This window comes from Microbacterium sp. Beta (genome assembly GCF_005502545.1).
In the GTDB taxonomy this organism is placed as follows: Bacteria; Actinomycetota; Actinomycetes; order Actinomycetales; family Microbacteriaceae; genus Microbacterium; species Microbacterium oxydans.
On sequence record NZ_SCOG01000004.1, the window covers coordinates 1 to 54414 of the forward strand.

Genomic DNA, 54414 nt, shown 5'->3' on the forward strand with positions numbered 1-54414 from the left:
AAGCATCTAAGCGGGAAGCCGGCCTCAAGATGAGATTTCCATACCTTCGGGTGAGAGGCTCCCAGCCAGACTACTGGGTTGATAGGCCAGATGTGGAAGTGCAGTAATGCATGCAGCTGACTGGTACTAATAAGCCGATGACTTGATAACACACCGTTTGTTGGTGCTACGCGTCCACTGAGTGGTTCTCGATGTACGGTCGAGAACCGCATAACAACAATGACTTTGTTATGTGTTTGATTGAAACATCAATAGTGTTTCGGCGGCCATAGCGTGAGGGAAACGCCCGGTTACATTCCGAACCCGGAAGCTAAGCCTCACAGCGCCGATGGTACTGCAGGGGGGACCCTGTGGGAGAGTAGGACACCGCCGGACTCCTTTTAAACAAGAAAGCCACCCAATGCTGGGTGGCTTTCTTGCGTTAACGGGGCATCCACGAAAGTACCCGCGTGGGTGCTTCGTCGAAGCCGCGTACTGCGCCTCAGGCGTGCGTCGGGAGGCGTAGCGTCACGACACTGCCCGCGCCCTCAACAGAACGCATCGACACATCTCCCCCGTGCCGGCGCATCACCGTTGCGACGAGGGTCAGACCGATCCCGGAGCCGCTCACATCCCGCGCGTTCTGCGCACGGGCGAGCTCGTCGAATACCGAAGGCAGCTCCGCCGCCGGCACTCCACGCCCCGCATCGGCGACCTCGAGCACAGCCCAGCCTTCGTCCTCACGCAGCCGCACCTCGATGGGTCCGTCCGTCGAGTACTTCACCGCGTTGCCGAGCACATTGTCGATCGCGAGTGACAACAGGTCGAGGTCGGCACGTAGGGGAGGCACCGGCCACGGCACCCGCGTCACGGCGAAGGAGATCCGCGCACGTGCAGCCGGGTGCTGTTGTCCGACCGCCTCGATGGCCTCAACGACCAGCGCCTCCACGTCGACGGTCTCGCTCTCCAAGGGGCGCGTCTCGAGCTCCGCGAGCTTGCGCAGATCCCGCACGAGTCCACTCAGCTTCTGCGCCTGCGCGTCGATCGTGCGCCACGCGCCGGCATCGTCCGAGCCCGCAGGCTGCCCTGCGCCGGTCGATTCGTGAGTGGCAGGGGCGACGCCGACCGTGACAGTCGACCCCTCTCCTGCACTCTGCGCGGCCACGGCGGTGGCGCGGATCGCGGTGAGGGGATTTTTCAGCTCGTGATCGAGCCGGGCGAGGAACCTCCGGTGGTTCGCCCGCTCGTGCTCAGCCGCGGCGGCGACTGCGGTCGCGATCTCTGCGGCATGCTGCTCCTGGGCCGCCGCGATCCGGCGGCGGCGCCGACCCCGCACGAGCAGGCCGATCGCGGGCCCCGCGGAGAGGACCAGTCCCGCAGCGAACACCGCGCCGGGCAACGTCGTCTCCAGCACCAGGGCCCGCTCATCGCCGGCAAGCAGCATCCCGCCCGCGGCCAGTGTGCACACGGCCACCGGTACAGCCGCGGTGACTCCGAGCGCGACCCCTGCGCGGTCGCTCATGTCGCGGTGACCTTCGGGGCGAACAGGTATCCCATGCCCTGCACCGTATCGATGAACGGCGCATCCGCGGAGCTGTCGTCCACGACGCGTCGGAGTTCCGCGATGCGGTGATCCACGGCCCGGCTCGATGAGGCGAAGTCGAAGCCCCACAGCGTGGCGAGCAATTGGTCGCGCGTGTGCACCTCCTGCGGATGCAGCATCAGGTACTCGAGCAGGGTGAACGCCTTGGGAGTCAGGGTGAGCTCGACGCCTTCGCGCCACACCCTCCGCGCCGTCCGATCCAGGGTGAGGTCGAGCGCGCGAAGACGCTGGGCCGACCGCAACGATCCCGCTCCCTGCGCGGTCCGACGCAGCACGGCCCTGATGCGCGAGATGAGCTCATGCGGATCGAAGGGCTTGTTGAGGTAGTCGTCGGCGCCCTCGTCGAGCGCGGCACTGCGCTCCCACGATTCCCCGACCTGGGTGAGCAGGATGATCGGCAGCCACAACTGGCGAGCCCGAACTCGCCGCACGAACTCGCGTCCATCGATATGCGGCATCAGCACATCGCACACGATCAGGTCGGGCACGTCGCGCTCCACCTCGATGAGCCCGGCCCGCCCGTCGCCCGCGACGCGCACCTCGAATCCGCTGCGCCCGAGGAACGCGGCCAGTGCCCCGGTGATCGCCTCGTCGTCGTCGACCAGCAGGATGCGGGGACGCTCAGATGTGCTCATGCGCGACCGCTCTCGCCCTCAGCCGTGCACCAGGGTGTTGGCGGTGCCGCGATCGTCGACCGCGGGCGTCTCACCTGTCCAATAGACGACACTCGCGCTCCCGGTGACCGTGAGCGAATCGATGGTCTCGGCGTAGATGACGGTGCCCGACCCCGAGAGCCTGAGGTTCGTCACGTCGTCGGCGATGACCACGCCCGCGTCGATGTCGATCACCAGGTCGGCACACGACCCTTCGACGCGGATCACGGCGCCGTCTTGATTCAAGGTGTCGGTCGGGCACGGCATCGTCGTCGTCGCCGCGGCGACAAGACGCTCGCGGTCGGCGGCATTCGCGGCGGAGAGCTCGCCCCCGGCTTTCGTGGAGTCGTCCGGCTCCGCCGTGTCCGGCTCGGTAGGCGGCGCCGGACTGGATGGCTCAGAGGCAGATGTCGACCCTGACGAGGCCGAATCGGTCCCGTCCTTCGCCCGGTCCACGATCGTGGCCGTGCACCCGGTCAGCGCTCCGACGAGCACCAGTGTGGCCAGAGTCGCCGGCGCGCCGATGCGCCGTGAAGAGCGAGGAATCGTTCGTCGCATGGTGTCCATCCTCTCGTACCGGGGAACTTCCGCGAATGCGCGGATCAGAGCGCCGCCGGGATGAAGATCTCGACGCGACGGTTCAGCTGTCGTCCCGCCGGATTGTCCGCGCCATCGATCTCGTTCGCGGCGACCGGCCGTCTCTCACCGAAGCCCTCGGCCGTGAAGCGGGTGCTCACGTCGCGACTCGTGAGTCCATCGACTACGGCGTCAGCCCGGTCCTCGGACAGGCGCTGGTTGTCGTCGTCATCGCCGATCGCGTCGGTGTGCCCGGAGACGACCGCCTCCCCGACCTTCAGGGTGCTGAGAACCTCGGCGACCGCGTCGAGGGTCGCGGCGGCATCGGGGCGGATGTCGCTGCGGTCGAAGTCGAAGAGCACTCCGTCTTCGAAGGTGAGCGTCGTGCCGCACGACTCGAGCGGAGCGAGAGCGCCCAGCGGCGGGAACACCCCCAGCCGTGGAACCTCGGGCAGCGGATCCGCCTCCACGTCCTCGCCGTTGACCCTCGCCGTGCCGTCGCCCCAGTTCTGGATGGTCAGGTCGCCGTCGGTGTAGTTGCCGGACCCGTCGCCGAAGTTCTGGATCGTCACACCGCGGCCCTCGTAGTTGCCGGAGCCGTCGCCGAAGTTCTGGATGGTCACGTCGCCGTCGGTGTAGTTGCCCGACCCGTCGCCGAAGATCTGCACCGTCTTGGTCGCGTCCGTGTAGTTGCCGGAGCCGTCGCCGAAGTTCTGGATCGTGACCACCCCGTCCGAGTAGTTGCCCGACCCGTCGCCGAAATTCTGGATCGTCACACCGTTGATCGTCGAGGTGCCGGACCCGTCGCCGAAGTTCTGCACCGTGCCGTCGGGTCCCGTGAACGCCCCGGACCCATCGCCGTAGAGGTAGGCGCTGCCGTTGCCGGAGGTGACCGCACCCGTCGCGTCGCAGTGCGCGGGCGTCGCGATGACCCCGGGGATGCCGGCGAGGGCGGCGTTCACCTCGATCGTGAACGCCGACGCCGAGGTGTCGAGCAGCGACAGATCCGGGAGCACGAACAGCGGCACGGGCGGGAACTGCCCCACGTCATACCCGGGCACGGTGTCGACCGTCGCGGCTGCGGCCGGAGGGGCCGACGTCGGGCGAGGCTTCGGAGCGGCGGACGTCTGCGGAGCGCAGCCGGCGAGGGCGCCGCCGGAAAGAGCGAGGGCGGTGACGAGGCCAGCGGTCATGACGGAGCGCCGGGCGGAGGTGCGTGCGGTGGTCATGGAACGAGCGTATCGACCGGGTGTGGCGAGGCTGTCGCGACGATGTCGCAGTCCTGCGACATGTCGACGACGTCAGCGGGTGAGGCGTGTCTGCAGGGTGTCGGCGGTGGATCGCACGGCATCCGCGAGCTCCGCTTCCGTCACCGCGTCGCCCGCCCACGTGACGGCGACGGCCGCCACGGGCCAGCCGGTGCGATCGCGGACGGCGGCCCCGACACTGCGCAACCCGTCGGCGACCTCGCTGTCCTCCGTCGCATACCCGCGAGCGCGCACTTCGCGCAGCACCTCGCGTAGAGCCGACGGGGTGCGCGGACCCACACCGGTGCGGTCAGGGAAGGCCGAGACATCGGGATAGAGGGCCCGCACCTGTTCGCGGGGGAGCGCCGCGAGCATGGCCCGCCCCGACGCGGTGAGGTGGGCCGGAAGCCGCACACCCACATCGGTGACCAGGGCCGGCCGCCGCGGTGCCCGCTCCTCGACGATGTACAGCACGTCCCCGCCGCTCATCACCGCGAGGTGCGCACTCTCACCGAGGCGGTCGGAGAGCGCGGCGACCAGTGGACGGCCGAGACGCGCGAGCGGCTGCTGCCTGGCGTACCCGCCGGCGAGCTCGAAGGCCGACGTCCCGAGTCCCCAGCGCCGGTCCTCCCGCAGATGCAGCACGAACCCGTGCGTCGCCAGGGCGGAGAGCAGGTGATAGACCGTCGACCGCGGCAGGTCGAGCTCGCGCGCGATGGCCGACGCCGCGACGGGGGCCGGCCGCCCAGCGAGATAGCTCAGGATGCGCAGAGTGTTCTCCGCGGCGGGTACCTGGGCCGCCGGAGCCGGAGAGCGCATGTCTGGGATCACAGACAAAGCATCGCACGAACGGGTGTCCCGCATGACCCGTCGGGTGTGGAATCGAACCATGACCGAACTCGCCCCCGTGCTGGTCGGAGCGGCCCCGCTGTCGCCCGCCGATGTCGTCGCCGTCGTCCGTGATGATGCCCCCGTGCAGCTCGACGCCGAAGCTCTCGCCCGCGTCGCCGACACCCGCCGGGTGATCGACGGCCTCGCCGCCGACCCGAACCCGCACTACGGTGTCTCCACCGGATTCGGCGCTCTGGCGACCACCTTCATCGCCCCCGACCGTCGCCTGCAGCTGCAGGCCAGCCTGATCCGCTCGCACGCCGCGGGCACCGGCGCCGAGGTCGAGCGCGAGGTCGTCCGCGGACTCCAGCTGCTGCGCCTGCAGACCCTCGCTTCCGGGCGAACCGGCGTGCGCCCGGTCGTGGTGCAGACCTACGCCGCCCTGCTCAACGAGGGCATCACCCCCGTGGTGCGCGAGTATGGCTCGCTCGGTTGCTCGGGCGACCTGGCCCCTCTCGCGCACATCGCCCTGGCCGCGATGGGCGAAGGCGACGTGCGTGACGCATCCGGCGCACTGGTCCCCGCAGCCGACGCCCTGGCTGCCGCGGGCATCGAGCCGCTCACTCTCGTCGAGAAGGAGGGGCTCGCGCTCATCAACGGCACCGACGGCATGCTGGGCATGCTGGTGCTCGCCCTGCACGACCTCGAGACGCTCCTGCTCACCGCCGACATCGCCGCGGCGATGTCGGTCGAATCGCAGCTCGGCACCGACGCCGTGTTCGCCGCTGACCTGATGGCCCTCCGCGCACAGACGGGCCAGGCCGAGTCCGCGGCCAATCTCCGCGCCTTCCTCGGCGACTCCCCCATGGTCGCGAGCCACAAGGGCCCGGACGATGGCCGCGTGCAGGACGCCTACTCGCTGCGCTGCTCGCCCCAGGTGCACGGCGCCGCCCGCGACACCCTCGCCCACGCGACGCTGATCGCCGGACGCGAGCTCGCCAGCGTGATCGACAACCCCGTCATCACCTTCGACGGGCGCATCGAGTCGAACGGCAACTTCCACGGGGCTCCGGTCGCCGCTGTGCTCGACTTCCTCGCCATCTCGGTCGCCGACGTCGCCTCGGTCTCCGAGCGTCGCACCGACCGCGCACTCGACCCGGCCCGCAGCCACGGACTCCCGCCGTTCCTCGCGGACGAGGTCGGCGTCGACTCCGGCCTCATGATCGCGCAGTACGCGGCAGCCGGCATCGTCTCCGAGCTCAAGCGCCTCGCCGTCCCCGCCTCGGTCGACTCGATCCCGTCGTCCGCCATGCAGGAGGACCACGTGTCGATGGGATGGGCCGCCGCCCGCAAGCTGCGCCGCGCGATCGACGGCCTCGGCCGCGTGCTCGCCATCGAGATCCTCACCGGCGCCCGCGCCCTCGATCTGCGCGCGCCGTTGCAGGCCGGACCCGCGACCGGAGCCGTTCGTGACCTGGTCCGCACTGTCGCCGCCGGTCCTGGACCCGACCGCTTCCTTTCCCCGGACATGGAAGCCGTCACCGCCCTCGTCCAGTCGGGCGACGTCGCCCGCATCGCAAAGGAGCACACTCATGGCTGAGAACGTCTCATCAGAAAGCACCGCTTCCGGATCGCGAGTCGTCCGCGCTGCCCGTGGCAACCAGCGCACCGCGAAGAGCTGGGGCGCCGAAGCCGCCAAGCGCATGCTCATGAACAACCTCGACCCCGAGGTCGCCGAGCATCCGGAAGACCTGGTCGTCTACGGCGGCACGGGCAAGGCCGCCCGCAGCTGGGAGGCCTACGACGCGATCGTGCGCACCCTCGACGAGCTCGAACCGGACGAGACCCTGCTCGTGCAGTCGGGCAAGCCGGTCGGCGTGTTCCGGACCCACGAGTGGGCCCCGCGCGTGCTCATCGCCAACTCGAACCTGGTCGGGGACTGGGCGACGTGGCCCGAGTTCCGCAAGCTCGAAGAGCTCGGACTCATCATGTACGGGCAGATGACCGCCGGATCGTGGATCTACATCGGCACCCAGGGCATCCTGCAGGGCACGTACGAGACCTTCGCCGCCGTGGCCCGCTCGCTCGGCCGCGACTCGCTGCGCGGCACCCTGACCCTCACCGGCGGCGCCGGGGGAATGGGCGGCGCTCAGCCGCTCGCGGTGACCCTGAACGACGGGGCGGTGCTGATCGTCGACGTCGACGAGTCGCGCCTCGCCCGCCGCGTGGAACACGGCTATCTTGACGAGTACACGACCGATCTCGACGCGGCCGTCGCCCGCGTGGTCGCCGCCAAGGACGCCGGAGAGGCCCTTTCGGTCGGTGTCGTCGGCAACGCGGCCGAGGTGTTCCCCGAGCTGCTGCGCCGCGGGGTGCCGATCGACATCGTGACCGACCAGACCAGCGCCCACGACCCGCTCGCCTACCTCCCGCTCGGCACCTCGGTGGCGGACTGGAAGGCCGAGGCCGAGCGCGACCCGGAGGACTTCACTCGCCGCTCGCGCGCATCGATGGCAGCGCACGTGGAGGCGATGGTCGCGTTCCAGGATGCGGGCGCCGCGGTGTTCGACTACGGCAACTCGATCCGCGCCGAAGCGCAGCTGGGCGGGTTCGACCGGGCATTCGAGTTCCCCGGATTCGTGCCGGCCTACATCCGCCCGCAGTTCGAGGAGGGACGAGGGCCGTTCCGCTGGGCTGCGCTCTCGGGAGACCCGGAAGACATCTACAAGACCGACCGGGCGATCGCCGACCTCTTCCCCGAAGACGCCGCCCTGCACCGCTGGCTCGAGAAGGCTGGGGAGAAGGTGCACTTCGAAGGGCTTCCCGCCCGCATCTGCTGGCTCGGCTACAAGGAGCGCCACCTCGCCGGACTCAAGTTCAACGAGATGGTCGCTTCGGGCGAGCTCTCGGCTCCTATCGTGATCGGTCGCGATCACCTCGACTCCGGCTCGGTCGCCTCGCCCTACCGCGAGACCGAGGCGATGAAGGACGGCTCCGACGCCATCGCCGACTGGCCCCTGCTGAACGCCCTGCTCAACACGGCGTCCGGTGCCTCCTGGGTGTCGCTGCACCACGGCGGCGGCGTCGGCATCGGCCGCTCGATCCACGCCGGTCAGGTGACGGTGGCCGACGGTTCTGACCTCGCCGCCCAGAAGCTGGAGCGCGTGCTGACGAACGACCCCGGCACCGGTGTGATGCGCCACGTCGACGCCGGCTACGAGCACGCGCGCGACGTCGCCCGCGAGCGCGGCCTGAACGTGCCGATGCTCTGAGAGGGTGAGGACATGTCGACGCTCATCACGAACATCGCGGAACTGACGACGAACGTCGCGACGGCTGACGACCGCACCGGGACGCTGGCCGACGCAGCGGTGCTGATCGAGGGCGAGCGGATCGCCTGGGTGGGTGCCGCGGCAGAGGCACCGGAAGCCGACGAGGTCGTGGACGCCGCCGGGCGCGCGATGATTCCCGGATTCGTCGACAGCCACAGCCACCTCGTCTTCGGGGGCGACCGCGCCGTCGAGTTCGAGGCGCGCATGGCGGGGCAGAAGTACGCGGCCGGCGGCATCCGCTCGACCGTCGCGGCCACCCGCGCCGCGAGCGACGACGAGCTGCGCGCCCGCCTGCGGGGCTTCCTCGACGAGATGCTCGCGCAGGGCACGACCACCGTCGAGATCAAGAGCGGCTACGGGCTGAGCGTCGCCGACGAGGAGCGCCTGGTGCGCCTGGCGGCAGAGGTGACGCCCGAGGTGACCTTCCTCGGCGCACACGTCGTACCCGCCGAGTTCGCCGACCGCTCGGACGAGTACGTCGAACTGGTCACCGGGCCCATGCTCGATGCGTGCGCCCCGCACTCGAAGTGGATCGACGTGTTCTGCGAGACGGGCGCCTTCACGGTCGCGCAGTCGCGGCGGGTGCTGGAAGCCGGCATCGCGCGCGGACTCGCCCCCCGCGTGCATGCGAGCCAGCTCGGTCCGGGAGAGGGCGTGCGTCTGGCCGTCGAGCTCGGTGCGGCCTCGATCGACCACGGCACCTATCTGACGGACGCCGACATCGACGCGCTCGTCGGCTCCGACACCGTGCTCACTCTGCTGCCGGGGGTGGAGTTCTCGACGCGGCAGCCGTATCCGAACGCCCGACGCCTGATCGACGCCGGAGTGACCGTGGCGCTGGCCTGCGACACGAACCCGGGGTCGAGCTTCACCTCGTCGATGCCGTTCTGCATCGCCGTGGCCGTGCGCGACATGGGGATGACCCCGGCCGAGGCCGTGTGGGCCGCGACGGCGGGCGGGGCGAAGGCACTGCGCCGCGACGACGTCGGCGTGATCGCGCCCGGCGCCAGAGCCGACCTCGTGCTGCTGAAGGCGCCGACCCGCATCCACCTCGCCTACCGGCCGGGCGTTCCCCTCGTCGACACCGTCTGGAAGGACGGACGAGCGATCGACTGAGGCCCGCGGGCGCTCAGCCGATCGCTCGTCCGATCCGTCCGGGTGTCAGCCCAGGGCTTGCGTCACGACGACGGCCGCGGCCGCCGACCACGCTTGCGGGCGGCACGCGGCGGGGTAGGGAAGGGGCGCGCCTCCGGGCACGCGCGCATCACCTGCGTGCAGCTCGGGCACGCGGTAGTCGAACCCCTCCGCCAGGTCGAGCAACTGCTCGGCGACCACGCGTGCTTCGGCATCGAGCCCGGCGCGGATCATGCCGTGCGCGGCGATCGCGGTGTCATGCGCCCACACGCTGCCACCGTGATAGCTGAGCGGCCAGTATCCGGCAGCGTCGGTCGACATGGTGCGGATGCCGTAGCCGCTCGACATGCTCGGAGCGGTCAGCAGTGCGGCGCAGGCCCGCTCTTCCTCGGGGTCGAGGATGCCGGTGCCGATCAGGTGTCCGATGTTGCTGGTGAGGGTGTCGACCGGGGCGCCGTGGGCGTCGAGGGCGATCGCGGGGTAGCGGCCCTCTGGCGTGGTGATCCAGTACGCAGCACGGAAACGTTCGCGCAGGTCGGCAGCCCACGCCCGCAGCTCAGCGCCGCCGGGTTCGCCGAACGTGTCGAGCAGATCCGCACCGCGCACAGCAGCCTCGTACGCATAGCCCTGCACCTCGCTCAGCGCGATGGGGCCCTCGGCCAGGCGTCCGTCTCGCCACTGGATCGAGTCGCCGGAGTCCTTCCAGCCCTGGTTTGCGAGTCCGTGGCCCGACTCGTCCGCGTAGTCGATGAAGCCACTGCCCGAGGCGTCGCCGTGCACCGTCATCCACGTCAACGCGGCGCGAAGTGCCGGGAGCAGTGCCCGCACCTCTCGCTCGGGCATGCCCTCGGCGTGGGCGTCGGCGAGCAGACAGATCCAGAGCGGGGTCGCATCCACCGTGCCGTAGTAGAGCGGCGGCAGGTGCACGCCCTCGTTCGGCAACGACAGGGCGCCGCTGCGCAGCTCATGCGCGATCTTGCCCGGAGCCTCGGCCGTCGAGGCGTCGTGCCCGGTGCCCTGGAGCCGGGCCAGCACCCGCAGCGTCGAGGCCGCCATGTCGGGGTCGACCGCGAGGGCGAGGCGGGCTGCCCACAGCGAGTCCCGACCGAAGAGAGTGAAGAACCAGGGGGCTCCTGCGGCGTAGAACGCGTCGTCCGGATGGTCGGGCAGCGCGAGGCGGAGCGCCGAGAGGTCGGCGGTCGCCTGCGCCATCCAGCGGGCAGCGCGCGAATCCGCGGGGACGGCGGGCTGCGGAGCCCGCGACGGACGGGCAGCGGTGACAACGAGCGTCGGGTCGTCGAGGTCGACCGCCCAGCCGAGGGCGACGGATCCGCGTGGCGGCACCACCGCATCCCACCGCAGCATCAGAGCCTCCCCGTCCTGCGTCACCGCGGCTTCGGGAGCGGTGAGCGTGAACGACGCCTCGCCTGCACGGCAGATGGATCCGTCCCAGCTCCACGTCGCCTCGGTACCCAGCCCCGCCTTGACCTCCTGCATCGGCGCGAAGTCCGGGAGCACCCGCACGGTCACCGCTGTGGCGACCGGTGCGTCGAGGTGGGAGGTGATCGTGATCCGCTCCGAGAACGCACCGGCGGCGACCCGGCGATCACGGTCCATCCGCACCTTCGGGTCGGCCGTTTCGTCGTCGAGCCCGCGCAGCAGGTCGGTCAGCACCGTCTGCTGCGGCACCGCCGACACGCACCCGATGGACTCGAGCGCGGTGCCGTCGACGGTGATCTCGATGCTCCGGATGTGCCGGACGTCGCCGTGGTAGATCCCGTGGATCGGTGCGGTACCCATGCGGCCGATGTCGTCGGACCAGGCCTGGGTCGGCGCCTCGAGCATGATCACGGCGTCGTCCAGCAACGGCTGGAGGGGCGGGGTGGGGGTCATTCCTTGACGGCTCCTTCTGTGGAGTTCATGATGCGGCGCTGGAAGACGAAGAACATCACGGCGACGGGGATCGTCATGATGAGCGCGGCCGCCAGCTTGAGCGGATACTGGGTGCCCTGGCTGAGTCCACCGCTGGCGAGGGACGCGACGCCCTTGGTCAGGGTGGTCAGGGCCGGGTCGTTGGTCGACACGATGAAGTGGCTGAGCTCGTTCCAGGAACCCTGGAACGACAGGATCACGATCGTCACGAGTGCGGGCGTCGCCATCGGCAGCACCACCGACCAGAACAGTCGGAACGTGCCGGCGCCGTCGATGCGCGCCTGCTCCTCGACCGACTCGGGGATGGACTCGAAGAAGTTCTTCATGATGAACACCCCTGCTGCATCGACGAGCAGCGGCAGGATCATCCCGGCATAGGAGTTGAAGATGCCGAGCTGGTTGATCACGAGGAACTTGGGGATGAGCAGCACCACGGTGGGAACCGACATCACCGCCACGAGTGCCGCGAACACGACACCGCGCCCGCGGAAGCGCAGTCGGGCGAGCGCGTACCCGGCGAGCGAGTTGAAGAACACCCGACCCGCGGTGACGAAGATCGTCACGATGGCGCTGTTCACGAACCACGACGGGAAGTCGGAGTTGCGGAACAGGCGCTCGTACGCCGCGAACGTCCAGACGTCGGGGATCAGCGTGATCCCGCTGGACGCGGCATCCTCATCGGTCTTGAAGCTCGTCGCGACCTGGATCAGGAACGGGTAGATGTAGATGATCGCGAGGATGATCAACAGCGCGTAGAGGGCGATCTGCCAGGTCAGCTGCTTCGACGAGAGCCGCCTCATGAGGATGCTCCCTTGGACGACTGGTACGCGCGGATGCGACGCTTCGACACAGGCCGGTCCCGCAGCACCCAGCGCTGCAGGAGCGTGAAGATCACGATGATGACGAACAGGATGAACGCGATCGCCGCACCCTGCCCCCACTCCTGGTTCTGGAACGCGGTCTGGTACGAGAGGTAGGCGGGGGTGAGCGTGGTCTTGCTCGGCGCACCCCGCGTGCCCGTGTAGATCTGGTCGAACACCTGCCAGCAGCCGATGAGGCCGAGGGTCAGCACGGTGAACAGGGTCGGGCGCAGCTGCGGGAGCGTGATGCGCCAGAAGCGCTGCCAGCCGTTCGCGCCGTCCATCATGGCCGCTTCATCGACGTCGGCGCCGAGGTTCTGCAGACCTGCGAGGAAGATGAGCATGAACGTGCCGGAGGTCGTGAAGATGGCCATCAGGATGTACGCGCTCATCGCGACGGACGGACCGGCGAGCCACTCCCACCACGACACTCCGAGTGTGCCGCCCTGGGTGAGCGCCGCGGGACCGGCATCGACGCCGACCGTGCCGAGTGCCAGATGCAGGATGCCGCGCGGATCGTTGAACCAGTTGGGCCCGTTGATGCCGAACCAGGAGAGCATGTCGTTGACGGCGCCGCTGGAGGTGAAGAGGAACATCCACAGCACCGTGATCGCGACGGTGCTGGTCACGGAGGGGAAGTAGTAGGCGGTGCGGAAGAAGCCGCGGCCGCGGAGCATGGCGCGGTTGACGAGGATCGCGAGGAACAGGGCGAGCGCGGTCTGCAGCGGGACCACGAGCAGCACGTACCAGGCGTTGTTGCGCAGTGCGGTGCCGAAGTCCTTGGTCGCGAGACCGCCGTCGGTGAGGATGGCCGAGAAGTTGTCGGCACCGACGAACGAGACCGATCCGGAGAGGGGGCTGCCGCGGCCGCCCCAGTCGGAGACGCTCACCCACAGCGCCATGAGCACCGGGATGAGGAGGAAGACACCGAGGATCACGATCACCGGCGCCGTGAACAGCCATCCGGCTGCCGCCTCGCCGCGGCGGAGCCCGGAGGCCCCACCGCGGCGAGACGCTGCCTTGACCGCCATGGTTACTCGACGACCGCTTCGAGGTTCGACTGCACGGAGTCGAGGATCGTCTTCGGGTCGGCTGTCTTCAGCGACTCGAGCTGCGAGTTGAAGTCGGCGATCACGTCGGCGGTGCCGGCCTGGTTCGGGGGGAACTGGGCATAATCCGCACCGGCGAGGAACGGGGCGAGCTCGGGGTTCGCGGCGGTCCACTCGTCGGCGGCCGACTTGATCGACGGCATCGGGCCGAACGCCTTCGAGAACGCCAGCTGGCTGTCGGCGCTCGTCAGGTACTCGACCAGTTCGAGGGCGGCCTGCTGGTTCGGGCTGTCGGCAGCCATGCCCCAGCAGTTCGTGAACTGCAGCGTGCCCTTGCCGCCCGCGCCCTCGGGGAGCTCGGCGACCGTGTACTCGAGGCTGCTGTAGTCGTTCGACAGCGCTCCGGTGATCCAGTTGCCCTCGATGACCATCGCGGCGGACTGCTTGCCCAGGGCCTCGCCGCCCCAGCCGGCCCCGACGTCCTTGGCGTAGGCGAAGGTGCCGTCGACCAGGTGCGACTTCACGTAGTCGAGGGCCTCGACGTTGGCGGCGTCGTCGGCGATGACCGTGCCGTCGTCGACGAGACCGCCACCGGCCTGGGCCATGAAGACGCCGACGCGCTGGTACTCGGCGCCGAAGGCCAGGCCCACGTGGTCGGCGGTGGTGAGCTTCTGTGCCACCGCGGAGAGGTCGTCCCAGGTCTTCGGGAGGTCGGCGTCGGTGAGGCCGGCATCGGTCCACATCTGCGTGTTGATGATGAGCGACAGCGTCGAGAAGTCCTTGGGCGCGCAGTAGAACGTGCCGTCGACCGTGAAGTTCTCGACGAGCGACGGGTAGAAGTCGTCCTTGTTGGAGAGCTGGTCGCCGTAGGCCTTGAGCGATCCGTTCGCGGCGTAGCCGGAGGCCTGGTCGGTGGAGAGGTAGAACAGGTCGGCGGGGTCGCCGGCGGCGAAGCCCTGCGACAGCTCCTGGTCGAGGTTGCTCGCGGTCTGCAGCTTCACCTTCGTGCCGGACTCGGCCGACCAGGCGTCGACAGCCGACTGCACGGCCGCGGTCTCGGCGTCGCCGGAGGAGCCGATCAGCACCGTGAGCGCGTCGTCGGAGGAGGTGAGCCCCTCGCCGTCGGCCTTGGTGTCGTCTCCGGCGAAACCGGAGCCGCAGCCGGTGAGCACGAGCGCGCTCGTGAGCAGCACCGCCCCGGTGCCGAGGACTGCGCGAGTGGTGTGCCGTGTCATGGTCTCTCTCCTTTGATGAGTCACTGCGGGTTCGATGAATCTCTGGCGACGGTCTCGGGAGGACCGTGCGGGATCGACGCAGAAATTTGAACGATCAAACTCTGCGTGGAATAGGCTAAGCGGGAGTCGCGGGAAGTGTCAACCCGGACACGGATGAGGAGGTGCGATGGCGAAGGCGCCGACCGTCGAAGACGTCGCCGAGCGCGCTGGCGTCTCGCGGCAGACCGTCTCGAACGTGCTCAACACCCCGGACATCGTCCGCCCGGCGACCAGGGAGCGCGTCCTCACGGCGATCCACGACCTCGGCTATCGCCGCCATGCGGCCGCCCGACGACTGCGGCTGCGACGCAGCTCGACCATCGGGATCCGTCTCGATCCGTATCTCGGTGGCATCTCGGGTGTCGTGCTCGACCGTTTCGTGCACGCCGTCACCGAGCGGGCGAGCGAGCGCGGCATGCGCATGCTCGTCTACGCCGCACGTACGCGGGAAGAGGAGATCCAGCGGCTGTCGGAGCTGTGGGAGGGGTCGGAGATCGACGCCGCGATCATCACCGGCACCTCGCGCGACGATCCGCGCGTGCGCAGCCTCGACCAGGATGGACTGCCCTTCATCTCGTTCGGACGACCGTGGGGTGAGGACGATATCGCCGATCCGCGCCACCTCTGGGTCGACGTCGACGGTGCCGCGGGAACACGGGCGGCGACCGAGCACGCACTGACTCACGGTCGACGGGTGGCGTTCCTCGGATGGCCGACGGGCTCGGGGACCGGCGACGACCGTGAGCGCGGCTGGCGCGAGGCCATGGCTGCGGCCGGAGCGCAGGGCGAACGGCTCACGGCGGAGGAGGGGGTTCCTCTCGGGCGTGCCTGTGTCGACGCGGCGCTCGCCGCGGGGCATGTGCCCGACGCTCTCGTCTGCGCCAGCGACTCACTCGCGGTCGGTGCGCTGCTGGCTGTCGCCGCTGCCGGACTCTCGCTTCCCGTGATCGGCTTCGACAACACGCCGACGGCCGAGGCTCTGGGCTTCTCGAGCGTCGAGCAACGGCCCGAGGATGTGGCGACGGCCGTCCTCGAACTCCTCATGGGCCCGACGGGGGAGATCGTCGCCCCGCGCACCCTTCAGGCCGGCTCTGCGCATGCGCTGATCACGCCCGAGCTCGTCGTGCGCTGACGCGCTCCTCCGCTTCTATGCCGCGCGGCGCATACGCAGCGTGAACGCGATGCCTGCCAGTGAGATGACGACGATCCCGTAGCCCACGCACACCGCCTCCAAGCCGACGACTCCGACCAGCGCACCCGCGATGACGGCCGGTACGCCGAAGGCCAGATACGCCAGCAGGTAGATCACGGCGAAGGTGTCGGCGCGCTGGGTCGCCGGGATCCGCGGGGCCAGGGATGCGACGACTCCCGAGAACGCGGTGCCGAACCCCATACCGGTCACGGCGGCCGTGACGAGGTAGAACGGCAGTGAGCCGATGCCGAGGGCTATGAGCGACAGCAGGGTTCCGGTCGCCAGGGCCGCCGTGCCGAACAGCACCATCGACCGTGCTGCGAGCTTCCGGAGAGTGAACGCGGTCAGGGCTCCGACGCCGGCGAGCAGCACCACGCCGAGCCCCTGCCAGACGTGCGCCTCGCCGCCGAGCTCGCCTCGGACGATGTTGGCTCCGAGCGACAGGAACAGTCCACCCGTGGCCCACCCCGCGATGACCGCCGGAGCGCCCCGCCAGAAGTCGGCCCTGATCGCGGTCGGGATCGACAACCGGAAGCTCAGTGACGCCCAGACGCCCGGCTTGCGCGGTGCGGTCTCCGGAACGAGGAAGAACAGTGCCGCGAGCACGATGTACGCCGTGCTCAGCGGCGCGAAGACATCGAGCAGGGCCTCACCGCTGACGTCGAGCATCACTCCGGAAGCGAGGGCCCCGAGCGCGAGACCGATCCCGGGGCTGAGTGCATTCCACAGCGCGGCGGTACCCGCGCGGCCGCCCGGCGCGAAGTCGAGCACCGTGGCCGAGAGGGCCGAGATGAGCAGCCCGCTCGCGATGCCCTGCAGGATGCGCGCGAGGAACAGCGTCGCCACGGCATCCGCATGCCAGAACAGGAACATGCTTCCGGCGAGCAGTAAGAACCCCGCGATCACGACGGGTCGGCGTCCGACATGGTCCGACAGAGAACCGGCGGTGAGGAGCGTGAGCAGCAGCGCCACCGCGTAGACCGCGAACACGGCACTGATCACGACGGGGGCGAAACCGATCTGCTGCGCCAGCACCGGATAGAACGGCGACGGCGCGCTCGCACCGACCATCATCAGGATCTGCGCGATGATCGCCAGCACGAACCCGAAGCGGGTGCGCGTCTGCGGGGTGGTCGTCGGCAGGGTGGTCGTCGATAGGGGGACGGTGACGATCGGCTCAGTGGTGGTCATGGCGTCTCCTCGTTTGGTTCGAGAATCATCGAACTATCGGAGCGTACGCGCGTTTCGCCAATTGTTCAACTATTATCGAACCATGCCTGGCGACCTTCCTCACCCGGAGCGCTCCGAGATCCAGCTCACCGACGTGCTCTTCGCGCTCAGCGACCCCGAGCGTCTCGCCATCACGCGACAGCTCGCGGACGGCCCTCTCGACATGGCCGCCTGTCATGCCACCGACCCCAACCTCCCGAAGTCGACCAAGTCGCACTTCATGAAGGTGCTGCGCGAAGCAGGTGTCATCCGCAACGAGCCGAACGGGCGCCGGCGGATGCTCACGCTGCGGCGTGACGACCTCGACGCCCTGTTCCCTGGGCTGCTGGACTCGGTGCTGCGCGACTGACTCCGCCTCGGGCCGGAACGTTCTTGCCGAGTCGAGAGAGTGAGTGTACAGTCACTCATATGTCCACGACCCGCAGTTCGATCCTCTCCACGGCAGACGCCCGCAAGCCCGTCGTCGCCGCGGCGGCACTGGCGGCCTTCGCTCGAGGCGGGTATCACGGCACGACCGTCGCCGACGTCGCACGCGAGGCCAAGATCTCGCCGGCCTACGTCTTCAAGCTCTACTCGGGTAAGGAGGCGCTGTTCGTCGTCGCCCTGGAAGCCTGCTTCGATGCGATCCTCGTCGCCCTCGAAGAAGGTGCGGATGCCGCGGACGACACCTCGCCCGAGGGTCTGCTCGACGCGATGGGGGATGCCTACGCGCGCCTGATCTCCGACCGGAAGCTGCTCATGCTGCAGGTGCATGCGCAGTCGGTGGCGGAGATCCCGGCCATCGGCGAGGCGCTTCGCGCAGGGCTGGAGCGCATCACCGTCTTCGCCCGACAGCGTTCTCGCGCCGAGGATGGCGCCGTGCAGCGGTTCATCGCCTACGGGCAGCTCTGCCACCTGATCGTCACCACGCAGCTCGACGGGCGCCCGGGGGATTGGGTCGCCCTGCTGACCAATCGGATCACCCACCCCGACTGACGTCGGTCCCTAGAGAGGGCGCTTTCGCTTGCCGTCAACAGTGAGTGAGTGGTCACTCATTCGCATCGCCGAACCGAACCAACCACCCACAAGAACAGGAGCATCCCATGACCTCTCCCACCGCCACCGCGACACGAGCCACCGCCGCGCCGCGCAGCTCCAGGCGTTGGCTCGCACTCAGCGTGCTCGCCCTCGCGCAGTTCCTCGTCGTGCTCGACGCCTCGATCGTGAACATCGCCCTCCCCGTGCTTGGTGCCCAGCTCAGCATGAGCACGGCCGCCCTCGCCTGGGTGATCACCGCCTATGTGCTGGCCTTCGGCGGACTCCTCCTCCTCGGCGGACGTCTCGCCGACCGTTACGGACACCGCCGCGTGTTCCTGATCGGCACGGGCGGCTTCGTCGCGGCCTCCGCGCTCGCCGGTCTCTCCATGTCGAGCGAGATGCTCCTCGGCGCGAGGGCTCTCCAGGGTGCTTCGGCCGCGCTCCTCGCCCCCGCGGCGCTCGCGCTGCTCACCCATCTCTTCCCTGACGACAATGAGCGCACGAAGGCCCTCGGCGTATGGGGAGCCGTCGCCGGGATCGGCTCGGCGGCCGGAGTCCTGCTCGGCGGTGTGCTCACGGCCACCCTCGGCTGGCAGTGGGTGTTCTTCGTCAACGTCCCTGTGGGCGCGCTCGTGCTGATCGCGATCCCGTTGCTCATCACCCGCGACGGCGCCCGCACCCCCGGGCGTCTGGATGCGGCCGGTGCCGTCACCGTCACGTCGGCTCTGGTGGCTCTGGTCGGCGCCCTCAGTGCTGTCGAACAGCTCGGATTCGTGCACCCGCTGCCGATGATCCTGTTCGCAGCGGCGCTCGCGCTGGGTGTCGCGTTCGTCCTGATCGAGCGGCGCGCTGCAGAGCCCCTGGTGCCGCTGGCGGTCTTCCGCAACCGCAACCTGGCGCTCGGGAACATCGTGATGCTGCTCGGCGGGGCGGCGATGGTGGCGCTCTTCTTCGCTCTCTCCGTCTACATGCAGGCCGTGCTCCACTACGACGCGCTCGCTGCCGGCCTGTCGCAGCTGCCGCTCGCGGGTGTGCTCGTGCTCGTCGCGGGAGGTGCACCCGCCCTCATCGCGCGCGTCGGCACCCGCCCGGTCCTGATCGGCTCTCTGCTCGTCCTGGCCGGAGGGCTCGCCTGGCTCGCAGCCGCGCCGTCCGATGCCACGTTCCTCGCGCAGCTGCTCGGGCCGACGATCCTGGTCGGAGTCGGTCTCGGCTGGGCTGTCGTGGCGACGACCCAGCTCGCGGTGGACGGCGTCGACGGCGGGGAATCGGGTCTCGCCGGGGGTCTGATCAACACGAGTCAGCAGATCGGTGGCGCGGTCGGACTCGCCGTTCTCGGGACCGTCGCCGGTCTGCGCACCGCGGCGCTGTCCGCGGAGGGAGCCTCCGAGGCGACTGCCCTCACCGGAGGATTCTCCTGGCTCTTCCTCGGCGCGGCGGCGCTCGCCGTCATCGGAGCGGGGATCGTCGTGGTCTGGCCGCGCGACTGAGCTCGGCGGGCGGGAGGCCCCTGGGGTGCGTCCTCGCACCTCAGGGTTTCGTCGATTCCGCCAGAGAGCGAATGGACGCGCAAAAGTTGACAAGAGTAACCAGAATGCCATATGTATGTGGTGCTCATGTACGCACTCTGCTCTCTGATTTGGATCGTATGCGGTGCCGGGCGGATACTTCTGGCACCCGCGCCGCGTGACCCGGCCCGGCAATCGACATGCACACATCCGCCTCTCTCCCACCAGGGACGACCATCGCCATCGTCGGCGCCGGCCGTCTCGGACGCGTACTCGCGCGGGCTCTGCGGGCAGCGGAGCTCGGCGTCGTCGGACCCCTCGGGCGGGACGAGCGGATTCCGGATGTGGATGTCGTCCTCCTCAGCGTTCCGGACGCGGCCATCGCCGATGCTGCGGCCATCGCCCGGCCCCATGCGCGCTTCCTCGGACATGTATCCGGTGCGACGGCGCTCACCGATGTGGATTTCAGCCTCCATCCGCTGCAGACCTTCACCGGCGACGAGCCCGCCGAGGTGTTCCGCGGCATCGGTGCCGCGATCGCCGGTCATACGCCCGCAGCTCGTGAGGTCGCGGAGCAGCTCGCCCTCGCTCTCGGTGCACGCCCGTTCGAGGTCGACGACGCACACCGTGCGAGCTATCACGCGGCCGCGTCGTCCGCCTCGAACTTCGTCCTCACCGTGCTCGACGCGGCGGAGGACCTGGCTTCGAATGCGGGGATTCCTCGCGACGTCGCCCGGTCGCTCCTGGCTCCGCTTGTACGTCAGACGGTCGAGAACTGGGCGAAGGACGGCGCTGCCGCTGTGCTGACCGGGCCCATCGCCCGCGGCGACGAGGAGACGGTCGCACGCCAGCGTGCTGTCGCCGAAGGGCTGGAGCTCGACGACCTGTTCGACGCGCTGGCCGCAGCCACGCGCGCGGTCGCTGCCCGACCCACCGCCACCGCATCCGCCATCGCACCCGCCACCGCACTCGAGGAGCCCCCGGCATGAGAATCCTCCGCACGATCCGCGAGGTCCGCGCCGCGATCCGAGAAGCCAGAGCCGCGGGTGGGACCATCGGCCTCGTGCCCACCATGGGTGCTTTCCACGATGGCCATCTCTCCCTCATGCGTGCCGCGCGCGAGGCGTCCGACCTCGTCGTCGTGTCGCTGTTCGTCAACCCGACCCAGTTCGGCGCCAACGAAGACCTCAGCGCGTATCCGCGCGACGAGGCCCGCGACGCCGGACTCGCGGAGGCCGCGGGCGTCGACATCCTCTTCGCTCCCACCGCGTCCGAGATCTACCCCGACGGGTTCGCGACGAACATCCACGTCGCCGGTCTCACCGACGTGCTCGATGGCGCGAGTCGTGGGGCGCACCACTTCGACGGCGTCGCCACGGTCGTCACCAAGCTGTTCGGGATCGTCCGACCGGACGCCGCGTACTTCGGGCAGAAGGACGCGCAGCAGGTGCTCGTCGTCCGCCGCATCGTGCGGGACCTCGACCTCGACGTGCGGATCGTCGCCTGTCCGATCGTGCGGGAAGCGGACGGCCTCGCCATGAGCTCCAGGAACGTCTACCTCGACGCGGAGGCCCGCGTGCAGGCCTCCGCTCTGAACCGGGCGCTCGATGCCGGGGCTGCGGTGTTCGAGGCGGGTGATCCGAACGCGGGGAGCATCCTCTCCACGGCGAGACGAGTGCTCGCCGATGCCGGAATCGACCCCGAGTACCTCGAGCTCCGAGATGCCGAGACGCTGCGCCCCCGCGCCCGCGTCGATCGTGACGCCCTGCTCGCGGTCGCCGCACACATCGGGGCGGCCCGCCTGATCGACAACCACGTCCTGCACGTCGCCGATGCCTCGGCGACAACCGATACGGAGGTCAGCGCATGAGCGCTCATGCCGCTCCCCGCACCCAGGTCACCCTCGCCGCCCTCGGGGCGAAGAAGGCGGCCGGTGAGCCCATCGTCATGGTCACCGCGTACGACCACCCTGGCGCACAGATCGTCGAGGCCGCCGGCGTCGACGTGGTGCTCGTCGGCGACTCGGCCGCGATGACCGTCCTCGGCTACGACAGCACGGTGCCGGTCACGCTCGACGAGATGCTGATGCTGACCAAGGCGGTGCGGCGGGGGCTCACAGTGCCTCTCCTCGTCGGCGACCTGCCCTTCGGCTCGTACGAGGCCTCCGACGAGCTCGCCATCGCGACCGCGCAGCGCTTCATCAAGGAAGCCGGCTGCGACCTCGTGAAGATCGAGCGCGGCGGGACGACGGTCCAGCGCGCCAGGGCGCTCGTGCAGGCGGGCATCCCGGTCGTCGGGCACGTCGGGCTCACGCCGCAGACCGCCACCGCGCTCGGGGGCTACCGTGCGCAGGGGCGCTCCGCCGAGGCCGCGCTGGCCGTGATCGAGGATGCGCTCGCGTTGCAGGATGCCGGGTGCTCGATGATCGTCGTCGAGGCGGTGCCGTCCGAGGTGACGGCTGCGCTCATGCCGCTGCTGGACGTCCCCGTGATCGGTATCGGAGCGGGTGGCGCGGCCGACGGACAGGTGCTCGTCTTCCACGATCTGCTCGGACTCTTCGACGGGTCGGCCGCCAGGTTCGTCAAGCGGTATGCCGAGCTGCGGACGGACGCCATCGCGGGGGTCGGGGCGTACGCATCGGAGGTGCGCAGCGGCGCTTACCCCGCGTCCGAGCACGGATACGCGATGGCGCAGGGGGAGGCCGCGCGTCTCGAGGAGCTGCTCGCGCGCCGGTAGTTCGCGCCCCGCCGACGGCTCGTGTTCGCAACTCTTCTGCACCGAAGACGGCTTCATCGAGTTCTCGACAATCGGTGGCTTCGAGTCCTGGGGTGATGCCGGGGACGACCTAGCGTTGCGCGGATGGAACTCTCCGAGCACGTCCACGTCACGTGGGCACTTCATGTCGAGATGTCGGTCTCAGGATGCCCCGAGCTCACCCGCGTCATCGGTGTGCCTCGGGATGCCCCCTCGTACTGGCTGATCGAGGCCTATCGGCTGAGTCTCGGGCTCGATCCGGAAGCGCCCGAGCTCGAAGCGGACGCGGGTCGGTCGCTGCACATCGACCTGTGCCCCTGGCGGGCCCCGACGCAGCAGGTGTCGGTCCCCGGTGTCGCCGATGTGGTCGACGTGGTGATCAGCGGGCCATACGCGACACGGATGGGCGACCCGCGGGTCACCGTCGTCGACGCGGAGTCCGTCCCGGTGCTCCCGTCGCCGGTGGGAAGCTGGCAGACACAGCGACCTGCATTCCGCGCAGAGCATGTGGGGTTCGAGCTCGCCCAGCGGTTCGGCCTGGTGCAGCCGCGCCTCGACCCTGCGGCTTGCGGGGTCGGCGGCGATGCTCTCCGTCCGTTCTCACCGCTGGCGGCATTGTGCCAAGGGCTCTCCCCGGTGCGTCGTCTCGCCCTCCTCGCGCACCTCGACGACGCGGAGCTCAACGACCCGGTGCCCTTCGAGGAGACCCCGGCGGGCTCGGAGTTCGCGGAGTCGGCGACGGCCGGCATCCGGATGCTCGTCGCGCGGATCGGCCCCGATGGTGTCGATCAGGATCCGACCGATGGGTGGCTGCCCCGCGCGATCGTCTCCGATGCCGTCGACGCCCTCGACTGGCCGGACACGGCGGTGCCGGGCCTTCCCGACCCTGCCGATGCTCTCGCGTCGCTCGCACGTCGGACCAAAGCGATGCGCAGGCTGCGCGGGCATGTCGTGGTCACGAACCTCGGACGCGGGCTGGCGGACGGTGAGGTGCGGGCATTCCTACGGATCATCGACGGCGTGCGGGCGCTGGGGAGAGAGAGGCTGTTCCCCAGCGCCTGGCCGCGTGCCGTGACCCTCGCCCTCCTGGCCGTCGCCGATGGCTCCGCCTCGACCTTCGACGAGCTGGTCGGCGTCGTCGCGCGCGGTGAGGCTGCGGTGGAGGAAGGGCCGGGTGACGGAAGGTTCTCCGAGTGGTCGCCTCGGTCAGGCGACGTGTCAGCGGTGCAGCGAGTGGTCGAGAGTCTCTGTGCGCTCTCGTCGCCGAGCGCGTTCGGCTCGATCACCCCCGCGATGCGCGCCGTCGCGCGGGCGGCGCTCCAGTGACACGGCGGGCGTGTGTCGACGGCGGTGGGCGCGTGCGGATGCGCGGCGTCAGCCGGTCTGTGTCAGCTCTTCTTCGTCAGTTCTTCCGGGTGAGGGCGCGCACGCGGCGGACAGCACGTCCGGCGAGGTCCTTCAGCCGGCCGCCGGGCCACTCGCGGTGCAGTTGGACCGTGCCCTGGTCGGTCGCCACGAGGGTGCAGGTGCGGCCCGCGAGGAGCGGGGACCGTCCGGCGCGGGCGAGCACGGCAGGGGAGGCTTCGAGCGGGGTCTCGAAAGTCCACCCCGCATGTCGGACCTTCACGGTCAGCGCTCCTCCGCGGGAGTCGTCGTCGGGACCGAACACCTTGACGGGGTCGATCGCCACGCGGGCGGAGTCGAGCTTGCGGGGAAGTCGACCTCCGAGACGGCGCTCGGCACCGGTGTCGCGGTCGCGGAGGAAGAGGTCAACCCGGTCGTTGCGCAGCTCGCGGTTGGCGACCACGAGGTTCTCCGGGAGTCCCTCGGTCGTCGAGGCCGGGAGCGAGATGAGTCGCGTCACCTTCTTGGGGCGTGCGGATCCGGACTCGGCGTCCGTCGACTCTTCGACCGCGGATTCGAAGACGAACGCGTCCTGGCCGCTCCTCGTGAGGGTCACGCGGATCGTGAAGTGCAGACCGCCACCGCGAGACCAGTGCACCTCGGTCACGACGGCGCGACAGGTGATCTCGGATTCGAAACGCGCGAGCTCCAACAGGTCGTCACGTCGCCCGGCGCGCAGCAGAGCGGCGCGGATCCGATGCGGGAATCCCAGGCCGGCATCGACGCCGGGTCCGAAATGCTCCTGCGTCAGGGGCGTGACCACATCGAGCAGGCGTTCACGGTAGTCGTCGGGGTACCTGGCCATCTGTCGGCCCGAGAGCCGCTTGAGGATCTTGCCTCGGAACCAGTGCCGCAGAAGGCGATCGCGCAGCTTTCCCGGCTCGGTGTGCGCTTCGACGAGGTCGAGCACCGTTTCGAGATGCGGGAAGTACGACTCCGGGTCGATGCGCGAAGAGCTCGCGCTGCCCGGCTCCTTGACCCAGGCGTAGCACGGCTCGCTCGCCAGGACCGAGATCCTCGACGCCGCGAAGTACGCCTGCATCACGAAGAGATGGTCTTCCAGCCGCACCTTGCCCTCGGGGAAGCGGATGCCGTTGGCCCGAAGGAAAGAGGTGCGGAACATCTTGTGCGGCGTCAGCATCTCGAGCAGCGGGTCGGTTCCGAGGACCGCATCCGGGATGTCGTGGCTGAAGATCCGACTCGGAAGGCGGCGGCCGATGCCCACCTCCTTGCCGATGATCACATCGGAGGAGTGCAGGTCGGCGTAGTCGCACAGCTTCTCGAGTGCACGGTCGAACAGATAGTCGTCCTGATCGACGAACTGCACGTAGGTCCCGCGAGCCGCATCGACGCCGTGGTTGCGCGGCATGCCGGGCCACCCGGAGTGCGCCAGCGACAGCACGCGTACGTGGGGGCGGTCGCGGGCGATGTCGGCCAGCCGAGCAGAGGTGGGCTCGCCGGATCCGTCGTCGCACAGAAGCACTTCGAACGACGCAGTGCCAAGACTCTGGCGATCGAGTGACGCGATGAGATCGTCGAACGAGGGGCCAGGTCGCCACACCGGTACGATCACGCTCACACGGATGGTGCCCGCGTCGCTGCTGCTCATCTCCGGTCGATCACTCTGTGACAAACGTCTCACTCCCCCAAGTCGACAACTCCCAGAGCTAACCACGTCTTCCTGTGTGCGTCACCGGGCTTACGCGACGGCCGGGCGTGTGCGCGAGGGCCTCGACTCGGGCTGTCTGTCGCGGGTGAAGCGCCGGCGCGGGTCAGGAGGCGATGCTCGGTGCGCGGTCGCTGTCTGCGCGAGAACCGATCTCCGCCCACACCGAGTCCAGGGAGAGACCCAGCACGTCGGTCACGGCCGCGATCGTCGAGAAGGCAGGCGTGGCCACGCGCCCAGACTCGATCTTCCGCAGCGTCTCGGGGGAGATCCCGGCTTCCAGCGCGACCGACAGCATCGACCGATCTCCGCGCGCCCGACGCAGGACGACACCGAGGCGCTCACCGCGTTCGATGTCTTCGGGGCTGAGGGGGAGGCGGACCATCATGGCGCCTATTCTAATACCGGGATAGTATTACCGGGATTGTTATTGGAATAACGAGGGAACATCGTGATCGAGATACTGAACGCCGACCAGCTCGGTCGTGCACGGGCGGCGGGCGCCCTCGTCGGCGACATCCTCCAGGAGCTGAAAGCTCGCGCCGCGGTCGGTGTGAACCTGCTCGACCTCGACCGATGGGCCCGCGAGCTGATCGAGCGCGCCGGCGCCGAGTCCTGTTACGTCGACTACGCGCCTTCATTCGGCCGCGGACCCTTCGGTCACTACGTCTGTACCGCGGTGAACGACGCGGTGCTGCATGGCATGCCCCACGACTATCGGCTCGTCGACGGCGATCTGCTCACGCTCGACCTGGCCGTCACGCTGCGAGGAGTCGCCGCCGACGCGGCCATCAGCTTCGTGGTCGGCGGGAATCCTGCCGCCGAAGACCTGGCGATGATCGCGACGACCGAGCGCGCGCTCGCCGCCGCCATCGCCGTCGCGCGTCCCGGAGTGCGTATCGGCGACCTCTCCCATGCGATCGGAGCTGTCCTGAGTGCTGCCGGTTACCCGATCAACCTCGAGTTCGGCGGGCACGGCATCGGATCGACCATGCACCAGGATCCTCACGTCGCGAACGACGGTCGACCGGGCAGGGGATATGTGCTTCGCCCCGGCCTGCTGCTCGCCCTCGAACCCTGGGTCATGGCCGACACGGATGAGCTCCGCACGGATGCCGACGGTTGGACTCTGCGGAGCGCCACCGGATGCCGCACGGCGCACAGTGAGCACACGATCGCCATCACCGAGGGCGGCGCCGAGATCCTGACGCTGCCGTCCCGCTGACCCGGCATTCGGATCCAGAACTCCCACCCCGCGCTCAGGGTTAACGATATATCGTTGAGTATCGTTCACACCTACAGCGGGAGGTCATCATGAGCAACGCATTCCCCTCCAACCCGTTCGGCGGCAGCGGCGGATCCGGCAGCAGCGGCGGATCCGGCGGGTTCTTCGGCGGACCCGGCTTCGGCGCCGGCTCCGGTGGACCGGCATCCGCGATCTTCGAGGCGATGGACCAGCTCCGGAAGTCCTTCGAGTCCCGCCCCTCCGGCGGTTCGCGCATGGCCCGCGGTGACGTCCGTACGGCCGTGCTCTCCCTGCTGGCCGAGAAGCCGATGCACGGCTACCAGATCATCAACGAGATCGCCGAGCGCAGCGGCGGCACGTGGAAGCCGAGCGCCGGTTCCGTGTACCCGACCCTGCAGCTGCTCGCCGACGAAGGGCTGATCGAGGCGGAGGAGCAGAACGGCCGTAAGACCTACTCGCTCACCGAAGCCGGCCGCGCGGTCGCCGACGAGAGCTCGGAGACCCCGGCCCCCTGGGTCTCGTCGAACGGCAAGGATGGTCAGCGCGACAACGCCCGCTTCCACGCTCTGCCGAAGGCGGGCGTCGACCTCGCCGCCGCGGCTGCCCAGGTGGGTCGCAGCGGGTCCGCTGAGCAGGTGCAGCAGACGATCGAGGTCCTCGACGAGGCCCGCCGTAGGCTGTACACGATCCTCGCGCAGGACTGACCGCGCAGTGCGGCATCGAGTGGGGGTCTGCGAAGGGACCACGCGATGACGGATGCTGCGGCACACGGCGTGCACCGCGCCAGGTACCGTCGCATCCTGTCGTTCGCCGGTCGCGAGTTCTTCAAGATCTGGTGGTTCGAACTCGTCCTGCCCCGCTTCGGCATGAGCCGAATCGCGGAGCGGACACGCGGGCAGCGGATGCAGACGTTCGCTCGTCGGTTCCATGTGCTCGCCGTGGAACTCGGCGGACTCATGATCAAGGTGGGACAGTTCATGTCGTCGCGCCTCGACGTGCTGCCGCCGGAGATCACGAAGGAGCTCGAGGGGCTGCAGGACGAGGTTCCGCCCGTGCCCACGCCGGCGATTCGTGCGCTCGCCGAAGCCGAGCTCGGGATCCCGCTCGAACGTGCCTATGCCTGGTTCGATGAGAACCCCGTCGCGGCGGCTTCCCTCGGGCAGGTGCATCGCGCCCGACTGTCGGCGCTCGATGCGGCGGACACCGGGCTCGGCGAGGTCGTCGTGAAGGTCCAGCGACCCGGCATCGACGAGATCGTGGCGGTCGACCTCGCGGCGCTCCGCCGGGTCGCGCGCTGGCTGACGCGCGTGCGCATCGTCGCCGACCGGGTGGATGCGCCCGCGCTCGTGGAGGAGTTCGCCGCGACCAGCCTCGAGGAGATCGACTACCTGCATGAGGCCGCGAGCGCGGAACGCTTCCGCGAGAACTTCGCCGACGATCCCCGCGTCGACACCCCGGAGATCGTCTGGGAGCGCTCGACCCGTCGGGTGCTGACTCTCTCGGATGTCACGGCCATCAAGATCAACGACATCGAGGCCCTCCGCGCCGCAGGAATCGATCCGTCCGAGGTCGCCGCGGTGTTCGCCGAGGTCATGTTCGATCAGGTGTTCACGCACAGTTTCGTGCATGCCGACCCCCACCCCGGCAACATCTTCGTCACGCCTTCGCCGGTGGTCGAGGGCGGCACGGGGCGCGGTTTCCGCCTCACGTTCATCGACTTCGGCATGATGGCCGAGATCCCCGCGAGCCTCCGCGACGGATTGCGCACGCTCCTGATCGCGGTGGCCGGCCGAGACAGTCGTGGCCTCGTCGCCGCCGCGCAGGAGATCGGCGTGCTGCTGCCTTCCGCCGACACGGCCGAGCTCGAGCGCGCGCTCACCACGTTGTTCGCCCGTTTCGGCGGCATGGGGTTCGCCGAGTTGAGCAAGGTCGATCCGCGCGAGTTCCGTGATTTCGCCGAGGAGTTCGGCGACATGGTGCGCTCGCTCCCGCTGCAGCTGCCCGAGAACATGCTGCTGCTCATCCGTGCCGTCTCACTGACCTCCGGCATGTGCAGCGGTCTCGATCCCGCGTTCAACGTGTGGGATGCGGCAGAGCCCTACGCCGGCCGTCTGCTTCGCGACGAGAGCGGCAACATCGTGCAGGCCTTCGCGAACCAGGCGATGGGCACGATGTCCACGACCTGGGCGTTGCCCGGCCGCATCGACAAGATCATCACGCGCCTCGACGACGGCAACGTCACCTTCGACACCTCACGACTCGAACGCCGCCTGGACCGGCTCGAGGGCATCGCGCGCCGCATCGGCTCCGGCGTCCTGTTCGCGGCGTTCCTGGTCGGCGGTGCGCTGCTCGTGCCGTCGGTGCCGCCCCTGGGCATCACCCTGGTCTGCGTCTCCGCCCTCCCGCTGCTGCACTCGCTGTTCGGCGGGCGCCGCTCGCGCTAGCGGCGACGCGCCCGAAAACCCAGAGCAGACATCGTCCGCCCGGCGCGTCGCTGCCCGACGCGCCGCGGTTCGCGCGGACCCTCTGGGTTTCGGCCCCGACACGGTCGCGCACCTCGCATGACAAAATGGACTCTCATGGACACTCCTGACGAGAAGCCCGACGAACGCTCCGCAGGATCGAACCCTCCGCGTCCGCGCACGGACACAGTCGGAACCGGTGCCAACCGCCTCCCGGCCAAGGCTTCGGAGACTGCCCGCAAGATCGTCCGCGACATCACGACCGTCCCGCCGCGCAGCGTGCACCCGGCGCTCGTTCCCGGTGTCTCGGTCGAGGAGACGGGGCGCACCTACCGCACCGACCCGCTCGTCTTCGGTGTCGCCGCCGCGTTCGCCCTCGGCTTCATCGCCTGGGGTGTGTTCGCGGGCGACAACCTCGCCGGCACCACGAGCACGGTCCTCGCCTGGGTGGTGGAGTACTTCGGCTTCTTCTTCACGACGATCGCCACGATCATCCTCGTGTTCATGCTGTTCGTCGGCTTCAGCAAGTACGGGCGCATCCCGCTCGGCCGTGACGACGAGGAGCCCGAGTTCTCGATGTTCTCGTGGATCTCCATGCTCTTCGCGGCCGGCATGGGCATCGGCCTGGTGTTCTGGGGTGCCGCTGAGCCGCTGACGTTCTTCGAGAACCCGCCGCCCGGCACCGTCGAGGCGAACACCCTCGAGGCCATGCACACCGCGCAGACCCAGGTGCTCTATCACTGGGGTCCGCAGGCCTGGGCGTTCTACGCGCTCGTCGGTGGAGCCATCGCGTACGGCGCCTACCGCCGCGGCCGCACGCCGCTGATCTCCTCGATCTTCGCTCCGCTGCTCGGCGAGAACCGCACCACGGGTCCGGTAGGCCGCACGATCGACATCTTCTCCATCATCGTGACGTTGTTCGGCACGGCAGCCTCCCTCGGACTCGGAGCGCTGCAGATCGGTCACGGTGTCGAGCTCGTCAGCGGCATCGGCCCACTCGGCAACGGCATCCTCATCGCGGTCATCGCGGTGCTCACGGCCTGCTTCATCGCCTCCGCGGTGTCCGGAGTCTCGAAGGGCATCCGCGCACTGTCGAACATCAACGCCGTGGTCGCGATCCTGCTCGCCTTCTTCGTGTTCTTCGTCGGTCCGACGCTGCTGATCCTGAACGTGATCCCGTCGGTCGCCGTGCAGTTCATCGGCGATCTGCCGACCATGATCGGCCGCTCCGCGTCGCAGGGTGAGACCGCGCAGGCCTTCCTGTCGAGCTGGACGATCTTCTACTGGGCATGGTGGATCTCCTGGTCGCCGTTCGTCGGCATGTTCATCGCGAAGATCTCCCGCGGGCGCACGCTCCGTCAGTTCGTGTCGGTCGTCATCGTGGTGCCTTCCGCCATCTCGCTCGTGTGGTTCGCGATCTTCGGCACGACGGCGATCCAGCAGCAGATGGACGGCGCAGGCCTCACCGTCGACCCGCCGGAGGAGGTGCTGTTCGGGGTGCTGGAGAACTTGCCGTTCCCGCTCATCACCAGCATCGTGCTCATCCTCCTCATCGCGATCTTCTTCATCACCGGGGCTGATTCCGCCTCACTCGTCATGGGCACGCTGTCCCAGCAGGGCCGCCCGGAGCCATCGCGGTGGGTCGCGGTGGTGTGGGGAGTGCTGGTCGGCGTGATCGCCGCGGTGCTGCTCGTGAGCGGATCGGAGGGCAGCGGGCTGCAGTCGCTGCAGAACGCGACGATCATCGCGGCGCTGCCGTTCGCGATCATCATGACGTTCATGATGATCGCGTTCATGAAGGACCTGCGGCGGGATCCGCTGATCCTGCGCGACCGGTATGCCCGCGCCGCCGTCCGCCACAGCGTCATGGCCGGGCTCGAGGAGTACGGCGACGACTTCGCCCTCGTGCCTGTCGAGTACGACCACTCGGAGGACGACCTCGCCTGGATCGACGAGGACACCGTCGACGACACGTTGGCCGAGGTGTATGAGGCCGCGACCGAGGCGATCGACATCATCCCTCCCGCGGAAGTGGATGCCGTTGTCGATGCCGCGTTGGAAGACGGTCCGAACGACCCGGACCCCGCCCCGCAGCCGCGCGCGGATTGAGGGTACCCCGGCCTCGTCTGCGGGCGTCGGGTCAGGCGTTCACGCGGGATCAGGCGACTTCGCGGTGAAGTCGCCTGATCCGGCGGGTTCGCCTGTCCCGGCGGGTTCGCCTGGGACGGCGGGTTCGCCTGGGACGGCGGGTTCGCCTGGGACGGCGGGGTCGCTGGTCTCCGCGGGGTGGGGCGGCGCCGATGGAGAGGTCTCGAGGTCCTCGGCGGCGGCCGTGATGCGTGCTGCCATGCCCGCGAAGATCGCGCCGTGGAAGGGCAGCACGGCGAGCCAGTAGAGGCGTCCGGTGAGACCGCGCGGGAAGAAGATCGCGCGCTGCTCGTAGCGGGCGCCCTTCGCATCGGGCACGGCACGCAACTCGAGCCATGCCTCTCCCGGCACCTTCATCTCGGCGCGGAGGCGCAGCAGCGATCCGGCATCCGAGGTCTCCACCGCTTCGACGCGCCAGAAGTCGATCGCGTCGCCCACGCGTGCGGCGGTACGGCTGCGGCGCCCGCGGCTGAGGCCTACGCCGCCCACGATGCGGTCCATCCAACCGCGCACCGCCCACAACAGGGGCGAGGAGTACCAGCCGTTCTCTCCGCCGATGCCGAGGATCACGCGCCACAGCTCTGTGGGTGACGCGGTCGTCGTGACCGAACGGGAGTCGGTGAACACGGTGCGTCCCGCCCAGTCGGGATCGCTCGGCAGCGGGTCGCTCGGAGCGCCCGAGACCTCGGAGTCCTGCCAACTGGTCTCGATGGTGTCGCCTCGCACGCGGCCGAGCGCCAGGTCGACCGCGCGCCGATACGGGGTCAGACCGCCTTCGGGCTGGGGGATCAGCTCGTCGATGGCGTGATCCTTCATGATGCACTCGTTCTGCAGCGACGCCACGAGGGGGCGGGCGATCGATCGCGGGACCGGTGTCACGAGATTCACCCAGTGCGAAGCGAGGCCCGGAGTCAGCACGGGGAGGGCGGCGATGGCCCGCTGGCGCAGTCCCGCCTCCACCGCGTAGCCGTTCATCATCTGGCCGTAGCGCAGCACGTCGGGGCCGCCGATATCGACAGCGCGGTTCACGTCGGAATCCACCTGCGCTGCCCCGAGGAGGTAATGCAGCACGTCGCGCACGGCGATGGGCTGGATCCGGTTGCGCACCCATTTCGGCGCCGGCATGTACGGCAGCACGTCGGTGAGGTGGCGGATCATCTCGAACGACGCCGATCCCGATCCGATCACGACGCCCGCCTGCAGCACGAGTGTCGGCACTCCCGAGTCCAGGAAGATCTCGCCGACCCGCACACGCGAGCGCAGATGCGGGGAGAGCTGTGCATCATCCGGATGCAGACCGCCGAGGTAGACGATCCGCCGCACACCCGCTCGCGCAGCCGCCTCTGCCACCGTCTGCGCCGCGCGCTCGTCGCTCTCCTCGAAGCCCTTGCCGGCCGACATCGAGTGGATCAGGTAGTAGACGACGTCGACGTCGTCCATGGCCGCGGCGACGGCATCCGCATCATCCGCCGACCCCTCGACGATCTCGCAGTCGGCGCCCCACGGGAACGACGCAGCCCGCGCCGCGTCCCGCGCCAGCACACGCACGCGGTATCCGGCGTTCAGCAGCCGCGGAGTCAGTCGACCGCCGATGTAGCCGGTCGCCCCGAGCACCAGAGCACGCGGGGGAGTCCCGTCGTCGCGGGGGATGGCGCGCAGAGCCTCTTCACGACCGGTGGGCTGGGTGAGTTCGGACATGGCACGAGCGTAGGCCCGAGGATGCGCGCGCGGAAACGGGGTTGCGGCCTGCGTCGGGGATGAGTAGAGCTGCGACGCCGGGAGCACTGTCGGGGGCACATGCGTGATCGTGTCGGTCGCGGCCTGCTGTGCACCGTACGATCGTAGACATGGCCTCCATCGAATCGATTCGACGACCTGTGCCCGACCAGGCATCCCGCCGCGCGCGCATCGCCGTCTCCGCGCTCTTCCTGACCAATGGGGCGCTGTTCGCGAACATCCTCCCGCGGTACCCGGAGATCAAGTCCGCTCTGGGGCTGGACAACCTCGGGTACGGATTCGCGATCGCGGCATTCCCCGCCGGAGCCATCGCCGCCGGCCTTCTGGCCGCAGTACTCATCCGTCGGTTCGGTTCCGCTCGCATCGCCGTGATCGGCACCGTGTTGACGAGCTTGGGTCTGTTGTCGGCGGCCCTCGCTCCGTCGGGCCTGCTGTTCGCGGTCGCCCTGTTCCTCGGCGGAGCGTCCGACGCGATCACCGATGTCGCCCAGAACGCCCACGGCCTGCGGGTGCAGCGTCGCTACGGGCGGTCGATCATCAACGGCTTCCACGCCATCTGGTCCATCGGCGCGGTGCTGGGTGGGGCGATGGCTGCAGTGGCGATCGCGCTGGAGCTGCCGCTGGCCGTGCACCTGGGCATCTCGACGGCCGTGTTCGCCACGGTCGCGCTCGTCGCCCTGCGCTTCTGCCTCCCTGGCCGTGACGACGAGGTCGACGAGGAGGCCGCGGCCGAGCCGGCCGAGCTCGCCGGAACACTCCGCCGCGGAGTGACGCCGCGCACCGTCATCGCGATCATCGCCCTGACTCTCATCGCCATGGCCGGCGCCGTCGCCGAGGATGCGGGCAACTCCTGGGCGACTCTGTATCTCGCCGACTCGCTCGGAGCCGCTGCGGCGATCGCTCCTCTCGGTTTCATCGCCCTGGTCGGTGCGCAGTTCATCGGTCGGATCATCGGCGATCCGCTCACGGACCGCTTCGGACAGAGGTGGGTCGCGCGGGTCGGCGGCGCCATCGCGGCGGTCGGCATGACGCTGGCGCTCGCGTATCCGTCGGTGCCCGGCACGATCCTGGGGTTCGCGGCCGTCGGCTTCGGCATCGCCACGCTCATCCCCGCGGCGATGCATGCCGCGGACGAACTGCCGGGACTGCGGCCGGGGGTCGGGCTCACGGTCGTGTCGTGGCTGCTGCGCCTCGGGTTCCTGCTGTCTCCGCCGTTCGTGGGGTACATCGCCGAGAACGAGAGCTTGCGGGCGGGGCTCCTCGTCGCGCCGGTGGCCGCCCTCGTCGCCGTGGTGCTGGCGGGCTTCCTCGAGAAGCGGCGTCCTCGCGTCTGAGTCCGGCACGGGGTGCTGCGGCTGGGGTGCCGGTGTGCCCTTGCGTTCCGCGGGTTCCGGATGGCGGAAGAAAACACGGATGCCGGGCGGTCTTCCTGCGATTCCTCATGCATTCGTGATTTCCTCCGACAGGTGACGCCGGCGTGAGGCGCGATGCAGAGTGAGCTATATGAGGTGAGCAGTGACGTACTGCAACTCTAGGGTTGCGCATGGAGTCGAGAGGTGCAACTCTGGAGTTGCAGTCGGCTGATCCGGCCGGCGGGACATGCAGGAAATCCCGAAAGGACCCATCATGGTGAACATGACCCACAACGAGGCATCCGTCGTCGACGAGGAGACATTCTCGGTGCGGCGGAGCATCCAGATCGCGGCACCCGTCGACAAGGTGTGGCGAGCCGTGGCAGAGCCGCAGCACATTTCGCGCTGGTTCGGGCGCACGGTGCTCGAGGGCAGCGGCGTCGGAGCGATCGGCACGATGACGTTCCCCGACTACGACGTGATCCCCCTCCGGGTCGAGGAGTTCGACGAGCCGCGGCGCATCACGTACCGATGGAACAATGACGATGCCCTCGGCGCGCTGCCGGACAGCATCGACGAGTCGACCTCGACCGTCTTCACCTTCACGCTCGAGGAGGCGGATGGCGGCACGCGGCTCACGGTCGTCGAGAGCGGGTTCGAGCGCACCTCCGACCCCAGGGCCAACCTCGAGTCGCACCGTACCGGCTGGGATCTGGAGCTCGACAAGATGGTCGCGCTCGTGGAAGGCGAAGCGTGACGACCGAGACACTGCTTCCCGTGTTCGCGGCACTCGCGGACGAGACGCGCTGGAGCATCCTGACGGCACTCGGCGAGGGGGATGCCTCGGCATCCGCCCTCGCCGGGCGCCTTCCGGTGTCCCGTCAGGCGATCGCCAAGCACCTCGCCGTGCTGCAGGAGGTGGGACTCGTCGAGCCGGTTCGGGTGGGGCGCGAGGTGCGCTTCCGCGTCGTCGGTGCCGAGCTCTCCGCGACGGCCGCGAAGCTCGACGTGATCGGACGCGAGTGGGACCGCCGCCTCGCTGCGATCAAGGAGATCGCGGAAGGGCTGTAGCGCGGGGGTCACTCCGCCGCGTGGGGGCCCTTCTCGTCCCGGATGACATTCCGGAGCTCCTGGTCGAGGTCGGATGCCTCTTCTATCGACGCGGTCATACCGGCGAGGAACCGTGTGACCACGGCCCGCTCCTGGTCGGAGAGCTCGTCGACCAGGGTGAGCATGCGGCGATGCATGGCACCGAGGGTGGCCCTGACCTCCTCGTCGCTGCTCACGCTCGGAACCACGACTCCGGCGCGGCGGTCCGTCGGATGCGCCTCGCGACGGACGTGTCCGCCCTTCTCGAGGCGGTCGATGAGAGTGGTCGTCGAAGCGGTGGAGATGTCGAGCATCCTGGCGATGTCGATCGGACGGACGATGCGGCCCGCGCGCTGCTCGCGCAGCAGGAAGCGCAGCGCCATCAGGTCGGTCTCGTTCATGCCCATCGAAGCGCGGGTGCGCGCACGCATCGCGGTCTCGGCCGCGCGGTAACGCCGCAGCATGTTCAGGACATCGACGGTGCTGGCGCTCTCGGCGTCGGGGTACCAGTACCCCGAGCGTGCGTACTCCTGGGGCTCGGTCATCAGGCCACCGCCTCTCCGTCTGCCACGGGAGAGGACTCCCGCGTCAGCATCTCGATCGCACCTGTCGCGACCCCGGCGGGGACGATCAGGAGGAAGCCGCCCGTGATCGCGTCGTTCTCGGCCACGATGATCTGCTCGATCCGATCGCGCGGGACGGTGGGGAACTGTCGTTCCAGGCGCTCGAGGAGAGCGGCGTAGTCGATGTACTTCTCGTCATCGAGTGCGGATCGCTCGACCATGACGTCCTTTCTTGCGGTGTATCCATCCTCTCACCCGTGCGACAGTGTGATGCACGCGGGATTTTGCTAGTCAGACAGATAAAAAGACTTCCGAGCTAAGATGGGTTTCGGAATCGATGAGGGGTGTGATGGGGAACAGTCTGGGGGTCATGGCGTCTCGGCTCGACCGCGACGTCGATGAACTGCTGCGCGTGGAGGCGCGGCTCGCGCGGCGCCTCGTGGCGGGGCGCCAGCCCAACGAGACCGACCGATCGGCCCTTCGCTTCATCGCAGCGGCCCCGGTCGATGCGCCCGTGACTCCGAGTGATCTCGCCGCTCACCTGGGGGTCAGTACTGCGGCGATCACCTCCGTGATCAGGCGTCTGTCCGATCGCGCTCAGATCGTGGTGACGGCGCATCCGGACGACAGGCGCTCGAAGGTGATCCGTCCTTCACTCCGCGACATCAACTCGCCCGCGGACGAGGTCTCGCGGCGGGTGGCGCGGGTGGAAGAGGAGTTCACCTCCGCCGAGCTTGCCGTGATCTCGAGGTTCCTGCGGCGGCTCACGGCGGAGATCGATGCGATCGAATAGTCTCGTTTGCCATTTAGCTAGCTAAACTAGTAATCTAATTCCTGTACAAAACGCACAGGAATGAGGGACTCATGGGCCAGCTCAGTTACGCCGGGGAATCGCAGATCGTGGAGATCGACGATGCGACACTCGCCCACCTTCGACTCGTCACCGTGACCAAGCTCCGCCGAGGAGAATCGTTCCCGCTCACCCTGCGCACGTCGCGATCGGGCACGGAGACGCTGTGGATGCACGCCTCGATTCCCGTGCGCTTCGCCGTCGCGGAGGAGATCGAGCTTCAGCGCCCGCTGCTGGTCAAGATGATGGCCGCAGCGAGCTCTGCGCACGGTCTGGACCTGACGGACATGGAGCTGGCGCCGCTCCTCTCTCCGGCGCCTGCGATGCACGCGGTCGCCTGATAACTCGCCTCCGCCGCCGACGTGCTCCTGGGCAAGGCGTGCGCGACGACGGCCGAGGCTCGCAGCGACGACATCGGGGGGTGTCTGCGTCGCTGCTGATGGCATCCGACCACCGGGAATCGGGTCCCGGGGTCGGATGCCATTCGTTCAGAGGGCGGTGTAGCCGCCGTCGACCAGATGGTAGCTGCCGGTGATGAAGCTCGCGGCGTCACTGGCGAGGAACGCGATGAGGTTCGCGACCTCGTCGGCCTGCCCCAGGCGTCCGATCGGGTGCTTCGACACGAGGAAGTCCTTCGCCTCGGGTCCCATGTTCGCGAGCAGCGGGGTGTCGATGAACCCGGGGCCTACGGAATTCACGCGCACGCCCTGTGCCGAGTACTCGAGTGCCGCCGACTTGGTCATGCCGACGACGCCGTGCTTGGCGGTGACGTAGGCGGGGGAGTTGGCGAACCCGACGCTGCCGAGGATCGACGCGATGTTCACGACCGACCCGCCGCCGTTCGCGAGGATCGAGGGGATCTGCGCCTTCATGTTGCGGAAGACCGCGTTGAGGTTGATCGCGATGACCTTGTCCCAGGCCTCGTCCTCGTACTCGGCCGTCGGAGCGGACGCTCCGCCGATGCCGGCGTTGTTGACGCCGATGCGCAGCGGGGCGAGCGAGTTCGCCAGCTCGATGGAAGAAGAGATCCACGAGGCATCGGTCGCGTCGCCGACCGATGCCTCGGCGGTTCCACCGGCGGCGCGGATCTCCTCGACGACCGCGTTCGCGTGATCCTTGTTCAGGTCGTTGACCACGACGGATGCGCCGTTCTTCGCCAGCAGGAGGGCGGTCGAGCGACCGATTCCGCTGCCTGCTCCCGTCACGATCGCCGAGCGGTTCGAGACGTCGTACTGAGCCACGAGGGACTCCACTTCCGGGCGGGCACGGTGCCGGGAGATCTTCTCGGACGGTCCGTCCTTCACTCCAGCCTACGCCTGAAACGCGGAGGTGGATTCACATGAATGGACTAGTCGCGCCCGGATTCCGCTCCCGGTGTCCAGATCGGATCAAGACTGATCGCCGCGGAGATACGGGTGCTGATCGACCCCAGCTGTCGCGCCTGCGCGGCGGTGAGCGTGTCGAAGACGAGACGCTGCACCAGCCCTATTCCGATGGGGTCGCTGCGGCGGTCGAGGCTGTGGCGCAGGTGCAGGATCTGTCACCGGACGCCATGAAGCAGGTCATCATCGGCAAGAACCGCACCACTCTGCTGGAGCGGTTCCTCGACCCGACCGAGGTGGCCGACCTGGTCGCCTACCTCGCGAGCCCCCGCGCGTCGGCCACGAACGGGGCGGCTGTGCGCGCGGACGGCGGGGTGCTCACGTCGATGCTGTGACCAGTCGAGGGGGCGATCGATGCCGCCGCGCCGCTTGGTCCGCGATGAGAGGTGGATTCACGCGGGGGATGCGTGCGGCAGTGAGCGTGCGAATGCGGAGATGTCGTCGGCGAGCAAGGCCGGCTCCTCGTGCGGCGCGAAATGGCCCCCGCGTGGCATCCGGGAGTAGCGGACGAGGTTGTACGTGCGTTCGACCCAGCTCCGCGGCGGCGACGCCAGGTCGTGCGGGAACAGGGCGACGGCGGTCGGCGCCTCCACCCGTTCTATGCGTGAGGTCAATCCCGCGGCGTGCTCGTAGTAGGGGCGGAACGACGTGCCGGTCGAGTTCGTGAACCAGTACACGGACGCCAGTGTCAGCAGGTAGTCGTCGCTGAAGCGGGAGGAGACGTCGCCGCCGCAGTCGCTCCAGGATCGATGCTTCTCCAGGATCCACGACAGCAATCCGACAGGGGAGTCCGAGACAGCTGGCGCCAGTGTGAGCGGCCGCGTCTGCTGCTGATGCTGATATCCGCCTTCGGACGCCGACCACTCCTGTACCCGGTCGAGGTGAGCCTGCTCTTCGGCGGTGATCGACTCCTCGTCCACGTGTGCGGGAGCGGCTGTGGACAGCAAGTGGATGCCGACCACCTCGTCGGGGTATGCCTGCGCGAGACGAGAGGTGATCCCCGCTCCCAGGTCGCCGCCGTGCGCGAGGTATCGGGGGAAGGCGAGATGATCCGTCATCAGCAGGTGCCACAGGTCGTGCGTCTCAACGCCGAGTCGGGGGCGTTGCGGTGAGAACGGCAGTCCGGGAAGCGCGGGCACGATCACCGTGGCGGCGTGGGCAGTATCGCCCGCGAAACGCGACGGCGTCGCGAGGCGCCGAGCAACATCCACGAGTTCGAGTGCTGTGCTCGGCCAGCCGTTCGTGAGCAGAACGGGAACCCCGGTCGCTCCCTGCTCGGCATCGAAGCTGAGATAAGCGACAGGCGTCCCGTCGATGTCTGCCTGCCGCCAGGGCAGCTCCTCGATCTGTTGTTGCTGCGCGCGCCAGTCGAAGCGGTTCAGCCACACGTCGACGAGCCGGCGAAGCTCCGCCTGCTCGGTGCCCGCCTCCCAGCCCTCCACGGGCCACGGCTCGGCCCAGCGCGCGTTGCGCAGCCGCCGGCGCAGATCCTCGAGGTCATGCTCGCCGACGTCGAGGAGGGAGTGCCGGGACAAGGGAGACCTCTTCCTGGACGGCGTGGGCTGTGATGCGACGCTATCGCGGGGCACCGACACCGAGGCGCGATTCACGAATCCTCCTTGACACACCCGCCGCACAGGCATAACGTACAACCAAATGGTTGCACAAAGGGAACTGAGCGAAGCGGAGGTCGACCGTGTCTTCCACGCACTGGCGACGTCGACCCGGCGCGACATCCTGCGCCGGACGATCGAGCGGGAGCAGTCGGTCTCGACCCTCGCCTCCGAATACGAGATGTCGTTCGCCGCGGTGCAGAAGCACGTCGCCGTGCTCGAAGCCGCGAACCTCATCGTCAAGCGCGCCGAGGGACGCGAGCGGCTCGTCCGCGCGAACCCCCAGATGATCGCCCGCGCCAGGGCGCTCCTCGCCCGCTACGAAGAGCTGTGGCGGTCGCGCATCGCCCGGCTCGACGATCTGCTGGCCGAGACTCCTCGGTCCAACTCGTCCGACAACAGCGACAGCACGAACACCGAACAAGGAGACTGAACATGCCTGTCACCGACGTCATCACCGATGCCGACAACCTGACCATGACCGTGGTCGCCGACTTCGCCGCCCCGATCGAGCGGGTGTGGAGCGCCTACTCCGACCCGCGGCAGCTCGAGCGCTTCTGGGGCCCTCCCGGATGGCCGGCCACCTTCACCGCGTGGGACCACACCGTCGGCGGTCGTGCGCAGTACTCGATGAACGGTCCGCGCGGGGAGAAGTCGTCCGGGTCGTGGGAGTTCATCTCGATCGATGCGCCGAACGCGTTCGAGGTCATCGACTCGTTCGTCGACGAGAACGGCACACCGCTCGACGGCTTCCCCGCCCAGCGGATGACCTTCGCCTTCGAGTCCACCGCCGACGGCACCCGCATGACCACAACGAGCCACTTCGACTCGGTCGACGCCCTCGAGCAGGTCGTCGAGATGGGTCAGGTCGAGGGGATCAAGATGGCCATGGCGCAGCTCGACGCCGTGCTGCAGGATCTCCGCGACTATGCGCAGGGCAAGGGCACGCGGCTGGAACTGCTCGACGACACGCACGTGCGCATCACCCGGCTGGTCGATGGACCGCGCGAGCTGGTGTGGCGCGCGCACTTCGAGCCCGAGCTCATCCGCAAGTGGATGCTCGGACCCGACGGGTGGGAGATGACGGAGTGCGTCGCCGCCACCGAGGTCGGCCAGTCGTACCGGAACTCGTGGGCGCCGGTCGGCGACACCGAGGGGCAGCCGTTCGGGTTCGAGGGGGAGGCGCTGCTGATCGATGCTCCGCGCCGCGCAGTGACCACCGAGCGGATGCAGGGCCTGCCGACCGAGACCCTCAACGATCTGAACCTGTATGAGGAGGACGGCGCGACCCTCGTCACGCTGCTCATCGAGTACCCGGACAAGGAGACGCGCGACATGATCCTCGCCACCGGCATGGTGGACGGCATGGAGTCGTCGTTCGCCCGCCTGGAGCGGGAGCTGCTCGCCGTCTGAGTGTGAACAACTCCTCAGGACCGGCCGGACCCCCGGCGGTCCGGCCGGTTCTCCGGCTCTCGGCGCACTGTTCTTGAGGAGTTGTTCACGCGCCGCCTGCCGCACCCGACGCGGAGTCGGCAGGCGGAACCCGATGAGGCGGGATAGGGTGGCGTCACGATGAGGATCACGCGCCGCACTCTGCTCCTCGGCGCCGGAGCCGGTGTCGCTTCGGTGCTGCTCGTCTCCTGCACCCCCGAACCTGCGCCCACGCCCACCCCGACGCGCACGCGTGAGCCGGAGCCTCCGCCCGGGGTTCCCGCCGCGGCAGGGAGCGTGCGCAGCACCTGGACAACGGACCCGTACTCTCTCGGCGCCGTCAGCTTCACCCCGGTCGGTGTGCTGTCCGATACCCGCTCCGCCTTGGCGCGACCCGTCGGCAAGCGGCTGTTCTTCGCGGGCGAGGCGACCGACGTCGACGCTCCCGGCACGGTGCGCGGAGCCATCGCCTCGGGCACCCGCGCCGCCGAAGAAGTCATGGTCCCGGCGACCTCGGGCGAACGCATCGCCGTGGTGGGCGCAGGACTCGCCGGCGCGACGGTCGCCGCGCTCCTCGCCGAGGGCGGCATGGAGGTAACGGTCTTCGAGGCACGAGACCGTGTCGGCGGGAGGATCCACTCGCGCCTCGACGACTCCTGGCCCGTACCGGCGCAGCTCGGGGCCTGGCTTTTCAACGCGGACGACAGCGAGGTGCTCGATCGCCTGAGCAGCGGGGAGGTCGGGATCGTCGATCTCTCCGGCGAACTCTGGCGTGGAGCCGATGGCGACATCGACCCGGTCGACCCGCAGCCTTTCGACGCCGCGATCACGACGGCCCAGGCTGCTCCCGAAGACACCTCCGTGGCCGACGCGCTGACCGCCGCGGGTATCGACCCTGCTGACCCCGCGACCGCCGCATTGCTCGCGATCCTCGCCGCCCGCACCGGAGCCGGCGCCGACGAACTCTCGAGCTGGTTCGCGCCGCCGTTGCCCACAGGAGACCCGAAGGCGGCGACGGGCGACCTCACGCCGTTCATCGAGAAGACGCTCGACGGCGTCACCGTCGGCCTCAACTCGCCCGTCGCGAGACTGGCGTACGACGACTCGGGGGTGAGCGTGCGTCTCGGTACCGGGGAGGCGCTGTCGTTCGACCGGGTCGTCGTCACCGTGCCGCTCGGGGTGCTGCAGGACCGGAGCATCGAGTTCGACCCGCCCCTGCCCTTCTCCAACCGCGGCGCGGTCTCCGCTCTCGGCATGGGCGCGATCGAGACGGTGTGGCTGCGCTGGGACGAGGCGTTCTGGGACAGCGAGGAGGCGATCTGGCACTCTGTCGGTGCCGACGTGGCGATCCCGACCTGGATCAACCTGCGACCCGCGACCGGGGAGAACGTGCTCGTGGGGATCGTGGGCGGAGCGGCTGCCGCCGACTTCGCGCAGCTCGACGAGGACGAGGCCATCGAAGCCGCCCTCGCCTCGCTCTCCCTCTACGTCTGACCGACGCGCTCGTCTATCGAGGCCTGCACGACCGTCGGAGTCTCCGCGCTCTGCTCGCCCTCCCTGCGCAGCGTTCGCGGCAGCGGCATGCGGCTGATGAGCACGAGCACCGAGGCGACCAGGGCGAACGTCGCGAGGGCGATCGCGGACGACACGAGGAACTCCAGCGGTCCGCTCACCTGTCGCGGGTCGAGGAAGTAGTAGGGGTACCAACCGATCAGTGGCCCACGGATCATCGTGAACACGCCCCAGAGCACGGGATAGGCGAGCGTCGCCGGCACCACCCGCCACGGGACGGAACGGTGCCCGGGGGCGAGCGCCCATGCCGCCACCGTCACTGCGGGCAGCCAGAAGTGGAGCACCTGATCCGACCACGGGACGTCGATGCGGATACCGCGGACTCCGGCCTGCCAGACGAGGATGGCGAACACGAGTCCAGCCGTGATCGTCCAGGTCAGCACGAGAGCCAGCGCGACCGTGAGCCAGCGCGGATCGCGTGCCGTGCGCAGGGCGATCACGCCCGCGATGCTCAACAGCACCACGAACGCGATGTTCGACTGGTTGGTCAGATAGGCGAAGAAGTTCTGGCTGGCGATGGTGTTCGACGCCAGGCCCCAGGCGAGTCGATGGATGAGCGCCACGAGGCAGACGGCGGCGGCGCCGAGGCGGAGCAGGCCGAAGACGGTGCGGGCCTTCACCGCTGCGTCACCACCCATTCCGTCATCCGCCGAGTCTACGGACCGCTCCTCGGAGGAGCCGCCGTGCCGCAGCGGGCGCCCTCACCCGCGACGGTCGCTCAGCGCCGCGGCTCCCGGGTCGACCACAGCGCCAGAGCGACGAGCACGGGCTGGAAGAACAGTCTGACGAAGCGCTTCATGTCGGTGTCGAGACCGAATCCGTCGCGGTGGTGCATCCACTGCGCCACGTTGCCGGGGAACACGGCGACGAAGAACATGGCGGCGATCGTGCCGACGGTGCGCCGACGGCGGCGTGCCAGCAGCAGAGCGGAACCGAGCGCGACCTCGGCCACGCCGGAGGCCAGCACCGTGGTGTCGGGGTCGAGGGGCAGCGACTCCGGCACCTGCGCCTGGAACTCCTCGCGCGCCACCGTGAGGTGGGAGACGCCGGCGAAGACGAGCGATGCGCCGAGGAAGATACGGCCGATGGTGCGGGCAGGAGTCGACATGGTGCGAGTGTACGCCTCCGCCACTGCGCTCAGATCAGCCGACGGAGTGCCTCTTCGAGCGAGACGCCCTGAGCCTCTGCACGGTCTCGCAGCCTCGCGTGCTCGTCGGACGACAGCGGGATGCGCAGCTCGATCGGGTCGTCCTCCGGCGCATCCAGCCCGTCGAGGAGATCGGAGGCCTCGGCCCACAGGGTCTCTGCGCCGGGCGCCGGTGTTGTGGGAGTGGAAGCCGGAGCCGAGGGGGCGGACGCGGCGACCGCAGCTGAGGCGGCGACCGCAGCTCCGGCATCCGTCGCCATCGTGAAGCCCGGTCCTCGCCGCGGTTCCTGCTTGGCCTGGTACGCCTTCGCTGCCGCGTTCGCCCGCTCGTCGGCGGCCTCGTTCAGGGGGTGACCTGCGTGGCCCTTGACCCAGGAGAACTCGACGTCACGGCCGCGGATGGCTTCGTCGATGCCCTCCAGCAGGTCGCGGTTCAGCACCGGTCCGCCGTCGGACTTGCGCCAGCCCTTGCGCTTCCACCCCGGCATCCACTTGGTCACGGAGTCGATCACGTACCGGCTGTCGCACTCGATCAGCAGCTTCTCGTCGGTGCCGGCCGTCGCGCGCAGCAGTTCCAGCACGGCGCGCAGCTCGCCCTGGTTGTTGGTGCCGTGCGGCGAACCGCCGGCCGCCCAGTTCGCGTCGTCGATGTACCAGGCCCAGCCGTTGGGGCCGGGGTTGCCCAGGGCGGAGCCGTCTGCGGCGGCGGTGATCGTCATCCTCCAACCGTAACGGTGGGGGACGACGCGGAATTCACCGCCGGACCACCATCGGGGTACCGGTGACCGGATCGGGTGTCACCACCGCGTCGATGCCGAAGACGTCGCCGATGCGCTCTGCCGTGATGAGTTCGGACGGGGTGCCGGTGGCGATCACGTGCCCCTCCTTCATGAGCACGAGGTTGTCCGCATACCGAGCCGCCTGGTTGAGGTCGTGCAGCACCGCGATGACGGTCTTGCCCTGCGTGTTGAGGTCCCGCAGCAGATCGAGCAGCTCGTACTGGTGCGCGATGTCGAGGAAGGTCGTCGGCTCGTCGAGCAGCATCACCGGTGTCTGCTGGGCGAGCAGGAGCGCGACCCAGACGCGTTGCCGCTGCCCACCGGACAGCTGGTCCACGTAGCGCTCGGCGAGGTCGGTGGTGTTGGTCGCGGCGAGAGCCTCGCGCGTGGCGGTGTCATCGGTGGACGTCCACCGCTGCAGTGCGGAGTGGTGCGGATACCTGCCGCGCGAGACCAGGTCGGCGACGCGCATCCCCTCGGGGGCGATGGCGTCCTGCGGCAGGAGTCCCATCCTGCGGGCGAGCTCCTTGGAGCCGTACTCGCCGAGCGCGCGTCCGTCGAACAGCACGTCGCCTGATTCGGGCTTCAGCACCCGGGCGAGGGCGCGCAGCACGGTGGACTTGCCCGAGGCGTTCGGCCCGAGGATCACGGTGAACGACCCCTCCGGCAGCGCCAGATCGACGCCGTCGACGACGACCTTGCCGTCGTAGGCGACGACGAGTCCACGGGCTTCGAGTGCCGGGTGCGGCGTGGTCATTGTTCCTCCGGGTGTTCGAATCGCCCGAATGGTTCCGTTTCCGGGTGGGATGGAACCAATCGAGCGATTCGAAAGGGGTCAGCCGAGCAGGTCTTCGACCTGGTCGATGACAAGGTTGGCACCGATCACGCCGATGCCCACCATCCAGGTGTCGTCCTCCACCTCGAAGGCCTTGTCGCCGGCGGGGCCGGGCTGGGCGCCCCACAGTCCGGTGATCCGCTCCTGCGTGGTCGCGGTCGGGTCTCCGCCGGGGCTCATGTAGAACACCACGTCGCCGTCGATCTGCTCGTAGAGCTCTGGGCTGAGCTCCATCATCGAGTACTCGTTCCAGTCGCGGTCGGCGCCCAGGTCGAACCCCATGTCGGTGAGCAGCGAGCCCGAGAACGTGCCGGGCCCGTACAGGCGGAAGTTGTCGGCACGGAAGCGGACGATCGATGCGGTGGTGCCGTCGGCTTCGACCGCCGAGCCGACCTCGGACGCACGGTCCTCGACGCCCTTGATGAGCTCGTCCATCTTGTCGCTCTGGTCCACGGCGGCGGCGGTCAGCACGGCCTGCTCGGTCCAGTTGGTGCCGGTGTCCTCCGAGAAGACGGTGGGCGCGATGGCCGACAGCTCCTCGTAGAGTGCCTCGTGCCGCACCTTCGAGCCGATGATCAGGTCGGGGGCGAGGTTCGCGATCGCGTCGACGTCGGGCTCGGCGATGAAGCCGATCGATTCGGTGCCGTCGAGATCATCGGCGAGGTAGGCCGGGAAACCGCGTCCGGCCCCGATCTCCGGTGCGCCGACCGGAGTGATGCCCAGGGCGACCAGCGCGTCCATCTGCGGGGAGTCGAGCACGACGATCCGCTCGGGTACCGACTCGAACTCCGTCTCGCCCAACGCGTGCTCCACGGTATAGCTCGAGTCCGTGGCGGGAGCGGATTCCTCCGCTGCGGGGGTGCTCGAGCATCCTGTGGCGATCAGGGTGATCGCGGCCAGAGAGGCGACAGCGGTGGCGAGCGGACGGAAGCGCGTTCGATGAGGTCTGTTCACGTCTCACAACCCTAGTGATGTTTGGTTAGGCTATCCAAATATGAGTTCCGAACCGGTCGTCGTCACGCGTCGTCGTGCCCCGCTCGCGGCATCCCGCTTCCCCGTGTGGTTCGGCATCGCCCTGGTCGTGGCCGTGCTGGCGATCTCGCTGGCATTGAGCCTCGCCGTAGGTGCGCGGTTCGTGCCCCTCGGCGAGGTGGTGCTCTCGCTGTTCGGCACGGGGGACCAGAACGTCCTGAACATCGTCGGCGAGCTGCGCGTGACCCGCACCGTCAACGCGGTCATCTGCGGCGTCGCGCTGGGTGCTGCCGGTGTGCTGATGCAGGCGCTCACCCGCAACCCGATCGCGGACCCCGGGATGCTGGGGGTCAGCGCCGGCGCCTCGTTCGGCGTGGTCGCCGGCATGAGCGTGCTGGGCGCCCTCGGCGTCGGCGGCACGATCTGGCTCGCGCTCGCCGGAGCCGCTCTCGCTTCTGCGGTGATCTTCTGGTTCTCGGGCACCCGGTTCGCCTCCGGTTCGCCCGTGCGACTGATCCTCGCCGGCGTCGCGTTCTCGGCCATCCTGGCCGGGCTCTCGCAAGCGATCGTGCTGACGGATGAGACGGTGCTCGACGCGTTCCGCTTCTGGCGAGTCGGCTCCCTCACCGCCCGACCTGTGGAAGAAGCGCTGCCGCTGGTCGTCTTCATCATCGTCGGCGTGATCCTCGCTCTGCTGCTCGGGCCCGCACTGAACCTGATGGCACTCGGCGACGACAGCGCGATCGCCCTCGGGGTGAAGCCCGGTGTCGTGCGCGCGCTCGTGCTCCTCGCCGTCACGCTGCTGTGCGGCACGGCGACCGCGATCGCCGGTCCCATCGCGTTCGTCGGTCTCGTCATCCCGCATCTGCTCCGTCGCCTCGTCGGACCCGACCTCCGCATCGTGCTGCCGCTGTCGCTGCTCGCGGCCCCGGCGATGCTGCTTCTGGCCGACACCCTCGGCCGCGTGATCGGCGGAGGCGGCGAGGTGCAGGTCGGCATCGTCACGGCTCTGATCGGCGGCCCGCTGCTCATCGCCTTCGTGGTCGGCAGGCGGACGGCGGGGATCTCATGAGCCTGCGCACCGTCGCGCTGACGTCCGACGACCGTGTCCTCCGCGGAGAGCGCTGGTCCTTCCGGTTCAGCCATCGCACGGCCCTCGTGTGCGGCATCCTCGCCGGCGTCCTGCTGGTGCTGCTGGTCGCCGCGCTCATGATCGGCGAGTACATCATCACCCCGGCCGCACTGATCGAGACGCTCCTCGGTCGCCCGCCGGAGCGACTCGACGAGTTCTTCGTCCTCGGGCGCCGCCTGCCGCGAAGCCTCGTCGCGATCGTCGTCGGCGCGAGCCTGGCCGTCGCCGGGGCCGTGTTCCAGAGCCTGACCCGCAACCCGCTCGCCAGCCCCGACGTGATCGGCATCAGCAGCGGTGCCTCGGTCGGCGCGGTGGTCGTGATGCTCGTGCTGGGCGGATCCCTGGCGCAGGCGGCCCTCGGAGCGGTCATCGGTTCCCTCGTGATCGCGGGCGTGATCGTCGCGTTCACCGCGCGTTCCGGGCTCCACGGCGTGCAGTTGATCCTCACCGGTGTCGCGCTGTCGGCCACCGCCATGGCCGTGGTCGACTACGTGCTGACGCAGGTGTTCGTCGCGAGCGCGACCACGGCGCAGACCTGGCTGATCGGCTCGCTGCAGGGCCGGGGATGGGGCGATCTGTTCCCGGCGTCGATCGCGTTGCTTCTGATCATCCCGCTCCTCGTCCTGGCGGCACCGGCTGCGCGGATGATGGCACTCGGCGACAGCGTCTCGACCGCGCTGGGCGTGCGTACCGTGCGTGCACGATGGATCCTGCTCGCCGCCGCCACTCTGCTCGTGGCGATCGCCGTCGCCACGGCCGGGCCGATCTCGTTCGTCGCGCTGATCGCCCCGCACATCGCCCGGCGCCTGACGGGTGCGACGAGCTTCCTCGCCTCGGGGCTCGTGGGGGCGCTGCTGCTGCTCACCAGCGACCTGCTCGCGCAGAACATCTTCCCGGCGCCGATCCCGGTCGGCGTCGTCACCATCACCGTCGGCGGCGCATTCTTCCTGTGGCTGCTCTGGAGAGAGGGGGCTCGGCGTGGCTGAGCACACCATCCACCGCGTCCGTCCCCCACAGCGGCCTCGCCGCACCGGAGCTCGCGTCTTCGCCGCTCGCGTCACCGCCGTGCGCGATCTCACCCCGCACATGCGGCGGCTCACCATCTCCGCGACGGAGTTCGCCGACTACGCGCCCGCGGGACCGGACGAGTACCTCGGTCTGCTGCTGCCCCGCGACGAGAGCGCTCCGCTCGTGCTGCCCGCCAACGATGGGACGGAGAACATCCGTGCGGCTGTCGCGGCCATCCCCGACGAGGAGCGGCCGGATCTGCGCTGGTACACGTTGCGCGACCACCGCCCCGAGGCTCGCGAGATCGACATCGACTTCGTCGTGCACGGCGACGAGGGCCCGGGAACCCGATTCGCCGGACGGGCGTGCGTCGGGTCGGCCCTCGGCATCCGCGAGTGCACGGCCCTGTACGCCCCGCTGCCCGAGACCCGCGCGCGAGTGATCATCGGCGACGAGTCGTCACTGCCCGCGATCGCCCGCATCCTCGAGGCGACGGATTGCGCGGAGACGCACGTCTTCATCGAGATCGCGGATGCCGCGGAGAAACAGGATCTCGCGAGCGCCGTCACCTGGGTCGAGCGCCGGGGTGAGCTGCCTGGTGCGCGACTGCAGGAGGCGGTGCGGGCTGCTGCGCTGCCCGAGGTGATCGACTATGCATGGGTGTGCGGAGAGCGACTCGCGGTGCAGGAGCTGCGCCGTCATCTGGTCGACCGTGGCGTCTCCAAGGACCGGATCACGTTCTCGGGCTACTGGCGGCTGGGTGAGGCACGGGGCTGAGGTCGACGGCCCCGGCCGATCTGTCAGTCCTTTTCCGCGTCGTCGTCCTGGGGTTCCCGGTTCTCGGTCGCGGTGGCTTCCGGCACGGGAGGGGCGACGGGGAAAAGGACCGAGCTCAGGTCACCGCTGGTCTCTGCGCCGAGTCCGATCGACAGCGGATCGACGACGGGTGCCGTGTCGAGGACTTCCGATTCGGAGCGCTCGAGCGGTTCCGAGGGCAGCACCCACTGGTTCTCTTCTTCTTCAGGCTTCTGCTGGAACAGTCCCATGGGGTCCATTGTGACCCCGTGCGGCCGAGACGGGGCCGCATTCACACGCGATTGATCGGATGCCGCCGCGCGCCCGGGGGTGTCAGGTGGAGGCCGCGCGGCGGAAGGTGAAGTACCCCGAGACGCCACCGTGATTGACGACACCCGTGCCGGTGCTCATCAGCCGATCTGAGGTGGTGGCGCCGGAATCGACGAAGGCATATCCCGTGTGCTCGAGCCGCCACCCCAGCCTCTCGACCTCGCCTAGGAAGTAGCCGACGCTCTCGTTCTGGAGGTAGTCGTTCTCCGCGGAACCCCAGGATGACGGGGCCCCGGTGAGGCGACTGACCTCGACGTGCAGGTGCAGCAGGGGGTCGCCCCTGGTGTACGCATCTCGTGCTGCTCCGAGCAGCCGTTCTGCTTCTTCCGTCGTCAGCATGATCCCCCTTCACGAGACCGCCGGTCGACGGCTCACCTGAGAGCGTACGTCGGATGGGGTGTCAGGTGGAGGCCGCGCGCACGGCGTCGACGAGCGTGCGCCAGGGGCCGTCGAGCGCGGAGTCCGGCAGCTCGCGTTCGCGTCGCTCGGACGGCGTGCGCGCTCGGATGCTCCACATGAACCGATCGGCACCGACGCCGCCGTCCGGTTCCTGGTCCCACGGGCAGCGGTCGATCAGATCGATCCATTCCACAGCGTCGTCGGGTTCCGCTTCCACCCGCCACTGACGGCGGATGCCGGCGATGCCGCCGGTGCGCACCACCGCGATGACGACCTGCGCGTCAGTCGGTGGAGGGGACTCGCTCATCCTCATAGACTCCCACGGTCGTCCATGCCCGTCGAGCGGCTGCGGCGGTGGCGGCATCGAGGGTCGTGGCCGCGGCGATGGTGGCGTCGGCGAACTGTGTGAAGGTCGCGGTGCTCGAGAGGCCTCCGGTGAGGGCGCGATACCAGACGGTTCCCGCGCGCTCCCAGGCGTTGCCGCCGAGGTCGGTGGCGAAGAGGGCGAACGCGCGGTTGGGGATGCCGGAGTTGATGTGCACCCCGCCGTTGTCTTCGGTGGTGCGGACGAAGCCGCTCATGTGGTCGGGCTGCGGATCGCGGCCGAGTTCGTCGTCGTCGTAGGCAGTGCCCGGTGCGATCATCGAGCGCAACGCCGCGCCCTCCACGGCGTCGGTGAAGATCTCGGCGCCGATGAGCCAGGTGGCCTGGCCGGCGGTCTGGCCGAGGGAGTACTGCTCGGTCAGGGCGCCGAACACATCAGCGATCGACTCGTTCAGGGCGCCGGGCTGCCCCTGGTACTCGAGGTTGGCGGTGTGCTGCACCACGCCGTGGGCGAGCTCGTGGCCGATGACGGTGAGCGAGGCGGTGAAGTGCTGGAACACCTCGCCGTCTCCGTCGCCGAACACCATGCGCTCGCCGTCCCAGAACGCGTTGTCATAATCGACGCCGTAGTGCACGGTCGCGTCGAGCGGGGCGCCCGCGTCATCGAGGGAGTTGCGACCGAACGCCGCCAGGAGCATCTCGAAGGTGGCCCCGAGCCCGTCGTAGGCCTCGTTCACCGCGGTGTCTTCGACGGGGGCATCGTCTTCGCCGCGCACCACCGCGCCGGGCAACTGCTGAGTGTTGCCCGCGTCGCTGATGGTGCGGTTGGGGGCGTCGGAAAGCTGCGCGACGAGATCGCCGTTCTCGTCGATCGACAGGTCGATGCGGGCGCGGAACGGCGGACGCCCGGCGGTCAGGGTCTGTCGCGCGGCAGCTGCGGCCTTCGGGAAGCGGCCAGACTCGGCCAGACGCGCGAGCAGATAGGAGGGGACCACTCCATGACGTTCTCCGGATGCTGTGCTGCTCATGGTGCGACCCTACGCCGGGGTGCCGACATTTTGTGTCAGTGGGAACACCAGTTGCGATACTGGGGCATCCGCGCGCCGCTACTGCGCCTTTGGAAACAGGTGGCTTCTGCGCCGATCGGTTGACAGAGTTTCGCACCAAAGGTAGCGTGCAGGGAATCGGAAGGGAGGTGCGAAATGACGCTCAAGATTACCGCTAAGCCGGTCCGTAAGCTGCGCCCCTTCAAGCCTTGAGGCAGAAGTGGCATGCACTTTAAATAGTGGGGGGCGTGGCGTCTTCGAATCTTCGTCCACCGTCGCGCCCCCTCAAAGGCGCGACAAGTACACGAAGAGGGCGTTATGGAAGTCATCTCCCAGTTGCGAGCTGCAGTTCCCCAGAGCATCGACGAGATGCGGGCAGCGCGCGAGGAGGACGAAATCTCAGCGATTCGCCAAAGCATCATCCGGTATGCAAGGTCGGCTCGCGGAGAAGCGAATGTATTGTTGCGTGAGCGGCTTGAATACGCACTGACGCACGCACCGTATTACCAAGCCGGCGAGATGAAGCTCGATGCCGACGCGATCTTGAGCTCGGTGCCGCCGCTGAGGAAGACAGAACTTCAGAACCGATTTGCGGAGTTGATCTGTCGTGGCTCAGACGGGGAAGTTTTCGGAGATGACCTGTACGTCGCGAGCACATCGGGGAGCACTGGTGTCCCCACGACCGTCATCCGGGACACGGAATCCGCATTCTGGGACACGGTCGCCCATCAGCGCATAGCCGATGAATACCGGGTCTCCGATGATGATGATGTTTGGGATTTCGGGCTGCGTGATCCTGAAGATCCCATTCTCTCGGTGGAACCTCTATTGCCGGGGCGTTTGCGATGGAAATTCAGGCGATTCGACTCCGGTCAGTCCTTCAACGACGAGATCATTTCCGGTGCGGTTGAGCTTTCGTCCCCGGGCCTGATCATCGGCGCTCCGTCTCGGCTGATCGACGTTGCTGCATTTCTCGAGCGAAACAAGATCACAGTCCGGCCGAAGGTGGTGATCACCACCTTCGAGCAGATCAGCTCGTCTCAACAGGAGTATCTCTCGAAAACGTTCGGCGCGCCGGTGCGACGGATGTACGGAACCGCCGAGACGGGGATGGCGGGTTGGGACTGTGAGGAGGGAAACCTGCACTTCGACACGGACTGCGTCTGGCCCGAGACCGAACCCTCATCGGCACAGGAGGATGCGTATCGCATCCTCCTTACTCCCTTGAGGAACGCGGCGATGGCACTGCTCCGGTATGAGACGGGTGACCTGACCAACTCGGCTTTGTCCGCGGCGTGCCCGTGCGGGGCCGGGACGCCGATGGTCACCAGCCTGATCGGGCGTGAGTCTGCCGTGTTGTACGACCCGGAGGGGCGATCCTACAGTCCGTTCAGCGTGCTCGAGGTGGTGGGGCGTCTGCAGGCGAGAACAGCATTCCAGCTTCAGCAGCGCGACAGGAGTCACGTAGAGGTGCATCTCGCAGGGCCCGTGAACGACCCTGAGACGCTCGCGACGCGAATCGTCGACGAGCTGAGCGCCACTCCTCAGAACACGCTGAGATTCGTCGTATTCGAAAGCTCGGAGCTCAAACAGGCCGCGACAGGCAAGATCAACCCCGTGCTCCAGCTCATCTAGTTTTCCGTCGCGCGCCACGCTGTCTCCTGCGCCGCACACATGGACGACAGCCTCGATCGGCGTCCCACCCATACACCTGCCGAGGATGGTGCAATGCCCTATATCTTTCCCGATCGGAAATGCTCGAATTGTGAACGATTCGACGGGGCGCTCGCCTACGCGCCGATCGTCCAGAGTGAACTAATGGTTGCCTTCATAAATGAGCGCCAACGATCTCGAGGGGCCCTTGTCGTGGCGCCGCGGCGACATATTCTCACGCTGGAAGAGATGACCAATGCTGAGCGCAAGGAGATGGCCCGGGTCGTCGCCCAAGTGGCCGCAGGTGTCCGCGATTCGCTCAAGCCAGATGGCGTGCACCATTTCTGCAATGCAGGCGAGCCGGCGGGCCAGTCTGAACCCCATCTCCATGTTCAGATCGTTCCTCGGTATGCCGATGCCGAGTACGGGTTCGGGCCGAGCGACGATATTCCGTTGACGAGCCTTTCTGAGCAGATGAGAATCGCACACGCGATCGCCGTAGCGTTGAATCCATTGCCCGAGGGGGAACAATGAGCATTGCCGCCGATGAGTTTCAGATCGCGGGACGATCGTACGGTATCGACGAGCACGGAGTGCTCTGTCAGGTGGACCCACAATCGTTTCAGTATTCTGAGGAGTACGTATCTCGGTACGACAACCCCGAATACCGCGAGAACGAGAAGAAGCTGAGCGCTATCAGACTCGAATTCTGCAAGGCTTCGCTTGGTCGGGACATAGTCTCGCTGTACGATCTCGGATACGGAAATGGCGCCTTCCTGCGGCATGCCCGCGGCGAAGTCTCCTTGTTGTACGGATATGATGCGGCCGAACTCGAGGTTCCGGGAGTCACGCAGTCGGTAGACACAACGATGAACGTCGATGTGCTGACGATGTGGGATGTGCTCGAGCACATCTCAGACCTGTCCTTTCTCGACGGTATCGGAGCGGAGATGATCGCTGTCACCGTTCCGTATTGCCATTGGCGTACAGAAGGGATCGGGTGGGTCGAGAGTGAGTACATCCATCTGAAGCCTGACGAGCACGTGCGTCATTTCGACCCGGACTCTCTCGCCGAGACGATGAGATCCCATGGATGGCGAAATATTGCCCTTTGCAATAGCGAGGATGTGGTGCGCACTTCGAGACATCTCTTGGCCAACACCTTCACCAGTGCATACGTAAGGGGCTGAGCGAGTGGAAGCAATCATGCGGACAACAGGGAAGGAAGTCCATGCCTGATCAGACGGATGAACGTGCCGATGCGCGACAAGACTGTCCGCTCTGCGCTGAGTTCGAGTCGACCCCACA

57 protein-coding genes and 2 rRNA genes (1 of these 59 only partly in view) are annotated in these 54414 nt (G+C 68.6%); 33 read left to right on the forward strand and 26 right to left on the reverse strand.

The features are described from left to right. Together FFS56_RS05545 and rrf are read left to right on the forward strand one after the other, a co-directional pair. Positions 1-150 (forward strand): 23S ribosomal RNA (locus FFS56_RS05545); the annotation flags it as partial. A gap of 108 nt (positions 151-258) precedes the next feature. After that, positions 259-375: ribosomal RNA gene (gene rrf / locus FFS56_RS05550) — 5S ribosomal RNA — on the forward strand. Between the two features lie 106 nt (positions 376-481). Here rrf and FFS56_RS05555 read toward each other — a convergent pair. The 5 genes from FFS56_RS05555 to FFS56_RS05575 form a co-directional block, all read right to left on the reverse strand. Further along, entirely contained in the window at positions 482-1501 is a 1020-nt protein-coding gene (locus FFS56_RS05555; RefSeq protein ID WP_127011579.1) for a HAMP domain-containing sensor histidine kinase, read from the reverse strand. Further along, a complete protein-coding gene (locus FFS56_RS05560; RefSeq protein ID WP_127011580.1) occupies positions 1498-2217 on the reverse strand; it encodes a response regulator transcription factor in 720 nt (239 codons plus the stop codon). The genes FFS56_RS05555 and FFS56_RS05560 overlap by 4 nt, the downstream gene beginning before the upstream one ends. Positions 2218-2235: 18 nt before the next feature. Next, positions 2236-2793 (reverse strand): DUF3060 domain-containing protein, encoded by a 558-nt coding sequence (locus tag FFS56_RS05565; protein WP_164734068.1) that lies wholly within the window; start codon positions 2791-2793, stop codon positions 2236-2238. Between the two features lie 44 nt (positions 2794-2837). Further along, complete coding sequence (locus tag FFS56_RS05570; RefSeq protein ID WP_127011581.1) at positions 2838-4040, reverse strand: OmpA family protein; 1203 nt, start codon at positions 4038-4040, stop codon at positions 2838-2840. A 72-nt stretch (positions 4041-4112) separates the two neighbouring features. After that, positions 4113-4877, reverse strand: coding sequence for an IclR family transcriptional regulator (locus FFS56_RS05575; RefSeq protein WP_127011582.1), 765 nt, complete (start codon positions 4875-4877; stop codon positions 4113-4115). 70 nt (positions 4878-4947) lie between these two features. On the opposite strand from FFS56_RS05575, the gene hutH reads away from it, so the two are divergent. The 3 genes from hutH to hutI are packed head-to-tail and all read left to right on the forward strand — an operon-like array spanning position 4948 to position 9337. Continuing rightward, positions 4948-6489, forward strand: coding sequence for a histidine ammonia-lyase (gene hutH / locus FFS56_RS05580; RefSeq protein ID WP_127011583.1), 1542 nt, complete (start codon positions 4948-4950; stop codon positions 6487-6489). Next, a complete protein-coding gene (hutU, locus tag FFS56_RS05585) occupies positions 6482-8161 on the forward strand; it encodes a urocanate hydratase (RefSeq protein WP_127011584.1) in 1680 nt (559 codons plus the stop codon). The genes hutH and hutU overlap by 8 nt, the downstream gene beginning before the upstream one ends. Positions 8162-8173: 12 nt before the next feature. After that, positions 8174-9337 carry an imidazolonepropionase gene (gene hutI, locus FFS56_RS05590; RefSeq protein WP_127011585.1) on the forward strand — a complete coding sequence of 388 codons (1164 nt, stop codon included), beginning with the start codon at positions 8174-8176 and terminating at the stop codon, positions 9335-9337. A gap of 45 nt (positions 9338-9382) precedes the next feature. Here hutI and FFS56_RS05595 read toward each other — a convergent pair whose 3' ends face one another. From FFS56_RS05595 to FFS56_RS05610, 4 genes are read right to left on the reverse strand one after another with little or no spacing between them, the layout of a single operon-like run. After that, positions 9383-11248 (reverse strand): glycogen debranching N-terminal domain-containing protein, encoded by a 1866-nt coding sequence (locus FFS56_RS05595; RefSeq protein WP_127011586.1) that lies wholly within the window; start codon positions 11246-11248, stop codon positions 9383-9385. Next, positions 11245-12087, reverse strand: a complete 843-nt coding sequence (locus FFS56_RS05600; protein WP_113680247.1) for a carbohydrate ABC transporter permease — start codon at positions 12085-12087, stop codon at positions 11245-11247. Before FFS56_RS05600 ends, FFS56_RS05595 begins: the two co-directional genes overlap by 4 nt. Next, positions 12084-13178 carry a sugar ABC transporter permease gene (locus FFS56_RS05605; protein ID WP_127011587.1) on the reverse strand — a complete coding sequence of 365 codons (1095 nt, stop codon included), beginning with the start codon at positions 13176-13178 and terminating at the stop codon, positions 12084-12086. The genes FFS56_RS05600 and FFS56_RS05605 overlap by 4 nt, the downstream gene beginning before the upstream one ends. Positions 13179-13180: 2 nt before the next feature. Continuing rightward, positions 13181-14431 carry an extracellular solute-binding protein gene (locus FFS56_RS05610; RefSeq protein WP_046746961.1) on the reverse strand — a complete coding sequence of 417 codons (1251 nt, stop codon included), beginning with the start codon at positions 14429-14431 and terminating at the stop codon, positions 13181-13183. Positions 14432-14597: 166 nt separating this feature from the next. On the opposite strand from FFS56_RS05610, the gene FFS56_RS05615 reads away from it, so the two are divergent. After that, positions 14598-15602 (forward strand): LacI family DNA-binding transcriptional regulator, encoded by a 1005-nt coding sequence (locus FFS56_RS05615; RefSeq protein WP_127011588.1) that lies wholly within the window; start codon positions 14598-14600, stop codon positions 15600-15602. Between the two features lie 15 nt (positions 15603-15617). Here the strand turns inward: FFS56_RS05615 and FFS56_RS05620 are convergent, their stop codons facing one another. Continuing rightward, entirely contained in the window at positions 15618-16853 is a 1236-nt protein-coding gene (locus FFS56_RS05620) for an MFS transporter (RefSeq protein WP_127011589.1), read from the reverse strand. Positions 16854-16935: 82 nt separating this feature from the next. On the opposite strand from FFS56_RS05620, the gene FFS56_RS05625 reads away from it, so the two are divergent. From FFS56_RS05625 to FFS56_RS05655, 7 genes are all read left to right on the forward strand, one after another. Continuing rightward, entirely contained in the window at positions 16936-17241 is a 306-nt protein-coding gene (locus tag FFS56_RS05625; protein ID WP_045262331.1) for a helix-turn-helix transcriptional regulator, read from the forward strand. A gap of 59 nt (positions 17242-17300) precedes the next feature. Further along, positions 17301-17867, forward strand: coding sequence for a TetR/AcrR family transcriptional regulator (locus tag FFS56_RS05630; protein WP_137771806.1), 567 nt, complete (start codon positions 17301-17303; stop codon positions 17865-17867). Positions 17868-17974: 107 nt separating this feature from the next. Beyond that, complete coding sequence (locus tag FFS56_RS05635; RefSeq protein WP_127011590.1) at positions 17975-19399, forward strand: DHA2 family efflux MFS transporter permease subunit; 1425 nt, start codon at positions 17975-17977, stop codon at positions 19397-19399. 218 nt (positions 19400-19617) lie between these two features. After that, positions 19618-20406, forward strand: coding sequence for a Rossmann-like and DUF2520 domain-containing protein (locus FFS56_RS05640; protein WP_127011591.1), 789 nt, complete (start codon positions 19618-19620; stop codon positions 20404-20406). Beyond that, on the forward strand, positions 20403-21287 hold the full coding sequence (gene panC / locus FFS56_RS05645; RefSeq protein ID WP_127011592.1) for a pantoate--beta-alanine ligase: 885 nt from the start codon (positions 20403-20405) through the stop codon (positions 21285-21287). The genes FFS56_RS05640 and panC overlap by 4 nt, the downstream gene beginning before the upstream one ends. Then, positions 21284-22153, forward strand: coding sequence for a 3-methyl-2-oxobutanoate hydroxymethyltransferase (panB, locus tag FFS56_RS05650; protein WP_127011593.1), 870 nt, complete (start codon positions 21284-21286; stop codon positions 22151-22153). Before panC ends, panB begins: the two co-directional genes overlap by 4 nt. Before the next feature lie 123 nt (positions 22154-22276). Beyond that, entirely contained in the window at positions 22277-23497 is a 1221-nt protein-coding gene (locus tag FFS56_RS05655; protein ID WP_046746953.1) for a hypothetical protein, read from the forward strand. 76 nt (positions 23498-23573) lie between these two features. On the opposite strand, the gene FFS56_RS05660 is transcribed toward FFS56_RS05655, so the two are convergent. Together FFS56_RS05660 and FFS56_RS05665 are read right to left on the reverse strand one after the other, a co-directional pair. Further along, positions 23574-25184 (reverse strand): glycosyltransferase family A protein, encoded by a 1611-nt coding sequence (locus FFS56_RS05660; RefSeq protein WP_127011594.1) that lies wholly within the window; start codon positions 25182-25184, stop codon positions 23574-23576. Between the two features lie 163 nt (positions 25185-25347). Beyond that, on the reverse strand, positions 25348-25626 hold the full coding sequence (locus tag FFS56_RS05665) for a helix-turn-helix transcriptional regulator (RefSeq protein WP_046746988.1): 279 nt from the start codon (positions 25624-25626) through the stop codon (positions 25348-25350). Positions 25627-25692: 66 nt separating this feature from the next. On the opposite strand from FFS56_RS05665, the gene map reads away from it, so the two are divergent. The 4 genes from map to FFS56_RS05685 all read left to right on the forward strand — a co-directional run bounded on the left by map (position 25693) and on the right by FFS56_RS05685 (position 31058). Next, positions 25693-26466 (forward strand): type I methionyl aminopeptidase, encoded by a 774-nt coding sequence (map, locus tag FFS56_RS05670; protein WP_127011595.1) that lies wholly within the window; start codon positions 25693-25695, stop codon positions 26464-26466. 89 nt (positions 26467-26555) lie between these two features. Continuing rightward, a complete protein-coding gene (locus FFS56_RS05675; protein ID WP_171010932.1) occupies positions 26556-27191 on the forward strand; it encodes a PadR family transcriptional regulator in 636 nt (211 codons plus the stop codon). Positions 27192-27236: 45 nt separating this feature from the next. Further along, on the forward strand, positions 27237-28931 hold the full coding sequence (locus FFS56_RS05680; protein ID WP_061016773.1) for an AarF/UbiB family protein: 1695 nt from the start codon (positions 27237-27239) through the stop codon (positions 28929-28931). Positions 28932-29066: 135 nt separating this feature from the next. After that, a complete protein-coding gene (locus FFS56_RS05685) occupies positions 29067-31058 on the forward strand; it encodes a BCCT family transporter (protein WP_046746950.1) in 1992 nt (663 codons plus the stop codon). A 39-nt stretch (positions 31059-31097) separates the two neighbouring features. Here FFS56_RS05685 and FFS56_RS05690 read toward each other — a convergent pair whose 3' ends face one another. Beyond that, positions 31098-32795, reverse strand: a complete 1698-nt coding sequence (locus FFS56_RS05690) for an SDR family oxidoreductase (protein WP_046746949.1) — start codon at positions 32793-32795, stop codon at positions 31098-31100. A gap of 149 nt (positions 32796-32944) precedes the next feature. Here FFS56_RS05690 and FFS56_RS05695 point away from each other — a divergent pair, with 149 nt between their 5' ends. The 3 genes from FFS56_RS05695 to FFS56_RS05705 all read left to right on the forward strand — a co-directional run bounded on the left by FFS56_RS05695 (position 32945) and on the right by FFS56_RS05705 (position 35257). Continuing rightward, positions 32945-34168 carry an MFS transporter gene (locus tag FFS56_RS05695; protein WP_046746948.1) on the forward strand — a complete coding sequence of 408 codons (1224 nt, stop codon included), beginning with the start codon at positions 32945-32947 and terminating at the stop codon, positions 34166-34168. A gap of 292 nt (positions 34169-34460) precedes the next feature. After that, a complete protein-coding gene (locus FFS56_RS05700) occupies positions 34461-34943 on the forward strand; it encodes an SRPBCC domain-containing protein (RefSeq protein ID WP_046746947.1) in 483 nt (160 codons plus the stop codon). After that, complete coding sequence (locus FFS56_RS05705; RefSeq protein ID WP_045262318.1) at positions 34940-35257, forward strand: metalloregulator ArsR/SmtB family transcription factor; 318 nt, start codon at positions 34940-34942, stop codon at positions 35255-35257. Before FFS56_RS05700 ends, FFS56_RS05705 begins: the two co-directional genes overlap by 4 nt. An 8-nt stretch (positions 35258-35265) precedes the next feature. Here the strand turns inward: FFS56_RS05705 and FFS56_RS05710 are convergent, their stop codons facing one another. After that, the gene (locus FFS56_RS05710) at positions 35266-35820 is read right to left on the reverse strand and encodes a MarR family transcriptional regulator (RefSeq protein WP_046746946.1); all 555 of its coding nucleotides are present in this window, start codon (positions 35818-35820) and stop codon (positions 35266-35268) included. Next, on the reverse strand, positions 35820-36059 hold the full coding sequence (locus FFS56_RS05715) for a hypothetical protein (RefSeq protein WP_058632740.1): 240 nt from the start codon (positions 36057-36059) through the stop codon (positions 35820-35822). The genes FFS56_RS05710 and FFS56_RS05715 overlap by 1 nt, the downstream gene beginning before the upstream one ends. 149 nt (positions 36060-36208) lie before the next feature. On the opposite strand from FFS56_RS05715, the gene FFS56_RS05720 reads away from it, so the two are divergent. Together FFS56_RS05720 and FFS56_RS05725 are read left to right on the forward strand one after the other, a co-directional pair. Then, complete coding sequence (locus tag FFS56_RS05720) at positions 36209-36631, forward strand: MarR family transcriptional regulator (RefSeq protein WP_227751321.1); 423 nt, start codon at positions 36209-36211, stop codon at positions 36629-36631. 71 nt (positions 36632-36702) lie between these two features. After that, positions 36703-37029 carry a hypothetical protein gene (locus FFS56_RS05725; RefSeq protein WP_046746943.1) on the forward strand — a complete coding sequence of 109 codons (327 nt, stop codon included), beginning with the start codon at positions 36703-36705 and terminating at the stop codon, positions 37027-37029. A gap of 147 nt (positions 37030-37176) precedes the next feature. On the opposite strand, the gene FFS56_RS05730 is transcribed toward FFS56_RS05725, so the two are convergent. Beyond that, a complete protein-coding gene (locus tag FFS56_RS05730; protein WP_127011596.1) occupies positions 37177-37929 on the reverse strand; it encodes an SDR family NAD(P)-dependent oxidoreductase in 753 nt (250 codons plus the stop codon). Positions 37930-38027: 98 nt separating this feature from the next. Here FFS56_RS05730 and FFS56_RS20975 point away from each other — a divergent pair, with 98 nt between their 5' ends. After that, positions 38028-38405, forward strand: coding sequence for an SDR family oxidoreductase (locus FFS56_RS20975; protein ID WP_127011597.1), 378 nt, complete (start codon positions 38028-38030; stop codon positions 38403-38405). A 57-nt stretch (positions 38406-38462) separates the two neighbouring features. Here the strand turns inward: FFS56_RS20975 and FFS56_RS05740 are convergent, their stop codons facing one another. After that, positions 38463-39605 carry an epoxide hydrolase family protein gene (locus FFS56_RS05740; protein ID WP_233437368.1) on the reverse strand — a complete coding sequence of 381 codons (1143 nt, stop codon included), beginning with the start codon at positions 39603-39605 and terminating at the stop codon, positions 38463-38465. Positions 39606-39726: 121 nt separating this feature from the next. Here FFS56_RS05740 and FFS56_RS05745 point away from each other — a divergent pair, with 121 nt between their 5' ends. From FFS56_RS05745 to FFS56_RS05755, 3 genes are all read left to right on the forward strand, one after another. Further along, complete coding sequence (locus FFS56_RS05745) at positions 39727-40116, forward strand: helix-turn-helix domain-containing protein (protein ID WP_113680289.1); 390 nt, start codon at positions 39727-39729, stop codon at positions 40114-40116. Between the two features lie 2 nt (positions 40117-40118). Further along, positions 40119-41096 carry an SRPBCC family protein gene (locus FFS56_RS05750; protein ID WP_127011621.1) on the forward strand — a complete coding sequence of 326 codons (978 nt, stop codon included), beginning with the start codon at positions 40119-40121 and terminating at the stop codon, positions 41094-41096. Between the two features lie 159 nt (positions 41097-41255). Next, positions 41256-42608 (forward strand): NAD(P)/FAD-dependent oxidoreductase, encoded by a 1353-nt coding sequence (locus FFS56_RS05755; RefSeq protein ID WP_046746939.1) that lies wholly within the window; start codon positions 41256-41258, stop codon positions 42606-42608. On the opposite strand, the gene FFS56_RS05760 is transcribed toward FFS56_RS05755, so the two are convergent. The 5 genes from FFS56_RS05760 to FFS56_RS05780 form a co-directional block, all read right to left on the reverse strand. After that, positions 42599-43324 (reverse strand): Pr6Pr family membrane protein, encoded by a 726-nt coding sequence (locus tag FFS56_RS05760; protein WP_127011622.1) that lies wholly within the window; start codon positions 43322-43324, stop codon positions 42599-42601. The two genes, FFS56_RS05755 and FFS56_RS05760, sit on opposite strands and share 10 nt — an antisense overlap. An 80-nt stretch (positions 43325-43404) precedes the next feature. Then, positions 43405-43794: a MauE/DoxX family redox-associated membrane protein gene (locus tag FFS56_RS05765; RefSeq protein ID WP_137771804.1), complete on the reverse strand. Its 390-nt coding sequence runs from the start codon at positions 43792-43794 to the stop codon at positions 43405-43407. A 29-nt stretch (positions 43795-43823) separates the two neighbouring features. Beyond that, positions 43824-44552, reverse strand: a complete 729-nt coding sequence (locus FFS56_RS05770; RefSeq protein WP_127011623.1) for a ribonuclease H — start codon at positions 44550-44552, stop codon at positions 43824-43826. A 34-nt stretch (positions 44553-44586) separates the two neighbouring features. Then, positions 44587-45369, reverse strand: coding sequence for an ABC transporter ATP-binding protein (locus FFS56_RS05775; RefSeq protein WP_127011624.1), 783 nt, complete (start codon positions 45367-45369; stop codon positions 44587-44589). 78 nt (positions 45370-45447) lie between these two features. Further along, the gene (locus FFS56_RS05780) at positions 45448-46401 is read right to left on the reverse strand and encodes an iron-siderophore ABC transporter substrate-binding protein (protein WP_127011625.1); all 954 of its coding nucleotides are present in this window, start codon (positions 46399-46401) and stop codon (positions 45448-45450) included. A gap of 40 nt (positions 46402-46441) precedes the next feature. Here FFS56_RS05780 and FFS56_RS05785 point away from each other — a divergent pair, with 40 nt between their 5' ends. The 3 genes from FFS56_RS05785 to FFS56_RS05795 are packed head-to-tail and all read left to right on the forward strand — an operon-like array spanning position 46442 to position 49336. Then, positions 46442-47491 carry an iron ABC transporter permease gene (locus FFS56_RS05785; protein ID WP_052748627.1) on the forward strand — a complete coding sequence of 350 codons (1050 nt, stop codon included), beginning with the start codon at positions 46442-46444 and terminating at the stop codon, positions 47489-47491. Continuing rightward, positions 47488-48537, forward strand: a complete 1050-nt coding sequence (locus tag FFS56_RS05790) for an iron chelate uptake ABC transporter family permease subunit (RefSeq protein ID WP_127011626.1) — start codon at positions 47488-47490, stop codon at positions 48535-48537. The genes FFS56_RS05785 and FFS56_RS05790 overlap by 4 nt, the downstream gene beginning before the upstream one ends. Beyond that, positions 48530-49336, forward strand: a complete 807-nt coding sequence (locus FFS56_RS05795) for a siderophore-interacting protein (RefSeq protein ID WP_127011627.1) — start codon at positions 48530-48532, stop codon at positions 49334-49336. The genes FFS56_RS05790 and FFS56_RS05795 overlap by 8 nt, the downstream gene beginning before the upstream one ends. 23 nt (positions 49337-49359) lie before the next feature. Here FFS56_RS05795 and FFS56_RS05800 read toward each other — a convergent pair whose 3' ends face one another. The 4 genes from FFS56_RS05800 to FFS56_RS05815 form a co-directional block, all read right to left on the reverse strand. Next, a complete protein-coding gene (locus tag FFS56_RS05800) occupies positions 49360-49605 on the reverse strand; it encodes a hypothetical protein (RefSeq protein WP_127011628.1) in 246 nt (81 codons plus the stop codon). Positions 49606-49687: 82 nt separating this feature from the next. Next, positions 49688-50023, reverse strand: coding sequence for a hypothetical protein (locus tag FFS56_RS05805; protein ID WP_046746932.1), 336 nt, complete (start codon positions 50021-50023; stop codon positions 49688-49690). Positions 50024-50084: 61 nt separating this feature from the next. After that, a complete protein-coding gene (locus FFS56_RS05810) occupies positions 50085-50390 on the reverse strand; it encodes a protealysin inhibitor emfourin (protein WP_046746931.1) in 306 nt (101 codons plus the stop codon). Further along, positions 50365-51435: a M4 family metallopeptidase gene (locus tag FFS56_RS05815; RefSeq protein ID WP_046746930.1), complete on the reverse strand. Its 1071-nt coding sequence runs from the start codon at positions 51433-51435 to the stop codon at positions 50365-50367. The genes FFS56_RS05810 and FFS56_RS05815 overlap by 26 nt, the downstream gene beginning before the upstream one ends. Positions 51436-51771: 336 nt before the next feature. On the opposite strand from FFS56_RS05815, the gene FFS56_RS05820 reads away from it, so the two are divergent. The 4 genes in view from FFS56_RS05820 to FFS56_RS05835 are tightly spaced (at most 41 nt apart) and all read left to right on the forward strand, a layout consistent with a single transcriptional unit that may run on beyond the window. Further along, entirely contained in the window at positions 51772-53088 is a 1317-nt protein-coding gene (locus tag FFS56_RS05820; RefSeq protein ID WP_127011629.1) for a hypothetical protein, read from the forward strand. A 39-nt stretch (positions 53089-53127) separates the two neighbouring features. After that, positions 53128-53640, forward strand: coding sequence for an HIT family protein (locus FFS56_RS05825; RefSeq protein WP_082108556.1), 513 nt, complete (start codon positions 53128-53130; stop codon positions 53638-53640). Continuing rightward, positions 53637-54296 (forward strand): methyltransferase domain-containing protein, encoded by a 660-nt coding sequence (locus FFS56_RS05830; RefSeq protein WP_046746927.1) that lies wholly within the window; start codon positions 53637-53639, stop codon positions 54294-54296. Before FFS56_RS05825 ends, FFS56_RS05830 begins: the two co-directional genes overlap by 4 nt. A gap of 41 nt (positions 54297-54337) precedes the next feature. After that, positions 54338-54414, forward strand: the beginning of a protein-coding gene (locus tag FFS56_RS05835; protein ID WP_046746926.1) for an HIT domain-containing protein. 382 nt of this gene lie beyond the right edge of the window; only the first 77 of its 459 coding nucleotides appear in the window; it begins with the start codon at positions 54338-54340; the stop codon falls past the right edge of the window.

Excerpts from the sequence above, each read along its gene's own strand:
- FFS56_RS05555 (WP_127011579.1), bottom strand. The coding sequence starts at position 1,501 with ATGAGCGACCGCGCAGGGGTCGCGCTCGGAGTCACCGCGGCTGTACCG.
- FFS56_RS05560 (WP_127011580.1), bottom strand. The coding sequence starts at position 2,217 with ATGAGCACATCTGAGCGTCCCCGCATCCTGCTGGTCGACGACGACGAG.
- FFS56_RS05565 (WP_164734068.1), bottom strand. The coding sequence starts at position 2,793 with ATGCGACGAACGATTCCTCGCTCTTCACGGCGCATCGGCGCGCCGGCG.
- FFS56_RS05570 (WP_127011581.1), bottom strand. The coding sequence starts at position 4,040 with ATGACCACCGCACGCACCTCCGCCCGGCGCTCCGTCATGACCGCTGGC.
- FFS56_RS05575 (WP_127011582.1), bottom strand. The coding sequence starts at position 4,877 with ATGCGCTCTCCGGCTCCGGCGGCCCAGGTACCCGCCGCGGAGAACACT.
- hutH (WP_127011583.1), top strand. The coding sequence starts at position 4,948 with ATGACCGAACTCGCCCCCGTGCTGGTCGGAGCGGCCCCGCTGTCGCCC.
- hutU (WP_127011584.1), top strand. The coding sequence starts at position 6,482 with ATGGCTGAGAACGTCTCATCAGAAAGCACCGCTTCCGGATCGCGAGTC.
- hutI (WP_127011585.1), top strand. The coding sequence starts at position 8,174 with ATGTCGACGCTCATCACGAACATCGCGGAACTGACGACGAACGTCGCG.
- FFS56_RS05595 (WP_127011586.1), bottom strand. The coding sequence starts at position 11,248 with ATGACCCCCACCCCGCCCCTCCAGCCGTTGCTGGACGACGCCGTGATC.
- FFS56_RS05600 (WP_113680247.1), bottom strand. The coding sequence starts at position 12,087 with ATGAGGCGGCTCTCGTCGAAGCAGCTGACCTGGCAGATCGCCCTCTAC.
- FFS56_RS05605 (WP_127011587.1), bottom strand. The coding sequence starts at position 13,178 with ATGGCGGTCAAGGCAGCGTCTCGCCGCGGTGGGGCCTCCGGGCTCCGC.
- FFS56_RS05610 (WP_046746961.1), bottom strand. The coding sequence starts at position 14,431 with ATGACACGGCACACCACTCGCGCAGTCCTCGGCACCGGGGCGGTGCTG.
- FFS56_RS05615 (WP_127011588.1), top strand. The coding sequence starts at position 14,598 with ATGGCGAAGGCGCCGACCGTCGAAGACGTCGCCGAGCGCGCTGGCGTC.
- FFS56_RS05620 (WP_127011589.1), bottom strand. The coding sequence starts at position 16,853 with ATGACCACCACTGAGCCGATCGTCACCGTCCCCCTATCGACGACCACC.
- FFS56_RS05625 (WP_045262331.1), top strand. The coding sequence starts at position 16,936 with ATGCCTGGCGACCTTCCTCACCCGGAGCGCTCCGAGATCCAGCTCACC.
- FFS56_RS05630 (WP_137771806.1), top strand. The coding sequence starts at position 17,301 with ATGTCCACGACCCGCAGTTCGATCCTCTCCACGGCAGACGCCCGCAAG.
- FFS56_RS05635 (WP_127011590.1), top strand. The coding sequence starts at position 17,975 with ATGACCTCTCCCACCGCCACCGCGACACGAGCCACCGCCGCGCCGCGC.
- FFS56_RS05640 (WP_127011591.1), top strand. The coding sequence starts at position 19,618 with ATGCACACATCCGCCTCTCTCCCACCAGGGACGACCATCGCCATCGTC.
- panC (WP_127011592.1), top strand. The coding sequence starts at position 20,403 with ATGAGAATCCTCCGCACGATCCGCGAGGTCCGCGCCGCGATCCGAGAA.
- panB (WP_127011593.1), top strand. The coding sequence starts at position 21,284 with ATGAGCGCTCATGCCGCTCCCCGCACCCAGGTCACCCTCGCCGCCCTC.
- FFS56_RS05655 (WP_046746953.1), top strand. The coding sequence starts at position 22,277 with ATGGAACTCTCCGAGCACGTCCACGTCACGTGGGCACTTCATGTCGAG.
- FFS56_RS05660 (WP_127011594.1), bottom strand. The coding sequence starts at position 25,184 with ATGAGCAGCAGCGACGCGGGCACCATCCGTGTGAGCGTGATCGTACCG.
- FFS56_RS05665 (WP_046746988.1), bottom strand. The coding sequence starts at position 25,626 with ATGGTCCGCCTCCCCCTCAGCCCCGAAGACATCGAACGCGGTGAGCGC.
- FFS56_RS05675 (WP_171010932.1), top strand. The coding sequence starts at position 26,556 with ATGAGCAACGCATTCCCCTCCAACCCGTTCGGCGGCAGCGGCGGATCC.
- FFS56_RS05680 (WP_061016773.1), top strand. The coding sequence starts at position 27,237 with ATGACGGATGCTGCGGCACACGGCGTGCACCGCGCCAGGTACCGTCGC.
- FFS56_RS05685 (WP_046746950.1), top strand. The coding sequence starts at position 29,067 with ATGGACACTCCTGACGAGAAGCCCGACGAACGCTCCGCAGGATCGAAC.
- FFS56_RS05690 (WP_046746949.1), bottom strand. The coding sequence starts at position 32,795 with ATGTCCGAACTCACCCAGCCCACCGGTCGTGAAGAGGCTCTGCGCGCC.
- FFS56_RS05695 (WP_046746948.1), top strand. The coding sequence starts at position 32,945 with ATGGCCTCCATCGAATCGATTCGACGACCTGTGCCCGACCAGGCATCC.
- FFS56_RS05700 (WP_046746947.1), top strand. The coding sequence starts at position 34,461 with ATGGTGAACATGACCCACAACGAGGCATCCGTCGTCGACGAGGAGACA.
- FFS56_RS05710 (WP_046746946.1), bottom strand. The coding sequence starts at position 35,820 with ATGACCGAGCCCCAGGAGTACGCACGCTCGGGGTACTGGTACCCCGAC.
- FFS56_RS05715 (WP_058632740.1), bottom strand. The coding sequence starts at position 36,059 with ATGGTCGAGCGATCCGCACTCGATGACGAGAAGTACATCGACTACGCC.
- FFS56_RS05720 (WP_227751321.1), top strand. The coding sequence starts at position 36,209 with ATGGCGTCTCGGCTCGACCGCGACGTCGATGAACTGCTGCGCGTGGAG.
- FFS56_RS05725 (WP_046746943.1), top strand. The coding sequence starts at position 36,703 with ATGGGCCAGCTCAGTTACGCCGGGGAATCGCAGATCGTGGAGATCGAC.
- FFS56_RS20975 (WP_127011597.1), top strand. The coding sequence starts at position 38,028 with ATGAATGGACTAGTCGCGCCCGGATTCCGCTCCCGGTGTCCAGATCGG.
- FFS56_RS05745 (WP_113680289.1), top strand. The coding sequence starts at position 39,727 with ATGGTTGCACAAAGGGAACTGAGCGAAGCGGAGGTCGACCGTGTCTTC.
- FFS56_RS05750 (WP_127011621.1), top strand. The coding sequence starts at position 40,119 with ATGCCTGTCACCGACGTCATCACCGATGCCGACAACCTGACCATGACC.
- FFS56_RS05755 (WP_046746939.1), top strand. The coding sequence starts at position 41,256 with ATGAGGATCACGCGCCGCACTCTGCTCCTCGGCGCCGGAGCCGGTGTC.
- FFS56_RS05760 (WP_127011622.1), bottom strand. The coding sequence starts at position 43,324 with ATGGGTGGTGACGCAGCGGTGAAGGCCCGCACCGTCTTCGGCCTGCTC.
- FFS56_RS05765 (WP_137771804.1), bottom strand. The coding sequence starts at position 43,794 with ATGTCGACTCCTGCCCGCACCATCGGCCGTATCTTCCTCGGCGCATCG.
- FFS56_RS05770 (WP_127011623.1), bottom strand. The coding sequence starts at position 44,552 with ATGACGATCACCGCCGCCGCAGACGGCTCCGCCCTGGGCAACCCCGGC.
- FFS56_RS05775 (WP_127011624.1), bottom strand. The coding sequence starts at position 45,369 with ATGACCACGCCGCACCCGGCACTCGAAGCCCGTGGACTCGTCGTCGCC.
- FFS56_RS05785 (WP_052748627.1), top strand. The coding sequence starts at position 46,442 with ATGAGTTCCGAACCGGTCGTCGTCACGCGTCGTCGTGCCCCGCTCGCG.
- FFS56_RS05790 (WP_127011626.1), top strand. The coding sequence starts at position 47,488 with ATGAGCCTGCGCACCGTCGCGCTGACGTCCGACGACCGTGTCCTCCGC.
- FFS56_RS05800 (WP_127011628.1), bottom strand. The coding sequence starts at position 49,605 with ATGGGACTGTTCCAGCAGAAGCCTGAAGAAGAAGAGAACCAGTGGGTG.
- FFS56_RS05805 (WP_046746932.1), bottom strand. The coding sequence starts at position 50,023 with ATGCTGACGACGGAAGAAGCAGAACGGCTGCTCGGAGCAGCACGAGAT.
- FFS56_RS05810 (WP_046746931.1), bottom strand. The coding sequence starts at position 50,390 with ATGAGCGAGTCCCCTCCACCGACTGACGCGCAGGTCGTCATCGCGGTG.
- FFS56_RS05815 (WP_046746930.1), bottom strand. The coding sequence starts at position 51,435 with ATGAGCAGCACAGCATCCGGAGAACGTCATGGAGTGGTCCCCTCCTAT.
- FFS56_RS05820 (WP_127011629.1), top strand. The coding sequence starts at position 51,772 with ATGGAAGTCATCTCCCAGTTGCGAGCTGCAGTTCCCCAGAGCATCGAC.
- FFS56_RS05825 (WP_082108556.1), top strand. The coding sequence starts at position 53,128 with ATGGACGACAGCCTCGATCGGCGTCCCACCCATACACCTGCCGAGGAT.
- FFS56_RS05830 (WP_046746927.1), top strand. The coding sequence starts at position 53,637 with ATGAGCATTGCCGCCGATGAGTTTCAGATCGCGGGACGATCGTACGGT.